Source organism: Bariatricus sp. HCP28S3_A7, assembly GCF_052066375.1.
Lineage (GTDB): Bacteria > Bacillota > Clostridia > Lachnospirales > Lachnospiraceae > Allocoprococcus.
The window spans coordinates 1-56,889 of record NZ_JBQHSG010000015.1; the positions used below are offsets into that span (position 1 = coordinate 1).

Annotated in this window: 58 protein-coding genes, 1 tRNA gene and 2 pseudogenes; 8 read left to right on the top strand and 53 right to left on the bottom strand. The window is 42.6% G+C overall.

Annotated features, from left to right (window positions below; all coding sequences use genetic code 11):
• The first annotated feature begins 176 nt into the window (after window positions 1–176).
• Window positions 177–1,439, top strand: coding sequence for a peptidoglycan-binding protein (locus ACTNA4_RS10760; protein WP_441029974.1), 1,263 nt, complete (start codon window positions 177–179; stop codon window positions 1,437–1,439).
• A gap of 49 nt (window positions 1,440–1,488) precedes the next feature.
• Here ACTNA4_RS10760 and ACTNA4_RS10765 read toward each other — a convergent pair whose 3' ends face one another.
• Both ACTNA4_RS10765 and ACTNA4_RS10770 read right to left on the bottom strand, forming a co-directional pair.
• On the bottom strand, window positions 1,489–2,976 hold the full coding sequence (locus ACTNA4_RS10765) for a DUF975 family protein (RefSeq protein WP_441029976.1): 1,488 nt from the start codon (window positions 2,974–2,976) through the stop codon (window positions 1,489–1,491).
• Window positions 2,977–3,058: 82 nt separating this feature from the next.
• The gene (locus tag ACTNA4_RS10770; RefSeq protein WP_441029978.1) at window positions 3,059–4,249 is read right to left on the bottom strand and encodes a metallophosphoesterase; all 1,191 of its coding nucleotides are present in this window, start codon (window positions 4,247–4,249) and stop codon (window positions 3,059–3,061) included.
• Window positions 4,250–4,500: 251 nt separating this feature from the next.
• On the opposite strand from ACTNA4_RS10770, the gene ACTNA4_RS10775 reads away from it, so the two are divergent.
• Both ACTNA4_RS10775 and ACTNA4_RS10780 read left to right on the top strand, forming a co-directional pair.
• Window positions 4,501–4,707 (top strand): small, acid-soluble spore protein, alpha/beta type, encoded by a 207-nt coding sequence (locus ACTNA4_RS10775; protein ID WP_441029980.1) that lies wholly within the window; start codon window positions 4,501–4,503, stop codon window positions 4,705–4,707.
• A gap of 171 nt (window positions 4,708–4,878) precedes the next feature.
• Window positions 4,879–4,951 (top strand) — tRNA-Thr (locus tag ACTNA4_RS10780).
• Window positions 4,952–5,099: 148 nt separating this feature from the next.
• On the opposite strand, the gene recG is transcribed toward ACTNA4_RS10780, so the two are convergent.
• The 15 genes from recG to ACTNA4_RS10855 all read right to left on the bottom strand — a co-directional run bounded on the left by recG (window position 5,100) and on the right by ACTNA4_RS10855 (window position 20,852).
• A complete protein-coding gene (gene recG, locus ACTNA4_RS10785) occupies window positions 5,100–7,160 on the bottom strand; it encodes an ATP-dependent DNA helicase RecG (protein WP_441029982.1) in 2,061 nt (686 codons plus the stop codon).
• 114 nt (window positions 7,161–7,274) lie between these two features.
• Window positions 7,275–8,948: a DAK2 domain-containing protein gene (locus tag ACTNA4_RS10790; RefSeq protein WP_441029984.1), complete on the bottom strand. Its 1,674-nt coding sequence runs from the start codon at window positions 8,946–8,948 to the stop codon at window positions 7,275–7,277.
• A gap of 17 nt (window positions 8,949–8,965) precedes the next feature.
• Window positions 8,966–9,325: an Asp23/Gls24 family envelope stress response protein gene (locus tag ACTNA4_RS10795; protein WP_427805789.1), complete on the bottom strand. Its 360-nt coding sequence runs from the start codon at window positions 9,323–9,325 to the stop codon at window positions 8,966–8,968.
• Window positions 9,326–9,529: 204 nt separating this feature from the next.
• Window positions 9,530–9,718: a 50S ribosomal protein L28 gene (gene rpmB / locus ACTNA4_RS10800; protein WP_427805790.1), complete on the bottom strand. Its 189-nt coding sequence runs from the start codon at window positions 9,716–9,718 to the stop codon at window positions 9,530–9,532.
• A 95-nt stretch (window positions 9,719–9,813) separates the two neighbouring features.
• A complete protein-coding gene (locus ACTNA4_RS10805) occupies window positions 9,814–10,554 on the bottom strand; it encodes a CpsD/CapB family tyrosine-protein kinase (RefSeq protein ID WP_441029986.1) in 741 nt (246 codons plus the stop codon).
• A gap of 4 nt (window positions 10,555–10,558) precedes the next feature.
• Window positions 10,559–11,266, bottom strand: coding sequence for a CpsB/CapC family capsule biosynthesis tyrosine phosphatase (locus ACTNA4_RS10810; protein WP_441029988.1), 708 nt, complete (start codon window positions 11,264–11,266; stop codon window positions 10,559–10,561).
• Between the two features lie 93 nt (window positions 11,267–11,359).
• Window positions 11,360–11,932, bottom strand: a complete 573-nt coding sequence (locus ACTNA4_RS10815; protein ID WP_441029990.1) for a hypothetical protein — start codon at window positions 11,930–11,932, stop codon at window positions 11,360–11,362.
• 77 nt (window positions 11,933–12,009) lie between these two features.
• The gene (locus ACTNA4_RS10820; protein ID WP_441029992.1) at window positions 12,010–12,987 is read right to left on the bottom strand and encodes an LCP family protein; all 978 of its coding nucleotides are present in this window, start codon (window positions 12,985–12,987) and stop codon (window positions 12,010–12,012) included.
• Complete coding sequence (srtB, locus tag ACTNA4_RS10825) at window positions 12,977–13,744, bottom strand: class B sortase (RefSeq protein WP_441029994.1); 768 nt, start codon at window positions 13,742–13,744, stop codon at window positions 12,977–12,979. The genes ACTNA4_RS10820 and srtB overlap by 11 nt, the downstream gene beginning before the upstream one ends.
• 3 nt (window positions 13,745–13,747) lie before the next feature.
• Window positions 13,748–14,491, bottom strand: a complete 744-nt coding sequence (locus ACTNA4_RS10830) for a YveK family protein (protein WP_441029996.1) — start codon at window positions 14,489–14,491, stop codon at window positions 13,748–13,750.
• Window positions 14,492–14,636: 145 nt separating this feature from the next.
• Window positions 14,637–15,188 carry a hypothetical protein gene (locus tag ACTNA4_RS10835; RefSeq protein ID WP_441029998.1) on the bottom strand — a complete coding sequence of 184 codons (552 nt, stop codon included), beginning with the start codon at window positions 15,186–15,188 and terminating at the stop codon, window positions 14,637–14,639.
• A 101-nt stretch (window positions 15,189–15,289) separates the two neighbouring features.
• On the bottom strand, window positions 15,290–16,774 hold the full coding sequence (locus tag ACTNA4_RS10840; RefSeq protein ID WP_441030000.1) for an AAA family ATPase: 1,485 nt from the start codon (window positions 16,772–16,774) through the stop codon (window positions 15,290–15,292).
• 69 nt (window positions 16,775–16,843) lie between these two features.
• The gene (locus ACTNA4_RS10845; RefSeq protein WP_441030002.1) at window positions 16,844–18,904 is read right to left on the bottom strand and encodes a response regulator; all 2,061 of its coding nucleotides are present in this window, start codon (window positions 18,902–18,904) and stop codon (window positions 16,844–16,846) included.
• A 135-nt stretch (window positions 18,905–19,039) separates the two neighbouring features.
• Window positions 19,040–19,942 carry an ABC transporter permease gene (locus tag ACTNA4_RS10850; RefSeq protein WP_441030004.1) on the bottom strand — a complete coding sequence of 301 codons (903 nt, stop codon included), beginning with the start codon at window positions 19,940–19,942 and terminating at the stop codon, window positions 19,040–19,042.
• A gap of 1 nt (window position 19,943) precedes the next feature.
• Window positions 19,944–20,852: an ABC transporter ATP-binding protein gene (locus tag ACTNA4_RS10855; protein ID WP_441030006.1), complete on the bottom strand. Its 909-nt coding sequence runs from the start codon at window positions 20,850–20,852 to the stop codon at window positions 19,944–19,946.
• 188 nt (window positions 20,853–21,040) lie between these two features.
• Here ACTNA4_RS10855 and ACTNA4_RS10860 point away from each other — a divergent pair, with 188 nt between their 5' ends.
• Window positions 21,041–22,354: a glycosyltransferase gene (locus ACTNA4_RS10860; protein WP_441030008.1), complete on the top strand. Its 1,314-nt coding sequence runs from the start codon at window positions 21,041–21,043 to the stop codon at window positions 22,352–22,354.
• Window positions 22,351–23,058: a polysaccharide deacetylase family protein gene (locus ACTNA4_RS10865; protein ID WP_441030010.1), complete on the top strand. Its 708-nt coding sequence runs from the start codon at window positions 22,351–22,353 to the stop codon at window positions 23,056–23,058. The genes ACTNA4_RS10860 and ACTNA4_RS10865 overlap by 4 nt, the downstream gene beginning before the upstream one ends.
• 207 nt (window positions 23,059–23,265) lie before the next feature.
• Here ACTNA4_RS10865 and ACTNA4_RS10870 read toward each other — a convergent pair whose 3' ends face one another.
• The 3 genes from ACTNA4_RS10870 to ACTNA4_RS10880 are packed head-to-tail and all read right to left on the bottom strand — an operon-like array spanning window position 23,266 to window position 30,190.
• Window positions 23,266–26,160 (bottom strand): NACHT domain-containing protein, encoded by a 2,895-nt coding sequence (locus tag ACTNA4_RS10870; protein WP_441030012.1) that lies wholly within the window; start codon window positions 26,158–26,160, stop codon window positions 23,266–23,268.
• Between the two features lie 32 nt (window positions 26,161–26,192).
• Complete coding sequence (locus tag ACTNA4_RS10875) at window positions 26,193–28,952, bottom strand: NACHT domain-containing protein (protein ID WP_441030014.1); 2,760 nt, start codon at window positions 28,950–28,952, stop codon at window positions 26,193–26,195.
• Window positions 28,949–30,190 carry an FtsW/RodA/SpoVE family cell cycle protein gene (locus tag ACTNA4_RS10880; RefSeq protein ID WP_441030016.1) on the bottom strand — a complete coding sequence of 414 codons (1,242 nt, stop codon included), beginning with the start codon at window positions 30,188–30,190 and terminating at the stop codon, window positions 28,949–28,951. The genes ACTNA4_RS10875 and ACTNA4_RS10880 overlap by 4 nt, the downstream gene beginning before the upstream one ends.
• A 288-nt stretch (window positions 30,191–30,478) precedes the next feature.
• Here ACTNA4_RS10880 and ACTNA4_RS10885 point away from each other — a divergent pair, with 288 nt between their 5' ends.
• Window positions 30,479–30,805, top strand: a complete 327-nt coding sequence (locus tag ACTNA4_RS10885) for a LytTR family DNA-binding domain-containing protein (protein ID WP_441030075.1) — start codon at window positions 30,479–30,481, stop codon at window positions 30,803–30,805.
• Between the two features lie 265 nt (window positions 30,806–31,070).
• Here the strand turns inward: ACTNA4_RS10885 and ACTNA4_RS10890 are convergent, their stop codons facing one another.
• From ACTNA4_RS10890 to ACTNA4_RS11015, 26 genes and pseudogenes are all read right to left on the bottom strand, one after another.
• A complete protein-coding gene (locus ACTNA4_RS10890) occupies window positions 31,071–32,021 on the bottom strand; it encodes a sugar phosphate nucleotidyltransferase (RefSeq protein WP_441030018.1) in 951 nt (316 codons plus the stop codon).
• 395 nt (window positions 32,022–32,416) lie between these two features.
• Window positions 32,417–33,175, bottom strand: a pseudogene (locus tag ACTNA4_RS10895) (DNA-processing protein DprA).
• Window positions 33,176–33,258: 83 nt separating this feature from the next.
• Complete coding sequence (locus ACTNA4_RS10900) at window positions 33,259–33,627, bottom strand: ATP-binding protein (protein WP_441030020.1); 369 nt, start codon at window positions 33,625–33,627, stop codon at window positions 33,259–33,261.
• Window positions 33,554–34,339 (bottom strand): magnesium chelatase domain-containing protein, encoded by a 786-nt coding sequence (locus ACTNA4_RS10905; protein WP_441030077.1) that lies wholly within the window; start codon window positions 34,337–34,339, stop codon window positions 33,554–33,556. Before ACTNA4_RS10905 ends, ACTNA4_RS10900 begins: the two co-directional genes overlap by 74 nt.
• The gene (locus ACTNA4_RS10910) at window positions 34,333–34,935 is read right to left on the bottom strand and encodes a transposase (protein ID WP_441030022.1); all 603 of its coding nucleotides are present in this window, start codon (window positions 34,933–34,935) and stop codon (window positions 34,333–34,335) included. The genes ACTNA4_RS10905 and ACTNA4_RS10910 overlap by 7 nt, the downstream gene beginning before the upstream one ends.
• A gap of 86 nt (window positions 34,936–35,021) precedes the next feature.
• On the bottom strand, window positions 35,022–35,369 hold the full coding sequence (locus tag ACTNA4_RS10915; protein WP_441030024.1) for a helix-turn-helix domain-containing protein: 348 nt from the start codon (window positions 35,367–35,369) through the stop codon (window positions 35,022–35,024).
• Window positions 35,370–35,463: 94 nt separating this feature from the next.
• Window positions 35,464–35,682, bottom strand: a complete 219-nt coding sequence (locus ACTNA4_RS10920) for a hypothetical protein (protein ID WP_441030026.1) — start codon at window positions 35,680–35,682, stop codon at window positions 35,464–35,466.
• Between the two features lie 497 nt (window positions 35,683–36,179).
• Window positions 36,180–37,064 (bottom strand): ABC transporter ATP-binding protein, encoded by an 885-nt coding sequence (locus ACTNA4_RS10925; protein WP_441030028.1) that lies wholly within the window; start codon window positions 37,062–37,064, stop codon window positions 36,180–36,182.
• A 138-nt stretch (window positions 37,065–37,202) separates the two neighbouring features.
• On the bottom strand, window positions 37,203–38,789 hold the full coding sequence (locus tag ACTNA4_RS10930) for an AAA family ATPase (protein ID WP_427820359.1): 1,587 nt from the start codon (window positions 38,787–38,789) through the stop codon (window positions 37,203–37,205).
• A 220-nt stretch (window positions 38,790–39,009) separates the two neighbouring features.
• Window positions 39,010–39,960, bottom strand: coding sequence for a sugar phosphate nucleotidyltransferase (locus ACTNA4_RS10935; RefSeq protein WP_427820358.1), 951 nt, complete (start codon window positions 39,958–39,960; stop codon window positions 39,010–39,012).
• A gap of 462 nt (window positions 39,961–40,422) precedes the next feature.
• Window positions 40,423–41,241 carry a hypothetical protein gene (locus ACTNA4_RS10940; protein ID WP_441030030.1) on the bottom strand — a complete coding sequence of 273 codons (819 nt, stop codon included), beginning with the start codon at window positions 41,239–41,241 and terminating at the stop codon, window positions 40,423–40,425.
• 2 nt (window positions 41,242–41,243) lie between these two features.
• Complete coding sequence (gene gloA2, locus ACTNA4_RS10945; RefSeq protein WP_441030032.1) at window positions 41,244–41,627, bottom strand: SMU1112c/YaeR family gloxylase I-like metalloprotein; 384 nt, start codon at window positions 41,625–41,627, stop codon at window positions 41,244–41,246.
• 631 nt (window positions 41,628–42,258) lie between these two features.
• Window positions 42,259–42,648, bottom strand: coding sequence for a HEPN domain-containing protein (locus tag ACTNA4_RS10950; RefSeq protein ID WP_441030034.1), 390 nt, complete (start codon window positions 42,646–42,648; stop codon window positions 42,259–42,261).
• Complete coding sequence (locus ACTNA4_RS10955; RefSeq protein WP_441030036.1) at window positions 42,638–42,988, bottom strand: nucleotidyltransferase domain-containing protein; 351 nt, start codon at window positions 42,986–42,988, stop codon at window positions 42,638–42,640. Before ACTNA4_RS10955 ends, ACTNA4_RS10950 begins: the two co-directional genes overlap by 11 nt.
• Window positions 42,989–43,082: 94 nt before the next feature.
• Entirely contained in the window at window positions 43,083–43,631 is a 549-nt protein-coding gene (locus ACTNA4_RS10960; RefSeq protein ID WP_441030038.1) for a helix-turn-helix transcriptional regulator, read from the bottom strand.
• Between the two features lie 531 nt (window positions 43,632–44,162).
• Window positions 44,163–44,393 (bottom strand): annotated as a pseudogene (gene rmlA / locus ACTNA4_RS10965) (glucose-1-phosphate thymidyltransferase RmlA); the annotation flags it as partial.
• Window positions 44,394–44,564: 171 nt separating this feature from the next.
• Window positions 44,565–45,092 (bottom strand): helix-turn-helix domain-containing protein, encoded by a 528-nt coding sequence (locus tag ACTNA4_RS10970; protein ID WP_441030040.1) that lies wholly within the window; start codon window positions 45,090–45,092, stop codon window positions 44,565–44,567.
• A gap of 95 nt (window positions 45,093–45,187) precedes the next feature.
• On the bottom strand, window positions 45,188–45,418 hold the full coding sequence (locus tag ACTNA4_RS10975) for a type II toxin-antitoxin system RelE/ParE family toxin (protein ID WP_441030042.1): 231 nt from the start codon (window positions 45,416–45,418) through the stop codon (window positions 45,188–45,190).
• The gene (locus tag ACTNA4_RS10980) at window positions 45,415–45,627 is read right to left on the bottom strand and encodes a hypothetical protein (RefSeq protein WP_441030044.1); all 213 of its coding nucleotides are present in this window, start codon (window positions 45,625–45,627) and stop codon (window positions 45,415–45,417) included. Before ACTNA4_RS10980 ends, ACTNA4_RS10975 begins: the two co-directional genes overlap by 4 nt.
• Window positions 45,628–45,812: 185 nt before the next feature.
• Window positions 45,813–45,965 (bottom strand): hypothetical protein, encoded by a 153-nt coding sequence (locus ACTNA4_RS10985; RefSeq protein WP_441030046.1) that lies wholly within the window; start codon window positions 45,963–45,965, stop codon window positions 45,813–45,815.
• 543 nt (window positions 45,966–46,508) lie between these two features.
• Complete coding sequence (locus ACTNA4_RS10990; RefSeq protein ID WP_441030048.1) at window positions 46,509–46,916, bottom strand: PIN domain-containing protein; 408 nt, start codon at window positions 46,914–46,916, stop codon at window positions 46,509–46,511.
• Complete coding sequence (locus tag ACTNA4_RS10995) at window positions 46,900–47,142, bottom strand: type II toxin-antitoxin system Phd/YefM family antitoxin (RefSeq protein WP_441030050.1); 243 nt, start codon at window positions 47,140–47,142, stop codon at window positions 46,900–46,902. Before ACTNA4_RS10995 ends, ACTNA4_RS10990 begins: the two co-directional genes overlap by 17 nt.
• A 240-nt stretch (window positions 47,143–47,382) precedes the next feature.
• Entirely contained in the window at window positions 47,383–48,051 is a 669-nt protein-coding gene (locus tag ACTNA4_RS11000) for an RloB family protein (RefSeq protein ID WP_441030052.1), read from the bottom strand.
• Window positions 48,048–49,283 carry an AAA family ATPase gene (locus ACTNA4_RS11005; protein ID WP_441030054.1) on the bottom strand — a complete coding sequence of 412 codons (1,236 nt, stop codon included), beginning with the start codon at window positions 49,281–49,283 and terminating at the stop codon, window positions 48,048–48,050. Before ACTNA4_RS11005 ends, ACTNA4_RS11000 begins: the two co-directional genes overlap by 4 nt.
• Window positions 49,284–49,489: 206 nt before the next feature.
• Entirely contained in the window at window positions 49,490–49,633 is a 144-nt protein-coding gene (locus ACTNA4_RS11010; RefSeq protein ID WP_441030056.1) for a hypothetical protein, read from the bottom strand.
• 12 nt (window positions 49,634–49,645) lie between these two features.
• Window positions 49,646–50,686 (bottom strand): AAA family ATPase, encoded by a 1,041-nt coding sequence (locus ACTNA4_RS11015; RefSeq protein WP_441030058.1) that lies wholly within the window; start codon window positions 50,684–50,686, stop codon window positions 49,646–49,648.
• Between the two features lie 190 nt (window positions 50,687–50,876).
• Here ACTNA4_RS11015 and ACTNA4_RS11020 point away from each other — a divergent pair, with 190 nt between their 5' ends.
• The gene (locus tag ACTNA4_RS11020; protein ID WP_441030060.1) at window positions 50,877–51,278 is read left to right on the top strand and encodes a hypothetical protein; all 402 of its coding nucleotides are present in this window, start codon (window positions 50,877–50,879) and stop codon (window positions 51,276–51,278) included.
• Between the two features lie 76 nt (window positions 51,279–51,354).
• On the opposite strand, the gene dprA is transcribed toward ACTNA4_RS11020, so the two are convergent.
• The 7 genes from dprA to ACTNA4_RS11055 form a co-directional block, all read right to left on the bottom strand.
• The gene (dprA, locus tag ACTNA4_RS11025; RefSeq protein ID WP_441030062.1) at window positions 51,355–52,107 is read right to left on the bottom strand and encodes a DNA-processing protein DprA; all 753 of its coding nucleotides are present in this window, start codon (window positions 52,105–52,107) and stop codon (window positions 51,355–51,357) included.
• A gap of 1 nt (window position 52,108) precedes the next feature.
• Window positions 52,109–53,647, bottom strand: a complete 1,539-nt coding sequence (locus ACTNA4_RS11030) for a YifB family Mg chelatase-like AAA ATPase (protein WP_441030064.1) — start codon at window positions 53,645–53,647, stop codon at window positions 52,109–52,111.
• Window positions 53,632–54,189, bottom strand: a complete 558-nt coding sequence (locus tag ACTNA4_RS11035) for a transposase (RefSeq protein ID WP_427805813.1) — start codon at window positions 54,187–54,189, stop codon at window positions 53,632–53,634. The genes ACTNA4_RS11030 and ACTNA4_RS11035 overlap by 16 nt, the downstream gene beginning before the upstream one ends.
• 102 nt (window positions 54,190–54,291) lie before the next feature.
• Entirely contained in the window at window positions 54,292–54,474 is a 183-nt protein-coding gene (locus tag ACTNA4_RS11040; RefSeq protein WP_441030066.1) for a hypothetical protein, read from the bottom strand.
• A gap of 3 nt (window positions 54,475–54,477) precedes the next feature.
• Complete coding sequence (locus tag ACTNA4_RS11045) at window positions 54,478–54,642, bottom strand: helix-turn-helix domain-containing protein (RefSeq protein ID WP_441030068.1); 165 nt, start codon at window positions 54,640–54,642, stop codon at window positions 54,478–54,480.
• Between the two features lie 310 nt (window positions 54,643–54,952).
• Window positions 54,953–55,363 (bottom strand): putative toxin-antitoxin system toxin component, PIN family, encoded by a 411-nt coding sequence (locus ACTNA4_RS11050; protein WP_441030070.1) that lies wholly within the window; start codon window positions 55,361–55,363, stop codon window positions 54,953–54,955.
• Window positions 55,363–55,665: a type II toxin-antitoxin system RelB/DinJ family antitoxin gene (locus ACTNA4_RS11055; RefSeq protein WP_441030072.1), complete on the bottom strand. Its 303-nt coding sequence runs from the start codon at window positions 55,663–55,665 to the stop codon at window positions 55,363–55,365. Before ACTNA4_RS11055 ends, ACTNA4_RS11050 begins: the two co-directional genes overlap by 1 nt.
• A gap of 655 nt (window positions 55,666–56,320) precedes the next feature.
• On the opposite strand from ACTNA4_RS11055, the gene tnpA reads away from it, so the two are divergent.
• Window positions 56,321–56,731, top strand: a complete 411-nt coding sequence (tnpA, locus tag ACTNA4_RS11060; protein ID WP_418847303.1) for an IS66 family insertion sequence element accessory protein TnpA — start codon at window positions 56,321–56,323, stop codon at window positions 56,729–56,731.
• The last annotated feature ends 158 nt before the right edge of the window (window positions 56,732–56,889 follow it).

A 56,889-nucleotide genomic window follows, 5' to 3' on the forward strand; every position in this document is an offset into this window, starting at 1 on the left:
CTTCCTAAGATATCTCTATTATACAGCAAGTAAACCATTTAGGCTTGTATTTACTGCAAAATATATGAACTTTTCAAGGTACTATAGAGGGGCTTTTGACCCCAATATCATTTTTTTCACAATATGAAGAAATCAGAATATATTATTCATAACAGCATTCTTGTGAGGTTTTCCATATGAATTTTCTCAAAACAATGCAGGAGAATTCGTCCTATCACGGCAAGCTTCAGGTGTCGGTCACTTCCCAGATCAATGCACGTCCCATAGCAGACGCCACCATCCAAATCTCCTATTCCGGTGTCCCGGAAAATACCATTGAGAAGCTGACCACCAACTCGTCCGGTCAGACGGATACCATCGAACTTGCATCCCCTCCTCTCGAATACAGCCTGAACCCTTCCATCGAGGAACAACCCTATTCCGAATACACCCTGAACGTTTCCGCCCCTGGATACGAACCGGTCAGCATTTCCGGTGCCGAGATCCTTGCGGATGTCACAGCGCTCCAGAATGTACGCATGCGGCCCATCGAGCCGGAACAGCCGCCGGAGATCTTCGTGATTCCGGCCCATACACTCTACGGTGTCTATCCTCCCAAAATTCCCGAGGATGAGATCAAGCCGGTCAACGAAACCGGAGAAATCGTCCTGAGCCGCGTCGTTGTGCCGGAGTACATCGTCGTCCACGACGGTTCACCCAGGGATTCCACCGCCCAAAACTACTACGTCAAGTATAAAGATTACATTAAAAATGTGGCTTCCAGCGAGATTTATGCCACCTGGCCTGAAAATACGATCCGGGCAAATGTGCTCGCGATCATGTCCTTCACTCTGAACCGTGTCTATACGGAATGGTACCGGAATCAGGGCTATGATTTTACAATCACCTCTTCCACCGCCTACGATCACAAATGGATTCCGGAGCGGAACATTTACGATACGATTTCTGCAATCGTAGATGAGCTTTTCGGGAATTACCTCTCCCGCCCGAATGTGCGTCAGCCGATCCTGACCCAGTACTGTGACGGAAGGCAAGTGCAGTGCCCGAACTGGATGGTTCAGTGGGGAAGTATGGCACTTGGTGAGCAGGGCTATACACCAATCGAGATCCTGCGCTATTATTACGGTGACAATATGTATATCAATACTGCTCAGGAGATCTCCGGGATTCCTTCGTCCTGGCCCGGGTATACACTGGGGATCGGATCGTCCGGCGAAAAGGTTCGCCAGATGCAGGAACAACTGAATGTGATCTCAGATGCGTATCCGGCGATACCGAAAATTGCCGCGGACGGAATCTATGGTCCTGCCACTGCGGAAGCCGTCCGCGTCTTCCAATCCGTTTTCGGGCTGCCACAGACCGGCACCGTCGATTACCCGACCTGGTACAAAATTTCCGAAATCTATGTCGGTGTATCACGGATTGCCGAACTAATCTAACACCGAAACAAAAAGGATGCCGTTAAAAGCGACATCCTTTTTTTCTCATTTATCCAATATACTCTTGGGGCATATATCCCAGCACCACCTGCTTCTCATTTCCCACGCTTCCGCTCTCATAATCCGTAATTCCTTTTCCCACATTCGGATGTTTGGATGAATAAATACTATCTGCCATAAACACGAAAAGGAGAACTTCCCAAATCCATCCGACAAAGGACATCGCGAAGAAAATCCAGACTATAGACCAGATAGAATAGCACCTGGTACAGTTCAGACTTCCCACCCAGCTTCGTTTCTGCTGCTCCGGAATCGCAGAAAGTCTGGTAGGATAACTTTGGCCATCCTGTTCTTTCCTTGCATAATAGGACCGGATCTTCCTTGACTGGTATGCTTCGAAATTCCGTTCCATTTCGCTGTTTCCAAACGTAATCCCGAATACCACCGCAAAGAATCTGCGAACCTTGGAAATTTCTCCCTGTATCTCAAAGGTCTCTTCCCTCATTTTCAGAACATCTTCATAGGCCTGCTTGAGGACCGCTTCCTCAGGAACTTCAATCAGATAAGTATCATTTAACAGATCTGCATTCGGAATCTGATTTTCCTTCGCAAGTCGTCTAAGCTCTGCATAATATTCGGTAAATGCAGCTATTTTATAAGGATTGGAATAGAAAATCTCCGAAAGGCTGAAGGTTAGCATACCAAGAATCGTCCATCCCAGAAACGACATCTCAAATTTAAAGCACTCCCATTTGTGTCCATTCATCATCTTTCTGGAAAGTGTGATCGCATCATTGGGTTTGATCCCCGGATTTTCAGCCACAATGTACGGAACCATAAAGTAGGAATATCGTTTGATGATCCCTCCCACGATCGTAAATGTCCACAGCATGTCATAGAATCCCATGAGACACATCGTCATCGACGCGCGGAACCATTGCTTTACCTTCACCAGAAACAATGCCCGGTTGATATGTACATCATCGTAGTTCATCCCTTCAAGGAACAGTCTTCGCATGATCACACGGTAAGTCCAGATCCCGAAAATATAAACACTGACATAGAGTGCCAGACCCAATATAATTAAAATCACCACCGCAATATTATCCGAATGAACAATCGAACTGAGTGCCACTGCCATGGAAACAAACGCATTACCGGAAGTAACACTATTTACAATAGAAGAGAGAATACCTCGGCTCCTTCCCATAACTGCCCCCATATTCTGCTTTGACTTCTCCACACTGGTATCGATCTCTTTCTGCGCTTTCTCCCGCATGGCTTCTTTATTTCCGGCAGCGATTTCTTCCATCACTTCCAGAAATCGTCCGGTGATCTCACCCTCTCCTGTGACGTTCGTTTTCACGTCATCAACCGCCGTATCATATTCCAGATCCGTATCCGACTGCGCATCGGTCAGTGACAGTGAAAAATCCACCCCGATCACACCAGCCAGAAGACAGATAGCCACAAACACGCCATAGTGCTTCTTCAGCACCTTCCGAGCAGCATGTTTCATTTCTTTCCTTTTCCTCATTCGTTTCCACCTCTTCATTCCTTGAAATTCTATGATAACTCTTTTACAAAATAACTGTAATTCTTGTGCATCTCATAAATCCCTATTGAAACTCCAGATCAATCTCGCACACTTCGCTCTTCGAATCTACCCGCATCGCCGGCCCGTAGACACCGATTCCCGAAGTAACAATACTGTGAAGCTCTCCCTTCTTCAGGTACCCATAAGGGTTCTCCCAGAACAGATGGATCGTCCATGTTCCGGGCCACACCTGACCGTCATGCGTATGTCCGCAGAGCTGCATATCCGCCCCGGCTTCCGATAGCTCCTCAATCTCTCTCGGCTCATGCTCCAGAATGAAAACCGGTTTTGATTCATCCAATTCCGCCATGATCTCTTCCGGTGATTTGCGCTGTTCGATCCCTCTGCCCGGCCTCTCATAATCCGGTCGCCCCACCAAATAGAAGGAATCATCGATCAGCACACTCTCATCCCGCAAAAGCGTGATCTTCGCATCTTCCAGAAACCGATCCATTCTCGGATCACTTTCTTTCTTCTTATCGTTCGGAAAGGTAAATCCCACCAGAATCTTTTCCTCAATATCATGATTTCCATAACAGGCATACACACCATATCTACTCTTGATCTCTCTCAAAATACTGCAGATCTCATCCGGCTCCTCGATTGCCTCATATTCATTGTCAAAAATGTCACCGGCAATCAAAACAAGATCCGCATTCATCGCGTTGATCTTATCCACCATTTCTCTGACATGATACACACCCACGCTGTATCCCAGATGCAGATCCGCCGCAAGTGCAATCTTCAGATGATCATTTTTACCTCCGTCTTTTTCAATTTTCACTTGATAAGATGTCGTCCGCACATATCTCGCATTGAAGATTCCGTAAAGACTGAAAGCCGCTATGATACCAATACACAAAGTTCCCGACACAACAACAAATTTTCTTGACCGTAGCATATCCGTCGAAATCCGGCGTGAACGTTTGATCAGGAACCGCAGCAGTTCCACAATCAGAACCGTCAGCACAATATACAGCAGAACCCCCAGCCAGTAATTCCCAATCCGCTTCAATAATCTCTGCACCGCCGACACCGGAAGCAGGAAACTGATAAGAATCGAAGCGGAGAAAAATGAATAAACTGCAATCACAGCAATCTTCATCCATTTTTTCCGGAACAGACGGTGGCAGGCACTCATCCAATAAAACAGCCAACGACAAATGAAAATACTAAATACAATGTAGATCGGTATCAGAAACAGCGCAATCATAAAATTTTCCCTCATCCCTTATAAATGTCTTCATACAAAAACATTTTATCATTCACTATATTATCTGACAAGGATATATGTACATGATGTAAAATTATGAGCAAAAATAATTCGCTCTCACAATCACCCAGTTTTAACAGCAACTTCCAGTTTAAGACTTTCTTTTCTCCATATACTATCATCGTAACATCTAAAAAGAAGTTACAGCTAAAAATGAAATTGAAAATTCATTACAGAAGGAGGAAATTGAAATGACAAGTCGTTCATCAAACAGGGCAGCCATTCCAGAAGCAAAAGGCGCTCTTGACAAATTCAAATACGAGGTTGCCAGCGAACTGGGTGTACCGTTATCCGATGGATATAACGGAGACCTGACTTCAAGACAGAATGGTTCTGTTGGCGGATATATGGTTAAGAAAATGATCGAACAGCAGGAAAAACAGATGGCAGGTAAATAGCGCCAAAGCAATCGGGCGATAAAGCCGGGAAATATCCGCTCTCCTTTTCTAAGGGAAGGGAGAGGCGGATATTTTCTGATGTTCATCATAATCATCATAATCTTTTAAAAAAAACTATTGCATTTTGTTCAGAATTTGTTATAATAATTTTGTTACTGCGAAGGAGTACTTGCTGGAATAGCTCAGTCGGTAGAGCACTTCACTCGTAATGAAGGGGTCGTCGGTTCAAGTCCGATTTCCAGCTTTATTTATCCAGTATCCTTATCAGTATTACCTAATAGAGCTTCCCTTATCATGGGGAAGTTCTTTTTTTATCCAACAGAAAACATCAAAAATAATGGGGCTAAAAATCGCCCCATTTCTACATTACAGTCATCCACCAGATTCAGACATTACAACGTAGCCTCCAGATCCGCACTCGCACAATACTCTTCCAGATGATGCTTCAATTTCCAATGTTTCTCCATCTCCAGTGCCGGATCCTCATCCAAAATCCTATTTGCCGCATCATTTGCCATTTTCAGCACATCGGCATCCTGGAATACGTCTCCGATGCGGAAATCCATCAGCCCGCTCTGCCGGATTCCAAAAAGGTCGCCGGGGCCGCGCAGTTTCAGGTCTTCATTCGCAATATAAAACCCATCATTGGATTTGTTCAGAATCTCCAGACGTTTTTTCGTCTCTTTTGTCTTGGAACCGCTCATGAAAATGCAGTACGACTGGTGCGCGCCTCGTCCCACACGCCCACGGAGCTGGTGAAGCTGGGCAAGTCCAAAGCGTTCAGCGTTTTCAACCATCATGACCGTCGCGTTCGGCACATTAATTCCGACTTCAATGACCGTCGTGGAAACCAGGATCTGGATCTCGTTCCGGCTGAAGCGCTCCATGATCGAGTCCTTCATAGTCTGTTTCATCTTTCCGTGCAAAGCTTCCACACAGATTCCGTTTCCCATCTCTTCCTGAAGCATGGCAGCGTAATCCATGACATTTTCCGCTTCCATCGCCTCGCTTTCTTCCACCATCGGGCAGATAACGTAGCATTGTCTTCCCGCTGCGACCTGCTTTTTCATAAACTGATAAGCCGTCTGGCGGTAGCTGGTATCCACCACACAATTCTTGATCGGGAGGCGGTTTGCGGGTAGTTCATCGATGACCGAGATGTCCAGATCGCCGTACAGAATAATAGCTAAGGTTCTCGGAATCGGCGTGGCACTCATAACAAGTATGTGCGGGATTTTCCCTTTTCCGGCCAACGCCTCTCTCTGGCGGACGCCGAATCGGTGCTGTTCATCCGTGACAACCAGTGCCAGATTCTGATAAACCACCTTTTCCTGAATCAGCGCGTGCGTTCCTAGAACGATCTGTACTTCACCACTTGCGATCCGCTCGTATGCGAGACGTTTCTCCTTTGCCGTCATGGATCCGGTGAGCAATTCGGCTTTTAGCGGGATATGATAGGTTTCAAACAATTCTGTCACCGACTCATAATGCTGTTTGGCAAGAACCTCCGTCGGTGCCATCATGGCTCCCTGCATCCCGTTCAGTCCTGCGAGCATCAACGCCAGCACCGCGATAATCGTTTTCCCGGAGCCCACATCACCCTGAATCAGGCGCGACATCACATACGGTCCCGTCATTTCCTTTTCGATCTGTTCCCACACCTTTTTCTGAGCGCCGGTCAGTTCATAGGGGAGCGCCGCAAGAAATGCATCCGTCTGGTCTTTCTTCTCGATGGCAAATCCATTTTCCGCCCGTTCACTCTTCTTGCGGGTCTGCCTGAGTGCCAGTATGAAAGTGAGGAATTCTTCAAATACCAGTCGCTGCCGTGCATGATAGAACTCCTGCTTATCCAATGGAAAATGAATTCCGTGCAGCGCATAATTGTATTCGGCCAGGTGGTATTGCATTCTTATATTATTCGGAAGAAAATCGCGGCTCAGATCCAGATAATCCAGGGCCTGGCGCACCGCCTTTGCAACCGCATGGCTGGTGATCCCTGCAGTAAGCGGGTAGATCGGCTGCAGCGTATCCTGCTTCGCCTCATAACTCTCCGGCGGACTGAAAATCTCAGGATGCTCCATGACAAGCTGGCCTTTCTTGTCGATCACGCGCCCCCTGACGATAATCGGAGCACCGCTCTTTAATGTATTTTTCAGAAACGGCATCCGGAACCAGATCACCTTCAGCGTACCGGTCAGATCCTTCACATAGGCTGTCGTCACCTGCATATTTCTCCCGCCGCCCGTCTGGACTCTTCCGTAAATGATGCCTTTGACAGCCTGAACCTTTCCTTCTTCCAGTTCTCCGACACTGACCGGCTCTTCGTACACATCATACCCGCGCGGATAATACCGGAGCAGATCACCGACCGTATATACACCCATTTTCTGGAACAGCTTTTCCGTCTTTTCTCCTATTCCTTTCAGTTCACTGATTCTCGACTGCTCATTCATTTCCAATAATTCCTTTACTTATCAAAAGAATGGGAGTATTCCACAACACTCCCATTCCAACTTACTATTTTCGCTATATTTTATCCAATCTCTCAATCACTCTGATCCCGGGTTCTACTCAACCGCCAGAACATAGTAATAGATCGGCTGTCCGCCGCTGTGCACATCCACATCCATATCCGGATACATTGCTTCCAGATCTGCCGAGAATTTCTCAGCCTCCTCATCGGAAATATCTTCGCCGTAATAAAGGCTGATCAGTTCCGAATCTTCATCGACGAGCTGAGCGAGCATGTCCTTCGTCGTCGTCTCGATTGCAGTGCCGACAGCGAGGATTCCATGATCTCCGATTCCCATGATATCCCCTTCATGGATCTCTTTGTCATCAATGTGTGTATCACGAACCGCGTACGTTACCTGTCCGGTCTTCACATTCTTGATCTCTTCAAGCATAGCCTCTTCATTCTCGGCAGCGCTCAGCTCTGCATTATAATTGATCACAGCCGTAATTCCCTGCGGAACCGTCTTTGTCGGGATCACTACAATATGCTTGTCCGTGGTAAGATCCCGCGCCTGATTCGCTGCCATCACGATATTCTTATTATTCGGAAGAATGAAGATCGTGTCGGCATTGACATGATCGATCGCTGTCAACATATCGTCTGTACTCGGATTCATGGTCTGGCCGCCCTCGATGATATAATCCACACCCAGCTCACGGAAGATCTCATTCAGACCTTCACCGATGGAAACTGCGATAAATCCAACCGGTTTGCGCGGTTCCTGTGCCGCTTTTTCCTTTGCTTCCTCAGCCTGTGCCTTTGCAAGCTTCTCGGCATCCTTGATAAGCTTCTCCTGATGTTCCTCACGCATATTGTCGATCTTCATTCTGGAGAGCTGTCCGAATGTCAGTGCTTTCTGGATCGCAAGTCCCGGATCGTTGGTGTGTACGTGAACCTTGACAACATCATCGTCAGCCACACAGACGATGGAATCGCCAATGGATTCCAGATAAGCCTTGAATCCGACCTCGTCCTCATCCGTAAATTCTTTTTCCAACAAAATGATGAATTCGGTACAATACCCGAACTTGATCTCAGCCGCTGTATCAGCGGAAATCCTGGTCACATTCACGCCGCTCCCCGGTTCGATCGCTTTGTATTCGATCTCTTTTCCGAGAAATGCATCGTATGCTCCGCGGATCACTTCCAAAAGTCCCTGTCCGCCGGAATCCACAACGCCTGCTTCCTTCAGAACCGGCAGCATCTCCGGTGTCTTCTCAAGAACCGCTTCCGCTTCTTTGATGACTTCCGGAAGAAATACCTCCAGATCATCCGTCTCTTCGGCCATCTGTTCCGCCTTCTCCGCGATTCCTCTTGCCACGGTAAGGATCGTTCCTTCCTTCGGCTTCATGACCGCTTTGTAAGCAGTTTCCTTCGCACGAACCAGCGCTTTCGCAAGCGTCGGAACATCGATCTCCTTCTCATCACGGATCGCTTTCGTAAATCCACGGAGAAGCTGGGACAGGATAACACCGGAGTTACCTCTTGCTCCTCGTAATGATCCGGAAGAGATTGCCTTCGCAAGAGATGTCATATCCAGCTTCTCCAGCGCAGTCACCTCTCTGGCAGCCGCCATGATCGTCAGAGACATATTCGTACCCGTATCTCCATCCGGTACCGGAAATACGTTCAGTTCATTGATAAATTCCTTCTTCGCCTCAATATTTTGCGCGCCTGCAAGAAACATCTTAGCAAGCATCTCCACATTGATAGTTTTCGTTGCCACGACAAGATCCTCCTTAATTAGTCGATTACCCGCACACCTTCGATATAGACATTGATCTTATCGACAGTCATTCCGGAAAATTCTTCCACTTTATATTTAACGTTGCTGATCAGGTTCTCCGTAACCGCAGAAATGCTTACCCCATAAGCTACGATCACATGGAAATCCAATGTAATACGATTATCTTCCGTAATGGAAACACGGATTCCTTTTGTAAGGCTCTCCTTCTTCAGAAGCTTTACCAGTCCGTCTTTCACATTCACCATTGCCATTCCAACGATTCCGAAGCACTCTACCGCAACAGAACCTGCATATTTCGCAATGACATCAAGGTCAACCGTAATAATACCTAAATCAGTACTCATACTTCCTTTCATAATCTGTACCTCCAATTCTACGACTCCATATAGGCTTCTATATATTATACTCTATTCAGAACTATTTTACAAGAAAAAGAGAACCTAAGCTGTCAACACTCGGTTCTCTACTTGTCTGAGTATGCAAGATAATTTCAAAATAATCTTTCTCTCTTCCGTTCCAACTCAAATGATCTGCCGGATTCTTCTGCTTCAATCTGATAATTAAGCTCTTTCTACACGACCGGATTTCAAGCAGTTTGTACAAACATACATTTTCTTAACTCCGCCGTTCTCTGTCTTAACTCTTACAGATTTTACATTAGATTTCCACATCTTAGATGATTTTCTATTAGAGTGACTTACGTTGTTTCCGAAGTGAACACTCTTTTCACAAATAGCACATTTAGCCATGATTGCACCTCCTACCGTTCAAATATGTCCAAATATATGGACTCACAACAATGGTTATTTTATCAGATATTGGCGATAAATGCAAGAGAAAAAATCTATTTTGTGGATTTATTTGCTTTTTTAGCTTCATCAACTGAAGCATAGTACTCGCCGTATCCTTTTTTCTTATAGTTCTTACCATAATATTTACTGTAGTAACCCTTATGTTTTTTGCGTTCTACCTTGTTCAGTACAACTCCCAGTATCGCAATTCCCGTGAGTTCCAGTTTGCCTTTCACTTCCTGCGCAAGACGGTATTTGGTCTTGGATGACTCGACAACCATGATCGCTCCGTCGCATTCACGTGCAATAATCGCGGCGTCAATAACAAGGCCCAGAGGCGGACAGTCGATAATCACATAATCATAGGCCTTACGAAGCGAGTCGATCATTCCCTGAAATCTCTTGGACTCCAACAGCTCTGTCGGATTCGGAGCAAGCGGCCCGGACATCAGCAGATGCATCTTCGGAACATTCGTAGCCACGATCGCTTCCGCAAGCGTGCATTGCCCTGAGAGGAAATGTGATATTCCCTTATCGATTTCACTCACCTTTAATTTGGATGCCATCACGGATTTTCTCATATCCGCATCAACCAGAATGACTGTCTTACCCATGTCTGCAATCGCTTCTGTCAGTTCAATCGAAACCGATGTTTTTCCTTCTCCCGGAAGACAGCTGGTCATGAGGATGACCTGTTTGTCATCTCCGCAGAACTGAAGATTCGTACGGAGTGCCCTGATTTCTTCCCGATTTGAATAACTTTTCTGTTCAAGCGTTATATTCACTCTTTTCATCTGATCACCTGTTCTTCAATATATTTAACGGATTATTGAAAAATATCCTTTCTGCATATTGTTTTCCCATTTTTTTCGTAACAAAAGAAGCACATTTCTTCAAATTCAGCTTCCGGTCGCTCGTATTATGCGTATCCGACGCAACAAAATCAACCAGATCCTTCTTCATCAGATCCAGACAGAATTTCCTAAGTTTCCATCCTTCTTCACCAAGAACTGATCCCGCATTCACCTGAACCAATGCTCCCATGTTCTTCAGTTCCTGAATCTTTTCCATTTTCTGACAACAGAAATACCGCTCCACATGTGCGATGATCGGCTGATATCCATGAGTGATCAGCTCGTACACATAATTGCGTATCGTCGGGAACAGATCATTCATCGAGAACTCGATGAGTACATATCTGCTTCCGGCCATAGCAGGTCTTTTTCTGTTATCCATATGCTCTATGATCTGTTCATTCCGATAGTATTCACAGCCAAGGCTCATAGACACACCCATATCATATGCGATATCACGCAAATGGCGATACGAATAAATTACCCTTTTCATTGATGGTTCAAACATCTCCGGACGATAGTGCGGCGTAACGATAACATGCTTTATTCCCTGTCTTCTCATATCTTTCAGAATCTTCAGGGATTCTTCAACGGAATCCGGACCGTCATCAACTTTAGGCAGAATATGACAATGAATGTCAATCAAATTCATTTTTATACTCCTACAAGAAGAAAACTCTTCCCGCGGTCAGATGATCCCGCCGCTAAGAAGAGTTTTTCTTCTAATCATGTACCAAAAACCTAATTAGTTTTCTTTTTTCTTCAGTCCACATACACCTATTAAAGCTGCAAGACCAAGAACTGCTACTGCAGAAACTGCAGATGCGCTTGTCTTCGGAGAAGTAGCTGTTCCGGATGCTAATGTTGTCTTGTCAATAACGAAAGCTACCGGAGATAATGATGTAAATGTACCTGTCATGGTTCCTTCACCAAATGTGGTCGGGATCTTTTCCCATGCTGAACCGTTGTAATGAAGAATTACACCCTTGCTGGAAGCTGTTACACCCTTAACATTGAATGTGATGTCGATCGGGAATTCTGTTCCTTCCGGTACAGAAACATTAACAACAGCAGCAACTGTCATGTTCTCATTGAAATCATCACCGAGAACAGCTTTCAGACCTTCTTCTGTCTTGATCTCTGCCACAGCAGCCTGATCTTCATCAGAAAGTTCGGAAATGGTTACTTCAGCCTTGTCGGATTTTGCACTTGTTACAATTGTGCTTGCTGACGGGCTCGGTGCTGCGAATACGGTCATTCCTACGCATGCTACCATAGCCGCTACAAGTCCAATCGTCTTTAAAACTTTTGATCTCATGACTATTCGTCCTCCTCATAATAAATTTTGTAATACTATTTAGAATTGTATCCTTATCAAATGATACTATAACACATTTAGTTGCTTTTGTAAAATGTTTTTAACACAATTTCTTGTAAACTTTTGTTGTCAACAATAAACTGGGCATGTCCGTCCTTATAAATGATCTCCCCCGGTACTTCCAGCGTGTCGGAATCAATCTCATATTCAGACAAGGCTTTCATCTCGTCTGCAGTCATATTGGTCACCATATACGGTTCCATCTGCTGGTACAGACTCATATACTGGGTGCTTCCCTGCATTCCCTGAAGTTTCTCAATCAGCGCACTCATGAACTGCTGCTGTCTCTTCATACGATCTACATTACTCTCAAGTACATCTATGTCTCTGGTACGGACATATTTCTCGACAAGATCGCCGTTCATAGTCACCGTCTCACCTTTAACAAAAGCCGGATCAATATCCGTATAGTCCTCCGGAATCGTGACCGTGACACCGCCGATGGCATCCGCGGTCCGGATCATCCCCTCCAGCGTAAGAGAAAGATAGGACTGAATATCAACTCCGTACAGAAGCTCTGACACTTTTTCCGCTGTCAGACGGCAGCTGAGCTCTTCCCCGTCACCATACGCATACTGCAGCGCAATCTGTCCCTGCTCGGACATCATCTTCTCTCCCGAAGCAGAATAAATATCGATCTCGACCATGGAATCTCTCGATATCTGCAGGATCTGCGCTTTCCCGGTTTCCCGGTCTGCGACAAGAAGGTTCAGACTGTCACTCTGTCCGTTCTCACCCGGACGGTTTTCTCCGTCTTTGACCTTTTCCTGCCTGTCAATCCCCATAAACAGCACCGTCTGGAGATTCGTGTTCGGACGATACTCAACACCATCCACAACGATCGTACCCGACTGTGATGTCCTGTGGTCTGAATCGGATTCGGACGTTGCTTTCTCCTCCTGCTTTTTGTCATTCAGCATCGTATAACCGACCGCTCCTAGTAACAAACAGCAGATGACCGCAAGGACGATTATGATTATGTTTTTATTTTTCATCTGTCAAAACTGCCTCCACCAATAATCTGTGATCCGATTCTGCCGAAATACAGGTGCTCAGCGTAATGATCCGGTCCTCGATCGATACCTCTACATCATCACAATACTGATTTCTCATATCTCTGGAATTATAGATCGAGTCCAGAAATGCCTGACGTTCACTGTTCATAACAAAATTATAATACTGCATAATATGCTTGTCATCATATACAACAGCCGCGAACACCTTATAGGTGCGGATATGATCCGGCGTGTAGATGACGATCTCACGGTGATCCTTCATAAAATCTGCATCCAGATAACTTCCAAGCTGATGGAACATGGTCTCAACACCCTCGCCCATCTGATGCCCGTAGATCAGAGTATTAAAATCCAGAAAGCTCTTGCTGTTGCAGGCCTGTGTAAAGATCGCGCCTTCCGCAGCACTTTTCCCTTCCCAGGTATGGTTCAGATAATAATTATCGTCGTCATTCTTCTGTACGATCGGATAATCAATCTTCGTTCCGTCAATCCGAATCCATGCATAAACATCCGGATTCGTCTTCTGAAGCACCTCAAAATCGATCGGCACCTGCACCGCTTCTCCCTCCTGATCCGGTTCTGTCTCCGGTATCTCAATCTCCGCTTCTTTTCTCGCTTCTTCGTATGATTCTTCCGTTTTTGAAGCGGAAATATAATGCCAGATCAGATATCCCGCACATCCAACCGCAACCGCAAGAAGCAGAATAATCAAAATCTTTCTTCCCTTTTCTTTCAATAATTAACGCCTCTTTTCCAACGGAAGAGCTGCCAGTGTATGAAGATCCAGATATTTTCTGACATCCTCTTCTGTCTGAATCGTGTCATTTAACAGGTAAATAACCACAATAATGCCCATAGCCAGAACTGCTCCCATAATTCCGCCAAGTGCCGTATTCTTCATCGTACTCGGGCTGGACGGTTTCACCGGTGTTACGGCTTCTTCCACGATCTTCGGCTTATCAGTAGCCATAATATATGCCACACGCTCTGCGGTCACTTCTGCCATGGCATTCGCGATCTCTTTGGCAAGAGTCGGATCTTCATTCTCCACGGTCATCTTGAGAATACGTGTATCAGACGGATTCTGGGTCGTGATCGTACTTACCAGTTCTTCATATGTATAATCCAGATTCAGTTCATCAATGACTTCCTCAACCACCGGACGGCTCTTCGCCAGCACTTCAAAGTCTACTGTAAGCTGTGCCCCCATCTGGATATCGGCAAGGGAAGTCACGCTTGTCGTCTTTGTCAAAATATAGATCTGAGAAGATGCGGAATACATTGGTGTCAGAAGCACCTTCGTTCCACCGAAAGCAAGTCCTGCACCAATCACCATGCAAAGAATGATCACCCATGCCTTCTGCAAAAGCACCTGAAAAAGCTCCAGAAGATCAATCTCCATCTCATCATCATCCTGAACCTTCTGTGGGTTGATCACCCTTACATTCGTCCTTTGTACTTCTTCCTGTCTCAATTCATTCATAACTCAAACTCCTCTTCCTGTCATCTCTCTCGATTTGTGGCTTTTATTGTCTATACATGTCAGTAATCGGCACCATTTTGTTTCCAAGTATAAATAATACTAAAAGTCTCCCGATAAGTCAACAAATTTAGACAAATGATTCTTATCAGCACCGTCTTTTTTTGCGTACAACAAAAAATACAGCGGCAGCAATTGCCGCCGCAGCCACAACAATACCAGAAAAAGGAGATGTATTTTCCGCTTTCTCTATTGTTTCTTTTTTAAATGTTAACGCATATGTAATCTCATGCGGTACGCTCATCGCCGTCGTGTCCGCGATGACCTCCATCTTCCTGTCGTACACATAAACCGGAATCTCAAATACCGAATTACCTTCTTCGTTGACCGGAAGATATTTCTCATCGTTCACGATCATATAATCATAATACCTGCTGCTCCACTGGATTCTGGCACAGGCTGTTCCATCTTTTACCGTCATTTCAGCAGGGGAAGTGATACCCGCTTTTCCCGTTCCGCCCTCCAGTTCCACCTCGATCGTATAGATCCCGTCCTTCATATCGATGGTCTCCGGCTGATCGGGAAGCTCTGATACTTCCTCTTTTTTCTGCATTTCCCGGAGCAGTTTCTTCTTAGCCGCCTTCTCCTGTTCTTTCTCTGCGTCTGTCTGCGCTTCAGCCACTGTATATATTTCTGTCACTGTTCTTCCTCTTTCCTGTGTAACTGTTCCAACATCCGGCATTTACTCTTTACAAGGCGGCAACTCCAATATTCGGATTCCCCCTCTTCTTTCTATGGAGGCTACGGGAGCAGTTCCCGAACCATCTTCTCGTCAAAGGTCACAGAATCCACATGATTTACCTCGATCTGATAGAGCGCATTGGCTGCCAGATGTTCCGCCGCCTGCTCCAGATCACGGATTCCGCTGGTATTCTTGTAAATATCCATCACCGCATCCAGTCCTTCCGGTGTCAGTACGCATTCGTTGTCATACATGCCGATCCGCTTCATCACTTTCGGCAGTGCAAATCTTGAGAAAATGATCTTCTTCTCTTCCGGTGTATAGTCCGGGATCTCGATCACCGCAAATCTGGACATCAAAGGCGCACTGATCTGATCCCTATCATTGGCTGTTGCAATCGGATATACGCCGACCGTCGGAATCATACATTCAATATAATTGTCCGTAAATCCCAGATTGTCAAGAAGCGTCAAGAGCACATCTGCCGGATTCCCGTTCCCTTTGCCGGAAGCCGCTTTGTCCAACTCATTGATGATAAATACCAGATTCGACTCCCCTGCCATGGCGAAGGCTTCCATAATAATTCCCGGTTTTGCATTGGCATAGATCCGGGAACTTCCGGTGAGCTGCTCCGGGTCATTGATGGAACTCATATCCAGAGTCGTCCACGGAAGTTTTAAAATCCTTGCAACCGCATAGGCGATCTGGGACTTTCCGGTTCCGGCCGGTCCGATCAGCAGAAGTCCGTACGCCGGCAGAGTGTGTGTCCGGTTGATCTGAATGATGGTCTCAATGATTCTCTGTTTTACGCGCTCCATTCCGTACAGTTCTTCGTCCAGGATCCTGCGCGCTTCCTCCACATCGATGGCTTCAAAATAATTGCTCTTCCACTGCACGTTCATCATGATTGAAAGTGCTCTCTGCGCATGGCGGCGTTCCTCCTGAGAAACTTCATTTGACCGAGCGACCGCCAGATTTCTTCTTGCCCAGAGACGGATGTTATCCGGAAGCGTTCTCCCCGCACAGTTCATAAAATCCGTAATACTCTGGAGACTGGTCAGTTTCATGCTGTCTCCCTCTTCCTCCTGATCTTCATCCTCCAGTTCCTCGGACGGCACGTTGCTGGCCTGAAGCCGTTCGATCATAAACTGAAGAAATCCGTCCTCTGCAGACAGTTTGCTTCCTCCTCCGAACGCGATTTCCCGGATCTTATACACCGCATATCCTTCCGCCGTATCGGCACCGGAGAGCCGGACACTGATATGATTTTCACCGAGCCATTTGATCAGGCTGACAAAACGCGCATCGATCTTCAGGATATCCGCCTGGACCGTCTGATTTTCTTCCTTCACTTCGAAGGCGGTGCGCTTGACCGGATTGATGAACATTCCGCACGTGTGGTGCTTCAACGCTCCTTTCGAATTATCCAGGATCAGAATTGGATTTTCCGGTGATGTCTCAGACACGTTCGTGCGAAAGATCGTATAGGTACACTCGGAAATTTGTGCCTTTTCCGGCGAATTCTTAAAGTCAAATACTGGCATAATAAGTTCCTCCCTGTTGTATGTATAATTGTTATCTGTATAATAAATGTTGTTTGATAACTAAATTTTCTACTGCAATACCTGCCTTACCGCTTCCACCAGCTTCTGAATCTCCACCGGTTTCGCAATGTGTCCGTTCATCCCGGCAGCTGCGGCGTTCCTCTTATCTTCTTCAAATGCATTGGCAGTCATGGCAACGACCGGTACTTCTGCAAGAGAATGATTCTCCAGATTCCGAATCGCTCTGGTCGCCTCATACCCGTTCATCACCGGCATCTGGACATCCATGAAAATGATATCATACGGATCCTCCAAAGAGGCTTTCACCTTCTCCACCGCGCGGGCACCGTTCTCGGCCGTATCCGTGCGGAATTTCATTTCCTGCAGCATATAGAGCGCGATCTCCCGGTTCAGTTCATTATCTTCCACGAGCAGCGCATGTATGCCTTCAAATTCGGCAGAAGCGCGGTCCGTTTCGATGCCAGAATCCTGTGTACAGGTATCTTCCTTTTCTGCCTCTTCCAGAACAAAACGGAGCGTATAACTCGTTCCTTCCCCTTTTTTGCTGTGGCATGTAATTTCACCATCCAGCATATCTACAAGCCGCTTCACAATCGGGAGTCCGAGTCCGGTGCCTTCGATTCCGGCGACCTCCTCCCCTTCTTCCCGCTCAAAGAGTTCGAACTGTTTTCTCTGGAATTTCTCGCTCATTCCGATCCCGTTGTCACAGATACGGATCTCATACACGGAAGATTTCTCTTCGACGCGCTCTTTCTGCGAAACAGAAAAAAGGACATGACCGCCTTCCGGAGTAAATTTCTGCGCGTTTGCGAGCAGATTCACACAAATCTCACGCATGTGCTTCATATCACAGACCACCTTACAGTCACGAAGATCGTTCTCAATATCTAACCGGATCCCCTTATCTGCCATGGACTGTTCAAAGAGAAGCCCCATGGTTCGTCCCAGATCACCCAGATCCGCCTGTTCCATCACCGGCTTCAGCGTACCGCTTTCAATTCTGGAAATGTTCAGCACTTCGTTGATCAGATCCAGCAGTTCTTTCCCCGCCACCTTCACTTTTCCGAGACTGTCCTTCACGATGTCCGGATTGTCCACATTTTTCTCGGCAATCTCCGTAAATCCGAGTATCGCATTCATCGGCGTCCGGATATCATGGCTCATATTGAACAGGAAACGGGTCTTCGCCTCATTCGCGGACCTTGCCTTCTTCGCCGCCTTTTCCAGTTCCTCATTATGGATCTTTTTCTGATATTGTACAAATGCATACTGCCAATAACCGAAAGCAATGATGATCGAAATGATGATTGTACATAAACCGGCAAGGAATTTCTGTCCCGAAGTAATCCATCCTTCTCCGACCTGGATTTCAAAATACCAGGTATCATTCGGCACCGTACAGATCACCTGAATCGCCTGATCCATTTCCATATCTTCACATTTTGCTATGATCACTTTCTCACCGGTATTCGGGCTGGTGTGCCAGATCCGATAATGATAGCCGGAACTTTCCATCTTGTCCAGTCCCACTTCTTCCAGGAAGGTATTCCAGTTCAGAACCAATACGGAAAATCCCCAGAAGCTCTCATCCCTGTTCTCGCGATCCAGATAAATCGGATCAAGAATGAGGGCACCTGTTCCGCCCTGCGCCAGTTCAAAAGGCCCTGCAATCGTATACTGACCGCTACTCTTCGCGAGACCGGCCTCTTCTTTTCTTTCCGGATTTTCAAAGAAATTCAGCCCAATCGCTGCTCTGTTCGTCTCTTCCGGATATACTTCCTCCACAATTCCGTCCGGCGCATATTCAATTCCTTCAATGACGCCCCCATCGTCCATCATGAATTTCGACATATTCTGAAATTCATCGGGCCCAATCTCATAACCGTCTTCCACCAGTTTCTTCAAAATATCCGCCACCACAAGGTATTTATTGATCTGCGCTTCTATTCTTCTGGATGCTGCCCGCGCCGTATAGCGCGCCTGTTCTTTCTGTGTCTGTGCACTCAACTGACAGATATGATAGGCGGCACCGCCTATACCGATCAAACAAACGAAAAATACAAGCACAGTCCTGCTCCGGATCTTACGATATAATTTATGTTCTTTCATTTCAGCCAGCTCCTTACTCAAGCACATATATGCTCAAGACATTTTTTAAATTTTACCATATAGCAGGCATCAATTCCAGTTTTTTATTTCTTTTACCTTATCCTTCGGAAGCCCCTCCTCATTTTGGAAATCCTTCTATTTCTCCTTTGTTCCGTGCAGCATATTCAGCAGCACATAGATCACCAGAAGCAAAAGTACCGTTCCAATAAGGATCAGGTACATCATCGACTCGCTGACCTGTGTGCCGAAGAAATATAGGTTGCAATCAACCGCGTCTTTGATCGCATCGACCACTTCGGACGGGAAATTCTGATTGCTCATCTCTTCAAATACGCCCCTGAGCGCGTGGTTTCGCAGAAGGGAGGTTCCGTAGGTCCCCGGAAGGAAGGAAATCACTTTCTGCAGTCCGTCCGAGAACTGGGAAATCGGCATATAGGCGCCGCACAGGAATCCGTATCCTGCACTGACGATCGTACCCACAGCGGAAATCTGTCCCTGACTGGTAAGAAAATGATTGATTATACTGGAAAGCGCAGTCCCGAACATCACCAGAAGAAATACATCCAGCCAAAGGAGCAGCACATCCTTCATGGTCAGATACCATCCCACTTTGCTGACATAAAGAAGGCAGACCGCAGTTGCCGCATAACACACCAGAAGCGTGGAAATCAGTGTGGAAATATAGTATCCCAGTGCCAGCGTACTGCTTTTAACCGGTGAGATCGTAAGATCCCTTCTCGCACCGCTCACTTTATCCTGCACCATCAGCATATTGGAACAGAAAGCCACGGTCACACAGCAAACCGCAAGAAGCGATGAAGCCAGCTCTCCACCTACACAGCCGCCGATTAATTTATCAGATACGGATGCCCCTGCCGCCTCCAGCGACGAGCGGAAGGTATCCTCATACACGCTGCTCAAAAATGATGCATACAATACCAGCAGAATCATCGGTGTGATCAGCGAAGTAAAGAACATTCCTTTATCTTTAAAAAATAATTTTGTATCCCGTTTTACAAGTGCACATAATTCCCGCATCTTACACACCTCCCGTCAGTTTCTTTCCGGTCACGGTAAGGAACACATCATCCATTTTCCCTTTCGTAATTTCATAATCTTTGAAAATCTCCGGATAGCGTAGGATCAGCTGTGTCGCTGCAGCCGTATTCGGCACCGATATGCGGTACGCATCCCGGATCGCCTCATATTTTGCGCCGAGCATTTGGATTTCTTCTTCCTTCGCTCCGTAAATGGTAATAAAATCTCCGGTATACAGATTCTTAAGTTCCAGCGGCGTTCCCTTCGCCACGATCTGTCCACTGTCAAGAATGATGACATAGTCCGCATCCGCCGCCTCTTCCATGTAATGCGTGGTAAGGAAAACAGTCATATTCTCATTCTTTCTCAAATCACTGATAACGCTCCAGAGCGTATTTCTCGTCTGCGGATCCAGTCCCGTCGTCGGCTCATCCAAAATCAGGATCTTCGGCCTGTGGAGCAGCGCTCTCGCAATGTCGATCCGCCTTCTCTGGCCACCGGACAATTTACCCACCGTCCGCTTCAGAATATCTTCAAAATCCAGAAGGTGCGCCAGCTCTTTAAGTCTCACCTTGAATGCCTCACCGGTTATCCCGTAGAGTGCCGCCCGGCTCTCCAGATTCTCCCGCACACTGAGCGCTTTATCCAGAACCGAATTCTGGAACACCACTCCAAGCTCCCGCTTCACTGCATCCACATTCTGATCCAGATCACTTCCGTCGATCACAATTTTCCCACTGTCTTTCGAAAGCTGACCACACATAATGTTGATCGTCGTCGATTTTCCTGCCCCGTTAATGCCGAGGAAAGCAAACAGCTCCCCTTCCTTCACGCAAAAGCTCAGATCCCGAACCGCTTTCACCTCACCAAAACTTTTATTCAAATGCTTGATCTCAATTATATTTTCCATATTCTCTCTCCTTTACGAAGCCAGATCTCTTTCATCCTTTTTCTATATTGTAAACGAAATGGGTATTTTGCGATAGAGCTTAATTATACCGAAATGTGTCAATTTTTTAGATTGTTTATTGTTCATATATTACGAAGATTCACCACTTATTTTGTCGATTCATATACTAAACAAAAAAAGGTGATATTTTGAAATCGAAATTCATTCTTTCTATCAGTCTTGGCGGTATATGGCTTGCCATTTCATCATATTTTGCCGTTTACTGGGCAGAAGAAATCTCGTATTTTCTCCCGTCATTCTATGTCTGGTGGGTCATCATCGGCATTGCTCTTCTCCCCGGTTTTATGATGAGTACTATGTTTTTCTCAAACATGATGCAATTAAAAGTCCACAAATATCCGGATGTACAGGAAGATATCACGATTCTGATGTGTGCCCACAATGAAGAAAAATCGATTGTGCGCTCCATCCAGGCGATTTTCAACCAGCAATATGCCGGTCATATCCGGCTTATCGTAATTGACAATGTCTCCGATGACCGTACAAAAGAGATTGTAGGCGAGATGCAGAAGCGACTCTGTCAGGATTATTCCGATCAAAAGCAACCCACACAGGATAAACCAAAGCAGAATCGCTCCCTGGAGTATGTATACTGCCACCAAAAAGGCAAGGCTTTCGCGCTAAACCACGGCCTTAAGCTGGTCTGCACCCCGTTTTTCCTCACCGTCGATGCGGATACCTGTCTGGAAAAGCACGCAGTACAGAAGATCATGAACCACATCATTTCCCAACGAAGCGCTTGCGTCGCCGGCAATCTGTTCGTTCAGAATGCGAAATCCTCTCTGATCGCACGCATGCAGAATTATGAGTATCTGCTGAGCATCGCAGCAGTGAAGCGTTTTCAGGGAAGCTACCGCTCCACACTGGTAGCCCAGGGCGCGTTCAGTGCCTACCGCACCGACGCCGTCCGGGACGCGGGCGGATGGAAACCGGTGATGGGCGAAGATATTGTCCTGACCTATCATCTTCTCCAGAAGGGACTTTATTCCACCTACGAACCGACTGCAGTCGGATACGCCCGGGTCCCGGAGACCCTGCGCGGCCTTTACAATCAGCGAAAGCGCTGGGCCATCGGGATGCTGGAAGGCTTATCCGAAGTACCTCCCTGGCGGCAGGGAACCGGCTATTCCCGCTATTTCGTATCCATGAACGTCTGCGTGATCTACCTCGACCTCGCTTTCCTGTTCGGACTCATACCGGGGATCCTGCTTGCATGCCTCGGATATTATTATTTCGTAGGATGCCTCACCTTAGTTACCGTCGGAGTCTGCCTCCTGCTCTACCTGAGCATGTACCTGTACCAGAAAAAACTTGAAATTCCATTCCGGAACAGCTTGTCCGGCTTCATCGGATTCTTATTCTTGTTCCAGCTTATCCAGAGCACCGCGTCCCTGCAGGGATACTTCAGCAAACTACTGCCTAAAAAGGAGGCATGGCGATGAAACGGGGAAAAATAAAACGAGGAATCCGGAAACAGCAAAACGCCAAACAACGAAACCTGCTATTTTGTCTCCTAATACTAATGTTTATCCTGTGCCTGGCATGTGCACTAATCCTATTCGGCAGCAGTCGACAGAGGCGTAAGCCAATCCAAGTAGAGCATAATCCCTGCAGCCCTACCATCACGCTGACCTTCGATGACGGTCCAAACGCCACCTATACACCACAGGTTCTGGATATCCTGTATCAATATCAGGTACCTGCAACCTTCTTCGTGGTCGGGGAAAAAGTCGAGAAAAATGAGCAGCTCATCCGGGAAATGGATGCATGCGGCCACGAAATCCAGCTGCACAGCTTCTCCCACCCTGATCTAACCACATTAAGCTGTAAAGAAATTCAACGCGAATTCCGGCTGACAGAAAAGAAAATTCAGGAAATCCTGCCGGATTATTCGGCCAACTATTTCCGGCCTCCTTATGGCAGATATACAGAAGATACCGAGAAAATCGTCAGCATTCCGATGATGCTCTGGACACTCGACAGCAGGGACTGGAAATCACCAAACGCACAGGATATCTTTGACACAGTCATGTGTTCTGTTCAAGATGGAGATATTATCATCTTTCATGATGATAATGCTGAGACTGTAAAAGCGCTGGAACTTCTGATTCCGGCACTTCGTGAAAAAGGATTCCAATTTAAATAACTGGAGGACGGTTTGTGATCACTAGAGTGACCACAAACCCGTCCCCACCTACAACAGCTCTCGGATTGTAAATATGCAGATCAGAAAGTAGATAGCCATCATACAAGCGCTCAACTCCGCTAAAATTCCATTTTGCCTACTTTCTATCATTCTATTACTAATTTAATGCAAAAGCAACTTATTTTCACCCAATTATGTTTCTAATAGTTATAATTTACCTAACAAGCTTACAAATGCCTCTTTTATCTCTCCATAAATCAGATCATGGAATACATCATCTCCAAAATACAGGTGTAAAACAGATGAATTTGATCCCAAAACACTATTTTCACTCTTACCAATTTGTTTTAATTTATCAACATAATATGAATCTAAATTAGGATATGTTTGAATATCATCTTCTCGAAACTCAATAATTGGAGCAGTGTCTTCATCCTTACGAACCTCTACCCTTATATAACTAACTCCGGAAAATTTTCCTTTTCGATGAACAACACCTATCAGTCTGGTTACTGGTCTTACTGTTGATAACACCGGAATGATGTCCGTCGTTATCGTTTGTACTGCTTCATTTGACAGGGTAAGTATTCTTTCAATTTTCCTTACTAACTGCTCATCTGAATATAATTCATCAAACCAATAGGAATGTCTCCCCGGTTCCAAAGTTAAATCAGCCTTAACATCTAAGAAATTCTCTGCGTTATTCATCCTGAGTTTTAATACTTTGCAAAAAGTTATAATCCTATCTACGTCCTGGTTAAAAATCCCTGATTCAGTTACTTTACTGATAACACTGCTTATATCGTCAACGTATAAGCTCAAATCTCGTATGTCTTTTCTGATTTCTCTCTCATTTCGCAATTTTTTTAACTCTTTTTCTGTTCGCTCTACCAACAATACATCTATATCAATATCAAATACGCTTTTTTGATCTAACGCTACTTTGATTTGATTTTTAATAATATCAACTGCAATTTCTCTTGAAGAATCAAATCCATAGGACAAGAGCTCTAAATTATAATATCGTTCATGCAGGACTCCTATTGAAAATACAGATGAATTTATTGGTATCGTTGCCCCATCTGCTGTTACCATATGCATGCCATTTTCTGCTGATACCGTAACATCCAGGTTTTTTGCCTCCGGTGTTCCATTGTAAATTATCATGGAAATAGATTTTTGAGCAAAGCTCATATCTCCACGAATACAAACTTTCCCAGCTCCTTGTATATTATATCCGTCAAACACATGACGTATTTTATAAAAATACGTTTGGACTATGGTATCGTATGTTTTCAAAATCTGTGCATAATAGCTCTGGGCATATTCGGAGTCCAAATCTATTTCAATAATATCAAAATTTCTTCTGGACTCAAGCGCCTTTATAAACAACTGCAAATGATGAGTTTCCAGGTAATCCAACACATAATTCTGCTTCTGCTGATTCGAAATAATACCCGTCAAATAACAAATAACCTCATTATATCTTTCCTTTAATACATTGCTATCCAGCCAGGAAATCAGTTGCACCTTACTCCATGTAGACAATTCCACGGCAATAAAAAATTCCTCAAGTGCTTTATGGCAGAATTTTATTCCTTGTAAACCATCAGCCATCAACCCTGTTTTCCATATTTTTTCATACATGTTTGTTTTATTTAAACCAACACAGGCATTATCCAAAATCTCAAAAAATTGTTCTGTACTATCACCATTTTCATAACTATACATTGCATATTCGCCTAATACAGATTTCATAACATTTTCATCATACAGCGAACATGAAAGTGCCTTCATTTTTTCAGTAATATACTCTTGAAATAATGCCGCATGATTAGACGGAATTTTGTATTGATTATCTTTCTTTGATATAGAAACAAACATTTTTAAAAACAATGGCGTTCTTATAACCTCTATCAATTGTTTTGGTATTTGATGAATTTGGACTTGCATCTCTCCATGAGAATATTGTTTTAACAACTCAGTCACTCTATCATCATCTAATGGTTCCAGTGAATAGTGCACAAACTCCGTACAAAAATCACCTTTATAATTCTGCATTCTTGATGTAACAATTATTATATTATCCGTATTACGTCTCAGCTGATGCAAATTATACACCAAAACATCATAGTCATGCTCTACCTCGTCCAATGCATCAAACAAAATGATAAAACCGCCTTCCCGCAAACGTTTTTCGATCAATTCTTTTGTTACATAAGGTAAAACCATCTTAAATTCTTCATAAATCCCATCTACGATGGAATGGAATACTTTGCCATAATATCTTCCTTCTAAAATGACTGGTATTTTCTCCTCATCCTCATTGTATTTTGACAGATAGTCCCGCATCAACATCCACATCAGATAGGACTTGCCACCTCCGGGTTCAGATGTGATTATTTTACAGGTATTATCTAATATGTCATCATAACCTTTGCTTTCACCATTCTTAATAATATTTAAATCATATGTGAATTCCTTTAAACTTCGATCCACACATGTGCATAACTCCTCCGTACAACGTACCCGCATCGCATTTTTATAATTTTCATAAATATCTCGATTCGTCCATTTTCCCTTTACATCAGCAGATTTCTTCAACTCTAAAACCCGGTTATAATTTAAAAGATTTAATTCTTCCCATTTTTCAGGAATCTCTTTAACTTTACACGAGAACACACAAGTATCTGAATAATTTGCATTGACCACATAACCTTCTATGTCAGTTCCATTTGAAATCATATAAGCAACTGATTTTGTCCACGCGGAATAAAATACCGGCTGTCCTTTTACCAATATTTTTTCTTTAGGCTTTTTGGCTTCAAAAACAAGCAAACTGTGTTTATACACCCATTCTACTTCCGAATCAGATTTTCCTCTATGTTCATCAAATTCATTGGATGTAAATTGTAAAAAATCAGCAGCTTTTGTCTTTAATGCTTTACTTCCTTCGTATCCATATACCGGAAACTCTTCCGCTCTAAAATCCTTCGGATATTCTAAAAGTTCCAATAAGGGAACAATCAGTTTGCTTCTCACTTCAGCCTCAGACTGAATATTTTGTTTTAAAAAATCGTCTATTAAAATAGAAATATTCACTTAATCATTTGTCCTTTCCATTCTTCTGCGTCTTACAACTCGTTTAAATCGCGCCCCTCTATGAATATACGGAAAAATCTCCATTCCTTCTCTGAAAAATTACTTTTAATCAACTGATTAGGTATTTCGTTTTCCTGACATGCATAATACCATGTAAGAAGTACCAGATCTGCTCTGCTTTTCATATATTCAGTGACAATCCCTCTGACAATACTGAAAAGCATCACCAAAATCACCCCCGTCATAATTCCCGCAATCAGCAGTTGATTCATTTCCGGCACGTTACCGACTTCATAGAACCTTCTCTGCGACTCCATGTTGCTGAAATACACGGCGGCACGCTCTCCATAATGTACAACAAAGTATGCACTTCTCACCAGATAAATCAGTATCAACATCGGAATCGGTATCATCAGAAATAAAAATCTTCTGGTCTCACTTTTACTTCGATTCCGATATCCCGATGCGAGCACAGACTTTCCTTCCTTTTCAAGGCACATCCGCAGTAATGCCCTCGGAGAATATCGGATTGGAAAATTCATAATCGTTTTCTGACATTGGCTGAATATTCTTTTGCATGCATCCATATCATTTCCAACTGTCATATTGATATGGGCTGCCAACAATTCTGCCAGAAGCTTTCTGGTCACAATTTCTTTTATGTTTTTCAAATTATAGGTATTGGCTCGAGACAACGCATCTGCAATGACCATGTACTGATCATGATGCCGAAAATGCTTCCCCATATAATATTTTGCAACCAACAGATCAAAAAATGATTTATGTGCGAAAGCCATACCATTATTGACATAATCATTTACCAGTATTCCACAGGTACGAACGTCATTGATGATTGCCCATGCCGAATTCTTATCCTGACTTGCAAACTCTTTCACGGATTTACCATTCCGTATATTCATATACACAGAATTTTCCTGACTTAATTTATCCGGGAATAACTCCAATAATTCCCAGACAGTCTCATGAAAAACTTCGTATGAGATTGCAACCATTCCCATCTTATACATCTTAACGGCAATCCCAATCATAAAATATTCTCTTTCCACCGGCGAAAGATAAGAATAGGAATCCGCTCCGCTTTTTGCCGCCTGTCGTTCAAATGAATTCTGGAGGAATTCATTGATAATAATTGCCGAGGACAAATTCTTATATTTCTTTTCCAATTCTCTTTCATCCCAGATCAGACTCACCAAAAACAAATGTGATGGCCTGCTGATCAAATCAAGAAATGATTTTGAAATTCTATTTTTCAGGACATACTCTATTCCATCACGCACCGATTTCTTTGCATTGCGAAGTGCAGACAGAATCTGTCCTTCATCAAACGGCTGAAGCCATAATTCCTGACAATAGGGAAGTTCTTTCGTATCCTTCTGTATTTCAAGCGCTGCACTCATTTCCTCCGGACTCACAAAATAATTCGGTCTTCCCGTTATCAGAATCTTGCTTCTTCCGCAAGCTGTTAAAGACCACAAACTCCTAAAATGACGCTTTCGAATGTCGTCATTTCCCACCAGATCCATCTCATCAAATCCATCAAAAATCAGCAATAGACGTCCATTTGCATTAAGAATCATAAGCGCTTCCACATTGATTCCATATTGAACGGCAAAATAGGACAGTATTTCTGCCTGACTGGAATTACGTGGCGACTTATTTCTCAAAGGAATGAGGATCGGAATCCGCTCTGCTTTCTGCTGTATCATCTGATAAGTAAGATATATCGAATACAGGGTCTTACCTTGCCCAAAATCTCCCAGCAACGCCAACTGCCTATTCTCATCCTCACCAAGCCATTTCCAAATATAGTCATTCAATTTATGACGTTTCTTTTCTCCTTTAAGTGCACAGTCCGGCTCCACATATACATCCTCTATTTTGAATTGCGTACTTCCCATCAACGGATTATTATAAAGCATCTTTATTGCTCTATAATAATCTGAAAAATCCACTAACTGATCCAACGCATTCTTTTTAAAAATATATTCTATCTCTTGCCCATCTGTACATTCCTTATAATTACGTTCTTCTCCGTCTCTTACGGCCACTATAATACGAAAGTATTCTTCGTTAAAATTGAAAATATAATCCAGGAAATCCTTGATCTGCTGTTCCGTTGGTATGGAATCTGTACAGTATATTGCAATCTTATGATTGTCCATATAAGATGAAATAAAGCAATGCTCCTGCTGATGCCAGTCATTCTTTTCATCAATATGCGCCTGGTTGGACATCAATCTGTACATTCTCGCAAATTCAATATGCCACACCAATTCCCTGGTAAAATCATTCTCCGGCTGCTCTTCCATATCTGGGTATGGGCGGTATTCCTTCAGGTCCAGATTCTTTTTGCCGATTCCGGATATAACCAGCAATGCATCTCTCAGAATTCCCGCCGCATCATCCATGTCCTCCACATCATGCTTATACTGCCTTCTGCTGACAGGTCCTACCCAATAACGATAGGTGTTGCTGACAAACCACCAGCACAGTACAAACACAATTACAATCAACACTTTTGTCAGCAAAGTCAAATAATCGGAAGTCTGATGATCCAAATGAAGCAACCCCGCCAGAATGTCCCAGAATGACATCGGAGCCGCAAGCGCGGCAATTACATCCGTTGCCAAAGCGAACAACAGGGCAACACACTTAAATGCATAATACTCCCGCGTCTTCTTTTCTTTACCATTTCTGGCTTTCCAGATAACTCTGGCCAACAAGATAACCAGAACTGTACCAACCAGAAGAATAACGCCCCCACTTTTCATGACTCTTGCCTCCATACCGTCTGCGGACTTTTCCGGGAAATACTGAGCAAAATCCCAAGCAAAAAGAAATCAAATATCAAACCAGTCCCACTATAGCTTACAAAAGGCATTCTCACATTCGTTGGCGGAAGCAGATTCACTGCAACCAAAAGGTTTATTCCAAACAAAACCATATATCTGATTGTAATAACCGCTGCCATATAGAACCCCCTCCGTTCATTCATCCGTGTTGTAATCCGAATTGCTCTCCAGAAAAAATACGCATAAACAACCAGAAATCCCGCGATTCCAATCCATCCAATCTTGCGAAAAATCCCAGACGTTATGTAGGCATAGTTCATATTCCTCGTACAATTCATCAGCTTTGTATCTTCGATTCCCACTCCGAAGAATCCACCAGAGGCAATCGCATATATGGACTGTACAATCTCGACGCCGCCTCTGTCATACATTCCAAACGGATCCTGCCATACCTGAACCCGCAAGGGCAAGTTATGATTGATGAACAAAACCACAAATAGACCGAACCAAACCACAGCTATGAACCAAATAATAAACTGTGGTTTCTTTATAAAGAGAACAATCACGGCAATGCATGAAATAATCAAAACAGATCTTGCACTTCCAAAAAGCGCAAGAAGAGCGATCAGAACACCATATCGAACCAGAAATCGAGTACTGCACATATTCCTTCTTTTTTCACTGACTGCATCTGCCAAAACCATACAAGCCAGCAGTTCCATCAGCTCGCTGTATTGAATTGAAAATATCTCTCCAATCGAAAACCATAATTCATTTACTGTTCTTCTGATCGTAGTTGGAAACACAACCATGCAAATAATCATCATTGGCACAACAACATAATCCATCTTCAGAAACGTTCTATAATTCATTCTGGAAATCACCAGGGCCATAAATACTCCTATTATAGCCATAAATATTTGCCTGCGGGAAAAATAGAAGCTATCCATTTTCCAACTGTAAAACTCTGTCAGAAAAAGAATTCCAAATGCCGTCAAAAGAATTACCATGTATAATAATTTCATATCCATCCTATTATTAAAAAAAATGTCTTTTTTATCCTTTGTCTGCGTTTTCATATTATATACATCTTCTTCATTCTTATTTGTATTTCTCCATACAAGATTACTATATACTTTTTCCTTCGTAAAAAAAACCAAAATGTCTATTTTATTATAACTTTTTTCTCTTTTTTCGACAAATCCCACACAACACATTCAGTATTGTCTGCATCATATTCTGTTATTTACGCTTATAGATTTTTTTTATAATCTTTTTAAGAATATGCGTAAGTTTTTTATTTTAAATTGTTATTAATATAGAGTCATTCAATTTGACTGTTTTCACCAAGAACTTGTGTCGCCAGCCAAAGCGGCGGAATGGAGATTACTATGCACCAAACCCAAAACCTCTCACTGGACCTGCATCTTCAAGAGAAACTCACTTCTTTTGTAAATGAATATGGGCTATCCGGTCTGGATAATGCACTTGACCTATACACAAAAATGCACTGTAAATATGTTTGCAGAACAAAGACCTCTGTGTCAATAATTCATATTTATGATATCAACTATATTACAGTTAGTGGACATCAATTAACGATTCATACCGAATGTGGCACCTTTTCCAAATACGGAACACTAACAAAAGAGTTAAAACTCTTATCATCTTACGGTTTTATTCGATGTTCCCAAAATTATATTGTTGCTCTGTCTAAAATCAAATCAATAACAGAAAATACGATTATTATGATGGATCATAGCAAAATACATATTAGCAGAAACTATACTTCCAAAGTTATAATGGCTTTTACGATGCAGTCCAAGAAATAGTCTGTTACAGTATAAGCACCTGTGTTTTGTTGCTCATTATCAATGCTACAATTCGCTCCGTCCATTATAATTTAAATTGCCAAAAATAAATATAACCCGTATCAAGGATTCCAGTTTGAGTAACGTGGGGAAACGGGTTCGTGGTCAGCAAATTGACCACGAACCGTACCCAGCGCTCTATTGTTTTCCCTCAAAATTACAGCAGGCAAAATAAAAAAAGCAGGCAAAAACGGCTAAATTCCCATTTTGCCTGCTTTCCATCATTCTATAAATCCGAATATAATTCTTCCTGATACAGCCCGTCGCTGATCAGTTTCTTGAAGCTTTCCATAACCGCTTCTTTATCTTCTTTGTATGTAACACCAAACCATTTATCTTTGGTTTCCAGTACCTTAACTGTGTACTTTCCTTCTCGGAGCAGCCCGCCGATCAGAGTCGGAAGTAAATATTCTGCTTTCAAAGGATTCGCCGGAACATCCTTCTCAAAAAAAGTCCGGAACTCTTCTTCCAAAACCGTCAAGAATGCCGGTGCGCATCCATCCTCTGCCGGGAAGCCCCACATATTCATAGAAACGTAAGATTCCGGATCAAGCTTCACACCGTCAGCCGATGCTCCGACAGCTCCGGCTTCATCAACCGTTTTTACAATATTGCCGGTTTCCACCACATCGACAACATGGGTATGACCGTCTTCCACCTTGCAGACACCTCGCGTCACACCGCCGTTATCGGATAATGTATTTTTCAAAATAAATCCCGCCATGGCAATGGCATTCTCTGCGTGCTCCACCACCAGCCAGTCATGCATCTGACGATACGCTTCTTTTCCATAATAATCGTCTGCATTGATCACCATAAATGGCTCATGGATCATGTCCTTTGCCGCAAGAACAGCCTGTCCGGTTCCCCACGGCTTGGTGCGTCCCGAAGGTACTTCACCCGGAATGTCATTCAGATCCTGAAACGCATAAGCTACTTCAACGCCCTTTTTCCCACATACAGCTTCAATCCGATTTCCAATCCGCTCGCGGAAATCAGTTTCGATATCCTTGCGGATGACAAAAATAATTTTGTTAAATCCGGCTTCAATCGCGTCATGAATGGAATAATCCATGATGATCTCATCATGCAATCCGACAGGCTCCAATTGTTTGATTCCTCCCCCGAAACGAGAACCGATACCGGCGGCCATGATTAATAATGTTGTTTTTTTCAAAATATCATCTCCTCATTATGTATTTTAATTTCAAATCTAGAAAAACGCGAACGGATTCTCTGCGTCCGGATCATTAAACTGCTCACAATCCGCCTGCCAGATATCCATATCAGACTCAATTACTGAGCACAAATATTGATAATCTTCCTTACTGATTTCACCATGATCCAGCATACACTTGTAGAATTTTTTTATACTTGCAGCAGTACTCTTAATTGCTCTCGGTACTCATATCATTCTCAAAAACCTCAAGTAAACAGGCATTTCTTTCACGGATCACTTTGCATTCTTTTTCATATTCATTTACTTCTGGCATTTTACAGCGCTTCCCTTAATAATAGAAATATCACCGACTCGAAAGAAATGAGTTCCGACGATGATTTGTAACCAAATTATTACATTACAAATATGTTAGCATAGACAGGAGCGATTATCAATCTATTTCTCGTATTTCTCAATGATGCAATGATGTTCCTTACTATCGATCTTATTTTTTTACGGTGACAGGCACCGGCATTCCTTTGATATTTCTCTGCTGCTTTTACGGTTGTCTTACTTCCACTGTTTTTTCCTGTTTCAATTACATAAAGTATATCCGACACCCCTGCAATAATCCGATTTCTTTTTGGAAACCGAAACTTTTCTGGTGGAGTACCTGGAGGATATTCTGAGAGTAAAAGTCCCTTTTCGGCTATTGTTTCTTAAAGCTTCCTATGTTCTTCCGGATAACACTGATCAATTCCAAACCCAAGAACAGCAATCGTATATCCACCATTTTTTATCGCAGCAGTATGTGCATACGAATCGATTCCTTTCGCCATACCACTTACCACTGGACATCTTTTGTTTACTGCCCCTACTGTTGTTTCGATAGCACATTCTTTTCCTAAGTGACTACATCGTCGTGCACCAATGATTCCAACTCCGTGTGTCCAGTTTGCTTTTATTTTTCCTTTGTAATAAAACAGAATTGGGAATTCCTTATTTTTCCTGATATTATCTGAAAATTCCAGATCTTCGTATTTAACAATATGAATTCCCATTTTATTACAATCGTCCCAAATTCTATTCGCTTTCTCCATAGCAACACCTGCATTTGCTTTAATTAACTCTATGCACTGCCCTGTAACCTTTCCTTGAGGGATTAAAAACATTCTATTTTGATAAATTTCATATGGATTATCATATTCTTCAAGCAGCACATGCCAACGCAAAGGGCCAAGTCCCTTTATACAGTTTAATAACCATATTTTTCGCTTTCAGATTTTAAAATTTTCGTACTTTCCTCATCCAACTTACAATACTTTTGAATCATCGGAGTATTCATTTGTGCATTACAATTTATCGATGTTTCATCTTTAAAGCGTTCCTGTTGAATCCTACGTGCATTTTCTACTTTTTCACGAAGATCTGCTGACGTTTGTTCACTCTTTTCCTCTGATAAACTAAAATAATCCACATGTTTTACATTTTTCTGAATATCTATACGCTCTAGTATAGGTCCGGAAATCTTCCCCCTATAATGAAGAATTTCATAATCTGTACATCTGCATCTGCTTCCTGGATAATACCCGCACGGACATGGATTCATGGCAGCTACAAGCATAAAATTTGCCGGATAATATCCGTTCTGCAATCATTGTTTTTCCACACCCCGGCTCACCTATCATTAACACATTATGCCCTCCTGCTGCTCCAAGAACAATTGCATCTATCAGTTCACTCTGACCTTTTACATCCGAAAAATCAACTCCCCACTGCACAGTTCCATCATGTTGTACATACTCCATATTTCCTTCCTTTAATGGTATCTTCTTCCCTTCCAAAAACTGCACAGCCTCTCGAAGTGTTCTTATTCCAATAACCTCAATGTCTGTAACACTTTCTGCTTCTTTCCAGTTTTCATATGGGGCAATCACTGATTTTATTCCACAATTCTTCGCCTCCGTTACCATTGGTAGAATTCCATTACATGGACGAATTCTGCCGTTTAACGATAATTCACCTATCATTGCATATGATTCTATCTTCTTTACACAGATCTGTTCTGTTTGTTGCAATAAAGCAATCGTCATCGCCAAATCATAATGTGAACCTTTTTTTCGGCGATTGCCCGGTGCCAGCGAAATTATAACTTTTTCTTTCGGAATCTCATAACCACAAAATTCAAGAGCTGCCTGAATCCGCTCTCCCGCTTCTTTCACTGCCTGATCTCCTAGTCCTATAATAGAAATCATTTGTTGTTGTCCCCTGATGGTAGTTGCTTCCACTTCAATCTCGAATCCTTCAATCCCCTGAACAGACATACTTTTTACCACGGTAGCCAATTTTCATCCTCCCCAATATCTTTCTGAATTAACATTTCCTGCTCTGCATGCGATAATGCTCCTTCGACAAACATTCTATATTGTTCCTCCGGATTTTTTGAAAAGTATCCTAATATTCTTTCTTTTTCCAGCAATGGATTCGGTTTCTGTAACACATAATCTTCATAACTACTGTACGGATAATCCAATAGTCCACGAACCATTCCTGCTCTAACCGGATTCAAATGTATATATCTGCTTACCTCTAAAAAATATACTGGGTCCTCAATAAGACATGACGTATATCTGCTTTCAAATACGTGACCTGTATATCCATACCGATAATTAAAATTTTTCGCATAACTGCTTAACAGACGATTCATTATGATTCCGATTTCTGTTGTCATTGTTGTAATCTGCATGTGTAAATGGTTTGTCATCATACAAAAACTGTGAAGCTTAAATGGTACTTTTTCCATTGTGCATTTCAGAATCATACAAAACTGCTCATAATCAAATTGATCCTTACAGATAGCGGATCGACGTATTCCTCGACTCATTACATGATAAGAAGCTCCTGGGTACCATATCCTCTTTTCTCTTGACATCGTTTTCTCCTTTTAGTATAATTCCTATTTTACGTATTATATCCGTTACAATTGCCCAATTATATTAAACCTTATTATCCCTTTTATTATCTTCTTTCACTTAACGCCTGAAGATATCCAAGAAGTCGGTTCTTTCTATCACGATCCAATGTGTCGTAAAGTTCTAAAACCATATTTTCTTCTGTTCCTTCTGCAATTATCTGGCATCTCAGTCCACTGCTTCTACTGCCTTCTTCTTTTACACCTGAAAGCAGCTCATAAGGTGTTACTTTCAATACTTCACATATAATCAGAATTTTATCTGATGCCGGATTCGTGTTTTTCTTTCTCCAGTCACTAATCGTGCTTTGAGGTATTCCTGTCTTCTCCGAAAACTCTTTCTGAGTCATGTTTTCTTCATCTATTATTTTAAATATTCTTTCACTTACAGTCATATCTTCCTCCTTTATAAGCTTTTATCCTATTTTACGGATTGTGTGCCTTATATTAAACCTGTTAACCATTCCTTGTCAACAGGTTTATTACAGTTTATACTTTTTTTACGGTGACAGGCACCAGCATTTGAAACTTTTCTAATTCTCTAGCACATCTAATTGCATACTCAGGGTCATCTCCTGCTTGGCAGAAGAAATATGCTCCTACACCCATTCTCAACTGTTCATTATCACTTTTGCGGAAATGTTGATCGTTAGGAATCGACTGAGCATTTTCATACGAAGTGCCGTGAAAACACTTTAGTCTTATCATCTCTGTCTCCTTTAATAACGATACACAACCATTATACACCAATCCGCTCAATTCCGCTCATTAATTCTACTGTTTTTCAAACTTAACCCCAAATTAAATGCATGATAAACGCTTTACTGGACAAATCTCAATTCTTTTTTCATTATTCCCTTTTTGAAAGACATTTATGTAACTTCTTGTCTAATAACGCAATTTCATATTATCACAAAGAAACGTAGATATCAAGTTTCCTTTCTTCTCCTTTGCTTTCTGTTTCCCGGAGGGTATGAAAGCTGAATGTCCCTCTTATGATTACAAATTTCCAAAAACACTCGGTCCTTTCAAACCAAATATCTTGCCCATTACCGGCTTATATTCTATTTTACGGATTGTTTGCCATATATTAAACCTGTTAATCATTCCTGCTCTAACCGGATTCAAATGTATATATCTTCTTTCACTTACAGTCATATCTTCCTCTGTTATCGGCTTTTATCCTATTTTACGGATTGTGTGACTTATTTTAAACCTGTTAACCATTCCTTGTCAACAGGTTTATTACAGTTTATATTTGTTTTACGGTGACAGGCACCGACATCAAAGGCCTTCGCCGCAGCCGTATTCGGCACCGATACGCGGTAAGCATCGCGGATCGCTTCATACTTTGCGCCGAGCATTTGGATTTCTTCTTCCTTCGCTCCGTAAATGGTAATAAAATCTCCGATATACAGATTCTTCAGCTCAAGCGGCGTTCCCTTCGCCACGATCTTTCCACTGTCAAGAATGATGACATAGTCCGCATCCGCCGCCTCTTCCATGTAATGCGTGGTAAGGAAAACAGTCATATTCTCGTTCTTTCTCAGATCACTGATCACACTCCAGAGCGTATTTCTCGTCTGCGGGTCCAGTCCCGTCGTCGGCTCATCCAGAATCAGAATCTTCGGCCTGTGGAGCAGCGCTCTCGCAATGTCGATCCGCCTTCTCTGGCCACCGGACAATTTGCCCACCGTTCGCTTCAGAATATCTTCAAAATCCAGAAGACGCGCCAGCTCTTTAAGTCTCACCTTGAACGCCTCCCCGGTGATCCCGTAGAGTGCCGCCCGGCTCTCCAGATTTTCCCGCACACTGAGTGCCTTATCCAGAACCGAATTCTGAAACACCACGCCAAGCTCCCGCTTCACTGCATCCACATTCTGGTCCAGATTACTTCCGTCGATCACAATTTTCCCACTGTCTTTCGAAAGCTGACCACACATAATGTTGATCGTCGTCGATTTTCCCGCCCCGTTAATGCCGAGGAAAGCAAACAGCTCTCCCTCCTTCACACAAAAGCTCAGATCCCGAACCGCTTTCACCTCACCAAAACTCTTATTCAAATGCTTGATCTCAATAATATTTTCCATATTCTCTCTCCTTTGCGAAGCCGGATCTCTTTCATCCTTTTTCAATATTGTAAACGAAACAGGAATTTTGCGATAGAACGTAATTATACCGAAATGTGTCAATTATTTAGATTGTTTATTGTTCATATGGTACGAAGATTAGAATTCCATCATCTCTATTGCACATTGATGAACTTTCGTCTTTTTGTCATAATTGATGCCAACCAGCAAAATGTTTCCACTGTACTGCATCAATGATTCTGGATATTTCTTTTCCTTAATCTGTTTCAATGCTGTATCCACCGTTTTATTCCATTTGAGTTCCACCACCAGGGCCGGATAATCCATAACGTATTCCGGCTTTGGAATATACACAAAATCCGCAAATCCTCGCCCCGTCGGAAGTTCCCGAATTGGCTTAAAATAATACTGCATGGAACTCAAAAAAGCGATGGAAAGTACACTACTTAAAGCATTTTCATTATTATACTGTATGGCTGACGCATATTCATCATGAATCTTTTCTATGCCAGCAGCGACTTCTTCTGCTTCCATATCCAATGTAGCATTTAATAAGTTGACCGACTGCTGCTCAAACGCAATTAATTCATTCCACTTCTTTTTCTTTGTAGCAGAAATAAACTCCTGCCGGATTTCTTCATTTGGGATGTAAGCAGTTTTCTTCTTCTGGTCATATGCAAGATATCCAAGATGAATGAGCAGCGTCAGAACATCTTCTTTGTCAATAAAGCTGACCATATCGTTCTGAAAAAATGACGTATCCACCTCGATTGATGCGCCAGAGATCATTTCAATGATCGAAGTTTTCAATCCATCAAAATCCATGTCGATATAAGGCCTTATTGATTCAAATGTCCCTGTCTGGGACCAGTAACTTTGAAAATTGCCCCTGTCCATCACACTTATAACAGCTCTCGGATTATAAATATGCAGATCAGAAAGTAGATAGCCATCATACCAGCGCTCAACTCCTCTGAAATCCCTATTATACTTTTCGCACAGTTCCTTAACTTCCTCTTCTGTAAATCCAACATAAGGAGCAAGCACGCCTGCATCAAGCATCGTATATTCCTCAAAATTATTTAACGCTGACTGCGTTTTTACTTTTTTGATCGGCAGGATTCCTGTCAGATATGCAAGACTGATAAACTTTGTAGGCTCATTACCCTTAAACATACCTTTCAAAAAATCAATATACTGCTCCTGTATTTCTCTGTTATCCGCTTCATCACGAATGAGAACATCCCATTCATCAATGATGACTATGAATTTATTTCCTGTTGCAGTATAAATCTGTGACATTGCATCGGGAAGCGAACTCACCGAATCTGCAAGGATGCCCGGATACGCTGTTTTTAATTCCTCTATTGTACTTTTTTCAATAAATTCAACCACATGTTCCGGCCCATTAGCCGGAGCCAGACACCACTGAATGTCCAAATGGATCACATCATATTTATTCAAGTATTTTTCGAAAGAATCCATGCTGCTGATCTGTAAACCAGAAAACATTTCTTTCGAATCACAGCCCTTACTATAGTATGCTGTAAGCATATTAGCCGCAATCGATTTGCCAAAACGGCGCGGGCGGCTGTTGCAGATAAAAGCCTTCATGGTATCGATCGCTTTATTAGTGTATTCGATTAATCCGGTCTTATCTACATATATTTCGGAGTTCAGTGTGATCTGAAATGCACGATTATTCGGATTCAAGAATCTTCCCATTTGCCCATACTCCTTCCAAAAGTGTCATTCATTTTGATTGAATTGTACCATACGAAAGTAGCAAAAGCAATCCACACGCCCAAAAACTCGATGCATAACCTTTGGTAACGCTTACCGCTTTCATCCAGGCCGTTTATGAAAACGCCATCGGCGTTCTTTCCTATAAAGAAAAAAGCAGGCAAAATCTTCTTAATTCCGATTTTACCTGCTTTTCATCATTCTATAAATCTGAATACAATTCTTCCTGATAAAGCCCGTCGCTGATCAGCTTCTTGAAACTTTCCATAACCGCTTCTTTATCTTCCTTATATGTAACGCCAAACCATTTATCTTTGGTCTCCAACACCTTAACAGTATATTTTTCTCCACGGATCAGTCCACCGATCAGGGTCGGAAGTAAATACTCTGCTTTCAAAGGATTCTCCGGAACATCTTTCTCAAAGAAGGTGCGGAACTCTTCTTCCAGAACCTTAAGAAACACCGGTGCACATCCTTCCTCTGCCGGGAAGCCCCACATATTCATGGAAACATAAGACTCCGGATCAAGCTTCACTCCGTCAGCCGATGCACCGACAACTCCTGATTCATCAACCGTTTTCACGATATTGCCGGTTTCCACCACATCGATAACATGAGTATGACCCTCCTCCACTTTGCAGACACCTCGCGTCACACCGCCATTATCGGATAATGTATTTTTCAAAATGAATCCCGCCATGGCAATTGCATTGTCTGCATGATCTACTACCAGCCAGTCATGCATCTGACGGTACGCTTCTTTTCCATAATAATCGTCTGCATTGATCACCATGAACGGCTCATGGATCTCATCCTTCGCAGCTAGGACGGCCTGTCCGGTTCCCCACGGCTTGGTACGACCCGCAGGAACTTCAGCCGGAATATCGTTCAGATCCTGGAACGCATAGGCCACTTCAACGCCCTTCTTACCACATACAGCTTCAATACGATTTCCGATCCGCTCTCGGAAATCAGATTCGATATCCTTGCGGATGACAAAAATAATCTTGTTAAATCCGGCCTCAATCGCGTCATGAATCGAATAATCCATGATGATCTCGTCATGCAATCCGACAGGTTCCAACTGTTTGATTCCTCCACCGAAACGAGAACCGATACCGGCGGCCATGATTAATAATGTTGTCTTTTTCAAAATATTATTTCCTCCTGCACTCTTAATTCATCTCAACTAAATCTAAGACTCAAACGGACTCTGCGCATCCGGATCATAATACTGTTCACAATCCGCCTGCCAGTCTTCATATTCATTTACTTCTGGCATTTGACAGAGCCTCATTTAACACTAGAAATATCATCTACTCGAAAGAAATGAGTTCCGACGATCATTTGTAACCAAATCCTTACATCAAAATAATGTTAGCATAGGAGAAGCAATTATCAATCTATTTCTCATATTTCTCGATCATGCAATGATATTCTTTACTCCTGGGCTCATAGCTTATTCCCACCATCCATTATCTCAAATATTGCACACAGCGTAAAGCGGAAATATCCTGTAGTGTTTTGTCGGTCGCATGATTCATTTACTTTTTTCTTGGAGATATTTACAATGTCACACCATAATAAATGCTCCAGGCAATCACAAAAAACTCATTTACTCTGGATCGACTTTCCTCACCGGCTCCATCTTCTCTTTTACTCTATCCGGCACATCGATCAGGCCAAACCGATAGAACATTGCATAGATGTAGGTCACGCCCCGGATATCACCGAGAGACTTCGGGCGGTCAACCACAGCACCAATGCTTGGAATATTATGAAAGGCCAGCAGAACCGAACTCCAAGCCAAGCTCTTACTGTTCTCTCGCCGGTCGATGAACAGCTCCTTCGTGTAGTTGTCTCCTCTCCCCTTCTTTAGACTGTACGAAAACACCAGCCCGGAATAAGTGCGGAACTTGAAGCCCTGAAACTCAATCACTGCTTTCCAAAGAGCTTCTTCGGTCTGCTCTGTTCTTACCCTCTCGATTATCTTCTTTCGCTTTCGCATCCGGCGTATGCGCTCCGCACCAACGCTGAGATTATTGCTGTCCGTCTCATCAGGGAAGTACACGCACTTCTCATATGGCAGGTACGAGGTGACGGAGGCTTTTGAGAGATTCAGTTCCCGCACCGTCGCTTCGATGGACTCTGTGTGTGACAGGCCGGAGTCTCTGTGTTTATTGAACTCTCTTTGAAGGTGATCGGCAATCTCCGACTTGTACACGCCTGCGGTGATCAGCAGCTTACGTACTTTAATAGGATTGAGGTCGAGTTCATCAGCAATCGCCCGGAGGGAAGGATGGTCAGCAGTTCCGTAGAGCGCCACAGCTGCATTTATCTGTTGCTGAAGGATGGCACTTGGGTTGTAGTCCGGCTTGGATGGCTTACGGCCGCCTCCTGTCTTCCGGGTCTTATTCTTTCCATTCTCTCCCATCGTTACTCATGCAGTTCCAACGGCAATCCATCTGGGTCATGGAAGAAAGTCATCTTCTTGCCGGTATAATCATCTATACGAACCGGCTCACATGTAATCCCTTGTTCTGCCAGTTCCCTTACTGTTTCTTCCACGCTCTCCACACAAAAGGCAAGATGCCGCAGACCGCAGGCTTCCGGGTGGCTCACACGCTTCGGCGGATTTTCCTCCGCAAAAATCTCCAGTTCCGTGTGCTCATTTACTCGCAGATCAAGCTTCCAGTCCTTGCGCTCCGGACGATAGTTTTCTCTGATAACGGATAAACCAAGCTTGTTTACATAGAAATCCTTCGCATTTTCGTAGTCGGACACAATAATCGCAATGTGGTGTATTTTGGATAATTTCATTTGTCTTGTCCTCCTGTTCTTTATTATTTTTTTATCTTGGAAGAAGATTGGACTCCCACCTTTATAGGTGGCGAGATGCGACAAATTAGTCTTGGTGGGAGTCCAATCTCCTTCCAAGATAAAGCCTCCGGCGGATTGCAGAGGTGCGCAGATGTATTGTGTCATGCAGAGCATGGCGCGCACCTCGCAGCAAGTACGCCGAGGCGTACTTGAATTTGAGTTTAGACCTTCCCCATATATACCTTCTAGGGTACATTATTCTCGTTACAAACTATATGGATACTCCCACCAAAAGCCGTGTGTACGATATTTTATGAATAAACTCTGATATTTTCCACACGGCTTAATAATAAATTTTAAACTACCAATGTAATCCCGACTCCAACCTGTCAATTCTGTTCCTCATCCAACATAAGAATTACATATTATTTTCAATTCTGTCGAATGGTTTTGACAAGTTAGTTTCCGGATTACAGTCATGACGGTAACCAGACCATGATGGATAGTCTGAAGATCATTTGGAAAATACCGAACTAAACCGAGTGTTTTTCTCAATTTTAGTTCAGCAGATTATTTATGAGTTCACAGAATGTTCACTTGTACCTGACATCTCATGATGTTCTCAAGTATCTTACGCATTCAAAAAGTTTTCTACTCTCATAATAAATTCTTTGGCATTACGAATTTGATTCTCCGAATCTTCCTTCGATGCAATAAAAAAGTCCGAGTAATCACATTTTTCTCTGATACGATACGCACTATCTATCAGTTTGTATGTATCCCGATCAAACTTTCCTCCATGTACATAAAATTGATTGAAATGAGCAATCACAGAGCTATGCTTCGAAGCATCAAATCCATCCAAAATGTTAACCGCTCTGATTGCATGGAAGATCGCATAGTACGATCTGTTTATTGCAACCTTATAGAATCCAGACTCATGATTACTGATGGCAGCTTCCAGATCCTCTTTTGACCGGTTCAACCGGTATATAGAAAGTGTTATAACATCAAGCTGCATACAGAACTACTCCTTCCTCTGATACATTTCTGTAAAATGGGGATATTTTCATCCAATCCATATATTCCTGGTAGCAAACATCGATAATCGAGAATACCTTAAAGTATTTAATGGAAATATCCGTCGAAACATCGCTCAATCTATCTTCAAAAGCCCGCAACTCCTGATCAGTTCCATCTACCAGAACCATAATATCTACATCCGAATCATCAGTTGCCGTTCCACGTGCAACAGAACCATATAGAATTACTTCTTTCAGCTTATCGCGATATACTTCCTGCAACATCTCTGCCAGTTCCATCAATATCTTTTTTAATTTTTCGTCCTGCAGTTTTTCCATAAGTCTATTCCACCTCCTGACAATCTTCAATAATATTATAACCAAATTACCGATAAAAAACAATGTATATTACTGTAATCCCGACTCCAACCTGTCAATTCTGTTCCTCATCCATCATCTTCTTCCAAAGCTGATCCCTGATTTCCTGATGGACCATTAACCATTCAATCAGCTTTCGATTCACCGGAGATTTCCGGTATCTCTCATCGCCGAACTTCAGCCATTCAAATCCAACGTCAAATGTATCTGCTATATCATGAAGTGTTTTGTCGGTCGCATGATTCAGGTGCGTTTCTATTTTGAAGATCGCTGACGGCGAAGATCCAACCTTCTCTCCAAAGTCTTTTTGGATCAGTTTTTTCTCTTTTCGCAGTTCCCGCACCCTTTCACCTATCGAGCGGTAATCTATTACTTCTGGAACATAATTGCAATACTCTTCTATATGATCCGGATCATCAAACACTCTTTTGTCCACATTACACGACTCGCACATGCTCTGGATGATCTCATCTGTAATCTCCCGTCCCCCCGTCTCACAACGTCTGATTTTTGCGGCGGAACATCCCAGCTTTTCCCCCATTGCTTTCTGGGATAAGCCTAAATATTCTCTGATTTTTTTAAAAATTTCACCTTTATTATTCATACTTTTAACCAAATATTCATTCTTTGTTGACATAAACACAGCTTTGTGGTAACTTTTCTAGCTGTCGCTTATTTCACACATATTTGCATCTTTTACGTTTTGCCTGGAGGTATTTACAATGTCACCCCATAATACAAGCATTTACAAACACAAGATTTCTATCCCCATACTGTCAGAAATATCCAATCTCACACCAAATAAGCTGAGAAAAATATATCGCCAGATTATTGAAGACGATTGCATTTCGTTATCTGAGATTCCTTTACATCAACAGGAAACCTTTGTCAACGATTACCTTCTACGGGGAAAAACTCTTGACTTTGACTTGATGAAGCTTGCAGGTAAACCAGATTTTGAAAATCCATTCCCTTTTCTGCACTCTACCGGAGTGCAGAAACTGTTTAATACTACCAAAATGATCCGGGAAGCAAATGCAGTCATCGACGCGTTCACTTCCTCAAAAAATGTAACCCAAAAACTGGAACAACTCGCAGCCCGATACGGCATCTCTTACCGTACTCTTATAAGAATGTACGAAAGTTTGATGCCATACTGAGATCCATCTCCAAGCAGAGCCTCAAAACGAGGTGTGTCGGTAGGCGTAGAAATAATAAGAATATCCTTGATACCTGCAAGCATCAATGTGGACAGTGGATAATAGATCATCGGCTTATCATAAACAGGCAGAAGCTGTTTACTGGTAACCATGGTGAGAGGATAAAGTCTGGTGCCGGAACCTCCGGCAAGAATGATACCTTTCATAGTGTTGATACTCCTTTATATATGTTGATTTCTAATGTACTCTTTCGTTACACTTATCACATGATGTAGGGGTCAAAAGGTATTTCGCCCCCTATGATACACGGATTTCTTCCAAAACTAATTACTATACATACTGCCATCATGATTGCTGCAACAATCAGTGTCATATCCCTATGTCAAATTACTTGATTTTTTAGCATTTCTATGCATCATTCGTCTTGCCTTTATCTTTCCGAAAACGCCAGATAAATACATTGCAATAACAATTAACACACCAAAACCGAAACCAAGAGCAACACTTGCTGCTCGCTCATATAAACTGCCTGGTGTATCTAAGCCCAATGCCTCAATGACTACAAATGCAATCATTCCTATCAATGCTATAATTGTTAACCAAAAGAATTTCATCTTTATCTTTTGATTGATTACCTCTGCATAATCTGATATTTTCAATGCTGTTTCCTTTACTTCTTTATTCATTTTCTCGCTTTTCCTTTCTCCATCGATGATTTCAGAGATGCTGACATTATAGAATTCTGCCAAATCAACCTGAATACTTATGTCCGGCATATTTGAGCCAGTCTCCCAACGTGATACAGTCCGTCCAGAAACATTTAACTGTTCTGCCAACTGTTCCTGTGTAATATTCTTTTCTTTTCGAAGTTCTTTAAGAAAACTTCCAACTTTTTCTTGTTTCATTTTGTTCCTCCTTCCACCGATAGATTAGTTTATTTCATCGATTTCAACCACGACACAAAGCGAGAAATTGCGTTTTTCTATATGGACAACCATGTCTATTTCCATTTTTGATTTCCAGACACAAATACGTACCGATAATCTGACACCACATCAAACATTTTCGATACCTCAGGACCCTTTTCTTCATAATCACAAAGCCCTCTTATCGTATCTGTTATGCTTTTGATAATTTTCTTTGCTTTATCCTCGCCATATTCCCCGGATATTGCCGATTTTAATGCACGTAGTTTATCCGCTGCATCAGGAGTATATTTTATCTTTTTCAATCAATTACCCCCAATTCCCGTTCCAAATCATCTGCATCAATACAACCTTCAATTTCAGCTCGCTCCTCTGCTCGCTTCAAATTAAGCATCAGCATAGCAACCGCCTGTTCCCTCAACGCTTCTTTGCTATTCTTGGTAACAATAAAAGGAAGACCTTCAACATTTAGAGATTGCTGTATAAAGGTATTAAATGCATCCGTCAATGTCATTCCGGTTTTTGCATAAATATCCTCAACCGCTCTTTTGGTGTGTCAAAAGCGAAATCTCTACGATTTCAGTTTTTCACTTGAAAAAGCATATTCAAAGTGTTATTATAATTTTATAAAAGGTGCTACCGATAGACGGCTAGTCCCTAAAACATTCATTCAAAACGATCGTTTGAGTCCTAGGAAAACTATTGGCGGTCGTTTTTGCTTGTGTTTTTATGTTCTTCATCGTCTTTCTTGCGATCTAATCTCTCGATTTTCTCCACAAGCCGTCCAACTGCAACTCCGGTTCCAAAAACTGCAAGAATAAATCCTGCTAATGTTATGTAATCCATCATCATAATCGCACCACCCTCCTTCCCGATCGGAGGGTTTTATTGCATCCCTCCTTATTCAGAAGGGCCAGCCGCCTACCGTTATGGTAGCACCTTATCTCTTTCGAGACTTTTTAATCTTAACATATTTTTTATTATCAAACAACCACAATATGCTAGACTGCGTTTATTGTTTATCTTGAAGGAAGATAAGACTCCCACCTCTATAGGTGGTGAGTTGCGACAAATATGTCTTGGTGGGAGTCCAATCTCCTTCCAAGATAAAGTCTCCGGCGGATTGCAGAGGTGCGCAGATTTATTGTGTCATGCAAAGCATGACGCGCACCTCGCAGCAAGTACGCCGAGGCGTACTTGAAATATATACCACAAACCGGCATTCTCACGATAGATGAGTAAATGCCGGTTTGCCTTTTCTAATCTGTTTATGTGATTTTTAGAAAGTTTATTTTTCTTTCACTTCATTTTATGAAAATGCTAGAGAATATTTATAGACCGTTTCGCGTGCCTGACACTAATGTACGTGCCTTCGGCTCGTTTTTGGTATCTCTGTCAAATTCTCGCCAGCAACTCGGATGGTGTAAACGCCATCACCCTGCTCTGTGTGAAATCTCGAACATTCCTTGTGATAATATAGTCAGCATGAATACGCTCAGCGGTAACACTCTGTACCGCATCTTCAAAGTCCTTCCAGTTCAGTTCAGTGGCATGTGTCAAATCTGATACACTGAAATCGGCGAACTCAAAAATCAGGCTCAGCTTTTGGTAGACCTCCTTGATTTTCTCAGGTTCTAATTGCTTTCGCATGATGTAGACAAGGTTTGCAAATGTCAACGCAGACACATAACCTTTCGCTCTCTCCGCCTCGCAAAGCTTCCAGATCAAAGCTGAGTCCTTAACAAATTCAGGCCGATTTAGAAGGACATCCAGAATAATGTTGGCATCAATCAGTAGAACCATATTTTTTCGTCAGCCTTTCTGCTTTCACTTCATCGAGGTCATAATCTTCTTTCAGTATCCCGGTAAGGGAATCTGTCAGATAAGAAATCACTTCGTCCTTCGGAATAAATCGTCCGACCTCACGCCCATTCTTCGTTACAATGACTTCCTGTCCAGACATCACAAGATTCAGATACCTTCCAAAATTGTTCTGCATTTCGGTTGCAGTTGCGGTTGCAGTAATCATAGCAGCACCTCCTTTAGCTAATTTTATTATACATAAAATTAGCTAATATATCAAGAGCTTAGTAGTTTTTTATTTCTCCCAAGGAAGATCGGCCTTGCCAAAGTGGCCGTAGGCGTCTAATCCCGACTCCAACCTGTCAATTCTGTATTTTTTCTTTTGCGTGCCTGACACTAATGTGTCGTGCATCTAAAATCATGCATTAACTTACCAATGGGTCTAGACTAATCGGATTCCTGTTCATTATAGATATGGCCTTAATTTTTCAATTAGCTCATACACCTTTGTACCCGGTGCAGAATTTGCCGGAGGTCTTCCAACGTTTGTTTCATCCAGCTTTTTGGCATACCGGATTGCCTGATCCATAAATGGCCTGAGAATCTCATACATATTTTCCCGCCCTTTGGAATATTCACCTTTTCCAAGACTCTGCAGCCAATCAGTCAATTTGGGCCAGTATTCCTTTCGATGGATATCGGAGTGGAAATAACTGAAATGCAGAAGGAACCAGAGTTCTATACACTGGTTTGACCACACCGCATGGTACTGTGTCTCATCTGTCGTGTTCTGGACACATAACTCTGCAGTACGGTTAATGTGATCTGCCGGGAAATCATCTGTATCATAAACCACCCAAACATGCTTATACCCGTTCGGGTTTTCTCCCGCTCGATTTTTGGCTTTTTCAAACAAGCTGAGTGTATTATCCCCTTCACCATAAATGTCAAGCTGGATTTTTCCGCGATATTGTTGATTGACAATATCCTTCATTGCTTGAAAGTACTGTGGCTCTGTATCTGTCCCTTCCGTAACAATCAAATGATACTCTGGCTGGATTTTGATTTCCCTGTCGAGACGTTTTTTCATCCATCCTTTATTCAGGTCACTTTTCTTTGGAGGCTTTAAACTCATGTCCAATCGCCTCCCGAAAGCATATTGGTCAGATACGGATCGGCTCCGTATCTGCCTTCCATATACTGCTTATCAAATGCGGCTGTGCTATTTACTCGTTCGTTATCTTCACGGCGAATCTCGTACAGAGAATAAATCTCACTTTCGTGGTTTGGATTCTCTGCTGCAAACCAAATCTCATCCCTACGAAATACAGTGTTCTTCATGGTCGTCATATCGTGGGAAGTAAACAAAAGCTGCGCACCCCTGGTATTCAGCTTTGGATTCTTAAACATGGAAATCACATACCGGAGCAGTTTCGGATGCAGTTTCGCGTCCAGCTCATCAATGATTACCAGACGGCCTTCCTGCAGGGCAAGCAGAAGAACCGGCAATGCCGCAATCAGCTTCTTGGTGCCATCCGATTCATCCGAGTACTTTAACTCATAGACTTTCCCGTTCACGGTTCTCTGTGTATAAAGCTGTTTTTCCTCATCATCGAACCGATAACCTGAAAGGTCGATTCCCATATCATTTAAAGCCTGAAGAATCCGGCTCTTAACAGATTCATTTTGTGAAAACATGACCATATGATCCACAACCGGGTTTGCGTAATTTCGAATAATACAGGATTCAAACCAGCTTTGTACTTCAGCGATCACAGGGATGTCATAATTGATCGCCAAAAATGACAAGTAAGGCATCTTGGGGTTAACAGACGTATTAATGCTTGCTTTGCTTATGCTTGATCCCAATTCAATTTTAGAATACTCTCTCTCAAAAACAGTACCGGTACGCTTGCCTCCAATCGCCCTCCAATACAAGGATTCGGAAACAATTTCTTCATTTAGCAAAGCCAAATAATAACGGTATTCATTCTTACCCTGACAGAAGAAAATTTCAAACTCCGTGGGCTGTTCTCTGGATGTTTCGTCCAGCAAAAACGGCTCATAGTTTACTCTTTGCTGAATGATTATGCTTTCACGCGTCTTCTCCAAATCATGGATTGGCTTTACAACTGTAGAAATCAGGCAGGAAAGTGCCCGAAGAAGATTCGATTTTCCTCCTCCATTTGGTCCATATACAACGCCAACTGGGAGCAAACTTGCTCCTTTTATTTCCTTGTTCTCCTTTGTTTCCACTTTACATGTCAGCAGAGACTTTGCGAATTCAGGAATCGCAGCAGCCTGAAAATCAAAAGTTGTTTCTCCCTTGTAGGACTTAAAATTCTGAAACGAAAACTGACAAAGCATAGTCTTCCTCCTTTCCATCCAATTTCATTATAGGAGTTATGCCCCTCAAAGTCAAGTTTTATTCCCGGTTTTAAAAAAATATTTTTCTTAAAACCGATTTATAAACCCAATCCGATTGCTCATTTATAGAAATAATCCGACTAGATGGGTCCAATCGGATTTCTGTTCGCTATAGACATTTTTTCATAGCCATCTGCGTCATATAGTCATGCTATTCCTTGAAAAGCTTCATGCATCACATTCCCGTACCCAACACCAATCAGGTTCAATTGCTTACGCATGCTCTCTGATGATAAGAACACATCTCTAGCTTCGACGCGTTCATTTAAGTCTAAATTTCGTTCTGCCATACCTGCACCTCACTACATTTTTGAAACAATGTTCGCGAAATCAATATTTAACAAAGGTATCGCGCCATATCGTCCAGAAATATAGCCTTTGCCAAAATTATCATCTTTTCGAATATTTCTAATTTCTGCCAATGAATATAATTCTGTAGAACGGTCTTCTTTTTTCAATTCTGTAAACCATATCTGGTCCCTTCTAAATAAATCTAAATTTAAAAGACCTGTTTCATGCGTCGTAAAGAATATCTGTGGAAAATTATCAGACTTCAAATCCATAAATAATCGAATCAGTCCAAAAACGAGAGACTCATGCAATCCTGCTTCCAATTCATCGCACAAAAGTACTTTTCCATTTACTATAATGTCTAACAATGGACATAATAAACCAAATAACTTTTTAACGCCCGTAGATTCTCCTTGAATCAAATCGGTTTCAAATCCATCATATATTACTTTGGCGGTGATTGAATCAACACTTCCCTGCAAAATTATATTTTTAAACTCTGCAGATAAAAACGGCGGCAACTTATCCGCTTCCATTTTTTGTTGATCAATTGTCACCTCTATATCTTTCAAGCCCAGTCCTAAATTTTGCATAAATGCTATAACAGCCTGTTTCACTTTATCGTTTGTGTTCATCTGATATAAGGAATACTGCATCCAATTATCCTGATCATTCGAACCATATATAACCAGTTCATCACTAAAAAATTTGTATGCATGTTCTATCTCAATTACAGAACTGAAGTTTGCTGCACATGAAAGCGACAATCTATTAGGTTTCAATACATCTTTACATGTTGATGATTTACCCCTAAATTTGCTTCCTGTGGTAAATTTCTCACCTTTTCTTTCAAATATCTTTGCTTGACGTCCATTTGGGAAGAAATACAAATATTCTTCGGTAACAAGCATGTTTCTCAAAGAAAAGCCAAATACATATCTTGTGTTTTTAGTCACAAACTGAATTCGATACACACTATCTTTTTTAAAACCGTCTAATTTATGAGGTGCTTGTCGTATTCCTTGTCCAGGCTGATGATTAATACTATTCATAACCAACATTTTGACAAAACTAATAGCATTGTAAATACCGATGAGTCAGTGCACACTGCACGGTCATCGAGTGCATGCTTTCCGGTGTTTCAGTGCACGCTTTCCGCTGCATAGTGCATGGACATAGATTAGTCCTATAATGAAGATGGCACACATATGTGTGACTATCATTTATAGGAGGTCGATAACCATGGTTGATTATCGAGAGATTCTGAGGCTTGATCACCTCGGATACACCAAGAAGGACATTGCATCCAGTGTACACAGTTCCAGAAGTACCGTTTCTGAAGTCCTGACACTAGCTGGGAATCTTCATGTTTGCTGGCCATTAGATGACAATGTCACTAATCAGTCTCTGGAAAGTTTGTTTTATCCGGGACGGAATAAGGATAATGAGGAACGTCTTATGCCTGATTATCCTAAGATTCACAGGGAACTCGCCAAGAAAGGAGTTACCCTTACGCTTCTCTGGACGGAATACTGTCTGTTTATTGTGTCTGACACTCTATACTCAAGTAATGCAACCAGGCAAATATTATATGTGGTATCGTATATGGTGTCAATCAATTTATTTTTGTATATTCTTTTGTGACATGCTCCCACTACTTAAGCCCAGTTTCTCGTGCCTGACACCGTGTGTGTCCGTGTGTGCACGTGTGGTTTTTCTTTTACATCACTTCTACCTCTCTTCCATAATTTTTCTCATATTCCGCAGTAATAAACGCACCGCTTCCTCTTCCAGCTGCTACCACAATCAGTTTATCAGACCATGCACTGATCAGTCTGTTTCTTTTGGGAAATCTGTATGGGGCCGGCTGTGTTCCCGGCGGATATTCGGATATCAGAAGTCCTTTTTCTGCAATCTGTTCCATCAGTTTCCTGTGTTCACAAGGGTAACATATTTCCAGGCCATTTCCCAAAACGGCAACTGTATAACCTCCTGTTTTCAAACATGCCGTATGAGCATAAGAATCTATTCCTTTTGCCATCCCACTTATAATCGCAGTGTGATCAGATACATATTGTTCTGTGATTTCTTTCACCTTAAGCTTTTCTTCCTGTGTGCATCTTCTAGCTCCTACGATCCCAACAGTTTTTTCCATATTCCGGACGCATCCTTTATAATATAGAATGATCGGTGAATCCTCCGGCTCTTTCGCACGTCTCGGATAATCTGGATGATTTTGAGTCAGAATAGAAATATGATGTTTCTCACAGTCTTCCATGATTTTATGCACACGATCCAGCGATCTATTTTCTATGATGCTATTGATCTGCCTTTGCGTGATTCCTTTTATCTGGCACAGATCAGATGCATCAGACCGATAAACTGTTTCCGGATCACCAAATGCCTGCAGCAGTCTCCGGGATGTAACGGGACCGATATAAGGAACAGATGAAAGCCATATCCAGTATTCCATATCATTTCACCACCATCATCTTACTGTTGCTCTTATCCAGATCTCTACAGGATAATACCTTTTGCACATCAGTCAATCGTATATTTTCCACTCCATCCAGGTCTGCACTTGTTCGTGCGAGCCGCAGCAGTTTATGTATCACACGGGCACTGTATCCATATTCTTCACTTATACTCTTTAACAGTTTAAGCGACTCACCATCCAAAACACAGTATTTCTGGATAAGTGATGTCGACATCTGTGCATTACAATTTATTCCTTCTTCTCCTTTATAGCGTATCTGCTGAATCGTTCGTGCTCTTTCCACACGTGCTCTTATCTCCGATGAGGAGATTGCGGGAATGGCCTCGTTTAAACGGAAATAATCAACCGGATGGACTTCTTTCTGGATATCGATCCGATCCATGATAGGACCGGATATTTTTCCTCTGTATTTGATTATTTCATAATCTGTACATCTGCATCTGGAACTGGGGTAATAGCCACAAGGACAAGGATTCATTGCGGCAACAAACATGAAATTAGAAGGAAAGGTATTGGTACCATTTACACGGGAAATAGAGACTTTTTTATCTTCTACAGGTTGGCGGAGAGCATCTAATGTGCGCTTTGAAAACTCGGCAAGCTCATCCAGAAACAACACTCCATTATGAGCCAGTGAAACCTCGCCAGGCATGGCATTTACCCCGCCCCCGATCAGGGCATTTAATGAGGCATTATGGTGCGGGGCACGGAACGGACGCTGTTTCATTAGCGCATGTCCATTAGGAAGAAGTCCCGATATACTGTATATTTTGGTGATTTCCAGGCACTCTTCCTCTGTCATCTGCGGAAGTATCGTTGGTATCCTTTGGGCTATCATGGTTTTCCCACATCCGGGTTCTCCGATCATCAGCATATTATGTCCCCCCGCTGCTGCCAGTGTCACCGCATCAATGACTTCATCCTGTCCCTTAACATCTGCAAAGTCCAACAGATTATCCTGCCAGATCGCCTTTTCTTCTTCCAGAACTGTATTTTCGCATGTTTTTTTCCCTTCCAGATAGTACAATACATCCAAAAGCGTTCCAAACCCCAATATCTGAATTCCCTGCACCAATTTGGCTTCCACCATATTTTCTCTGGGAACAATGACACTTTTATATCCATGTTTCTTTGCTGCAATGATCATAGGCAGGATCCCTCTGCTGGGCCTTAATCTTCCGTCTAAGGAGAGTTCTCCAATCAGCCCATACTGGAGAAGATTCTTTGCATCTATCAGCTCCGCCTGCTTCAGCACTCCAACTGCCATTGCCAGATCAAAATGTGAGCCGCACTTCTTTTTGTCAGAAGGAGCCAGACTGATGATCACTTTCTTTTTCGGGAATTCATACCCACTCTCATCGATTGCTGACTGGATACGTTCTGCAGCCTCTTTTACTGCCTGATCACCCAGCCCGATAATCGATATCATAGGCTGCCCTTCCATTGTCTTAGTCTCGATGTCTACTGGATAGGCATCAATTCCCTGGATCGCAAAACTCTTTACCAAGGTAGCCATATTTCATCCTCCTCAATTTCTTTATGTATCTCCGTCTCCGTAACAGTGTATTTGTGTCCGATATCCTCTACAAAATCCCTGTATCTATGGACACTTTTCCCTTTGAAATATCCCAGTGTCTTTTCCCTTACCGTGATCTTGTCATCTGACATGCCAAGCACTGTACGGTAACTGCTCCACCTGTAATCCTCCGGATGTGCTGCCATGCGGGCTTTCACAGGATTCAGATGAATATAGCGGCTGGTCTGTAAAAAATAAGCATCATCCTTTACAAGACAGGATTTATACCTATCTTCAAACAGATGTCCTCTATAACCATATTTCCTATTGTAGGTCCTTGCGTAATCTCCTGCTATTTTTTGCATGATCTTTCCTATTTCGCTTTTGTTTGTTTCCAACAGGAGATGTATATGGTTTGTCATCAGGCAATATGCGTGTACCGTTGCTTCATATCTTTCCACCACTTTTTTCAATATTGCCATAAACATCTGATAATCCATTTCCTCCTTAAAGATTTCCTGCCGGCGTATCCCTCTTTCCATCAGATGATATATCGCTCCCGGATACCATTCTCTTTGTTTTCTTCCTATACGCCTCACCTCTTATTTCATAATTATTACGTTTATACGTATTATAGGGGTATTTTATTGTAACTCCTTTAATGCTTCCAAGTATCCCCTTAATCGCTTTTGCATATCTGAATCCAGTTTCTGGTAATACTCAACCAACATACCAACATCCGTTCCCTTACTGATCACATACGTATCGTGTTCCCTGCTTCTGCTTCCGGTATGCTCCGCTCCTGATAACAACTCATAAGGTGTCACATCTCATACTTCACATATGATCAATATCTTATCCGATACCGGATTCGTTCTTTTCTTTTTCCAGTCACTGATCGAACTCTCTGCAATCCCGATCCTCTGGGCAAACTCTTTCTGCGTCATCTTTCTCTCTTTCAGTAACTCAAATATCCTGTCACTTACTGTCTTCATTCCGCTGTTTTCCTTTCTCCTGGCACATCTCTTTCAAGCACGACTCAGCATACTTAATGCAAGGAGATTGGATCTGCACCAAGGATTACTTATCATCCCCACCATCTATAGCTGTGGAATCTTATCTCCTTGCAGGATTAACCTAAAACTTTGTAAAAGTATAACACTTTCCTCAATATTTGTAAATACGAATTTATTTGATTATAAATATTTTATTGTGTCTGACACCCTATATTTCCGTTCTCTCCTTTCAGGGCATAAGAAAAGCCGGGTGGATATTTCACCACCTCGGCTCTGTTATGCAATCAATTTACTTTTTCAAAATCTCCAGCATCTCAGCTGGGGTAACGATGAAATCTCTGACTGGATAATGCTTCTGGTTACCAGTCACAAGGTAAGCATCTTCTTCACGTTTTTCCATTGCGACCTCGTAAAACACAAGGTCATCCATATCAATCAGTATCTCGCCAGTCGGTTTTGGTATCACCTCAACGCCGAACTGCCGCACTGCTTTCAGTACTGTCTGAATCGTTTCCGAGTTCAGATGGAACTTCTTCCTGCTCAGTACTTCCTCGTATTCACTCAAGATATCCGAATGGTACAATGGAATGATATCCCCCGACAGCATTGCTCGAAACACCTGACGTGGAGGTGAATCCGGGTTTTTGGCAATTAACGCTGATACAATAACATTCGTATCAACCACAGCATAGCACCGCATCACCTCGCCGCCTTTCTGGCGGATCTCACATCTGCAATCTCTTCGTTGATTTCCTCGAGTGTCATTTCAGGAGCAGCTTCTGCCTGCTTGAACATATCGTCCAACGCGCTCAAAGCTTCAGTCCGTGTTACAACGCCTTCCGGCAAAGTTGTATCAAACGGAATGCCGCGAACCATTTTGCTTCTGACAAAGAACATTCTGATAGCTGTTGGAATGTCCATCCCCAGCGCTTCATAGATTTCAGTTACTTCCTGTTTCAGTTCCTTATCAACACGCGCCTGAACCAAAGCCTGTTCTGCCATAACGAACGCCTCCTTTTATATTCGTTTCACATATAGTTGTATGCTTTTCATATTTTTATTATACGTCATTCGAATATAAAAATCAAGCAGTCTGGGGAGCTTTTACTTCTCCCAGGGGAGATCCGCCTTGCCGAAATGACCGTATAATACCGATTCCAACCTGTCAATTCTGTTCCTCGTCCAACATTTTCTTCCAAAGCTGATCTCTGATTTCCTGATGGTCCATTAACCAGTCGATCAGCTTTCGATTTACCGGAGATTTCCGGTATCTCTCATCTCCGAACTTCAGCCATTCAAATCCAACGTCAAATGTATCCGCTATATCATGAAGTGTTTTGTCGGTCGCATGATTAAGGTTCGTTTCTATTTTTTAGATCGTTGACGGTGAATATCCAACCTTCTCTCCAAAGTCCTTTCCGCAATTAGCGTTCACAGTGATACCACCTGTCTGATGTATAAAACAAACCTGCATTTCTCACGATAGATGAGTAAATGCAGGTTTTCCTTTTCTAATCTGTTTATGTGATTTTTAGAAAATTTATTTTTCTTTCGTAAGCGCCAAATATTCCTGCGGATTTTCTAACACTCTGATTTCCTCTATAATTGTAGGCGAAAGATATTTAGACTATTTCACTACAATTACGGAGGATAGGTTATGGCAACTACTCGCAAAGCCCGTGTTCCGATGGCGGAACAGCTCAGGCTTATCAATGAATGCCGCCAAAGCGGTATGACAGATGCTGACTGGTGCCGTGAAAACGACATCGCAGTAAGCACTTTTTATAACTGGGTCAGCCGCTGCAGGAAAGCAGCAGCGGATCAGATCCCAGCACCGAATTATGGTCATTGTGAGATTCCTCGCTCAAAGCAGGACGTGGTTCCCATTGACATTGTTTCGGATCACCTTCCGGAACAGCATATAGCATCGCAGATGCACCAAACGAACCTTGACAATTCACATACGATTGAAGTGTCCATGAATGATGTGACAATCCGCATCAGCAATGATGCCGATCCTGTCCTGCTCACCAGGACACTCCGCCTGATCCGGGAGACCTCATGTTAGGTGATATCTCCGGCCTCGAAAAAATCTACATTGTCTGCGGCTATACAGATTATCCGAGAAGTATTATTATTTGAGAAGTATGCTGTAACTAATGTAAGTTACAGCATCTCTTGAATGCTTTTCTCGAATAATATTTTACCTTTTTCTCAAAAAATCCG

What these genes read in the sequence shown, in the direction of transcription:
- tnpA (WP_418847303.1), top strand. Translation starts at nt 56,321, where the DNA reads ATGGCAACTACTCGCAAAGCCCGTGTTCCGATGGCGGAACAGCTCAGG.
- ACTNA4_RS10880 (WP_441030016.1), bottom strand. Translation starts at nt 30,190, where the DNA reads ATGTGTTGTGTGGGATTTGTCGAAAAAAGAGAAAAAAGTTATAATAAA.
- ACTNA4_RS10875 (WP_441030014.1), bottom strand. Translation starts at nt 28,952, where the DNA reads ATGAAAAGTGGGGGCGTTATTCTTCTGGTTGGTACAGTTCTGGTTATC.
- ACTNA4_RS11050 (WP_441030070.1), bottom strand. Translation starts at nt 55,363, where the DNA reads ATGCGGTGCTATGCTGTGGTTGATACGAATGTTATTGTATCAGCGTTA.
- ACTNA4_RS10845 (WP_441030002.1), bottom strand. Translation starts at nt 18,904, where the DNA reads ATGAAAGAACATAAATTATATCGTAAGATCCGGAGCAGGACTGTGCTT.
- ACTNA4_RS10940 (WP_441030030.1), bottom strand. Translation starts at nt 41,241, where the DNA reads ATGGGAGAGAATGGAAAGAATAAGACCCGGAAGACAGGAGGCGGCCGT.
- ACTNA4_RS10885 (WP_441030075.1), top strand. Translation starts at nt 30,479, where the DNA reads ATGCACTGTAAATATGTTTGCAGAACAAAGACCTCTGTGTCAATAATT.
- ACTNA4_RS10995 (WP_441030050.1), bottom strand. Translation starts at nt 47,142, where the DNA reads ATGATTACTGCAACCGCAACTGCAACCGAAATGCAGAACAATTTTGGA.
- ACTNA4_RS10865 (WP_441030010.1), top strand. Translation starts at nt 22,351, where the DNA reads ATGAAACGGGGAAAAATAAAACGAGGAATCCGGAAACAGCAAAACGCC.
- rpmB (WP_427805790.1), bottom strand. Translation starts at nt 9,718, where the DNA reads ATGGCTAAATGTGCTATTTGTGAAAAGAGTGTTCACTTCGGAAACAAC.
- ACTNA4_RS10955 (WP_441030036.1), bottom strand. Translation starts at nt 42,988, where the DNA reads ATGGAAAAACTGCAGGACGAAAAATTAAAAAAGATATTGATGGAACTG.
- ACTNA4_RS10980 (WP_441030044.1), bottom strand. Translation starts at nt 45,627, where the DNA reads ATGACATTGACGGATGCATTTAATACCTTTATACAGCAATCTCTAAAT.
- ACTNA4_RS10920 (WP_441030026.1), bottom strand. Translation starts at nt 35,682, where the DNA reads ATGATAAGACTAAAGTGTTTTCACGGCACTTCGTATGAAAATGCTCAG.
- ACTNA4_RS10765 (WP_441029976.1), bottom strand. Translation starts at nt 2,976, where the DNA reads ATGAGGAAAAGGAAAGAAATGAAACATGCTGCTCGGAAGGTGCTGAAG.
- ACTNA4_RS10775 (WP_441029980.1), top strand. Translation starts at nt 4,501, where the DNA reads ATGACAAGTCGTTCATCAAACAGGGCAGCCATTCCAGAAGCAAAAGGC.
- ACTNA4_RS10820 (WP_441029992.1), bottom strand. Translation starts at nt 12,987, where the DNA reads ATGAAAAATAAAAACATAATCATAATCGTCCTTGCGGTCATCTGCTGT.
- ACTNA4_RS10770 (WP_441029978.1), bottom strand. Translation starts at nt 4,249, where the DNA reads ATGATTGCGCTGTTTCTGATACCGATCTACATTGTATTTAGTATTTTC.
- ACTNA4_RS11035 (WP_427805813.1), bottom strand. Translation starts at nt 54,189, where the DNA reads ATGGAAAGAGGGATACGCCGGCAGGAAATCTTTAAGGAGGAAATGGAT.
- ACTNA4_RS10840 (WP_441030000.1), bottom strand. Translation starts at nt 16,774, where the DNA reads ATGCCAGTATTTGACTTTAAGAATTCGCCGGAAAAGGCACAAATTTCC.
- ACTNA4_RS10930 (WP_427820359.1), bottom strand. Translation starts at nt 38,789, where the DNA reads ATGGGAAGATTCTTGAATCCGAATAATCGTGCATTTCAGATCACACTG.
- ACTNA4_RS10915 (WP_441030024.1), bottom strand. Translation starts at nt 35,369, where the DNA reads ATGACTGTAAGTGAAAGAATATTTAAAATAATAGATGAAGAAAACATG.
- ACTNA4_RS10805 (WP_441029986.1), bottom strand. Translation starts at nt 10,554, where the DNA reads ATGAAAAGAGTGAATATAACGCTTGAACAGAAAAGTTATTCAAATCGG.
- ACTNA4_RS10830 (WP_441029996.1), bottom strand. Translation starts at nt 14,491, where the DNA reads ATGAATGAATTGAGACAGGAAGAAGTACAAAGGACGAATGTAAGGGTG.
- ACTNA4_RS11020 (WP_441030060.1), top strand. Translation starts at nt 50,877, where the DNA reads ATGGTTGATTATCGAGAGATTCTGAGGCTTGATCACCTCGGATACACC.
- ACTNA4_RS11000 (WP_441030052.1), bottom strand. Translation starts at nt 48,051, where the DNA reads ATGAGTTTAAAGCCTCCAAAGAAAAGTGACCTGAATAAAGGATGGATG.
- ACTNA4_RS10900 (WP_441030020.1), bottom strand. Translation starts at nt 33,627, where the DNA reads ATGCTTGTAGCTGCCATGAATCCATGTCCGTGCGGGTATTATCCAGGA.
- ACTNA4_RS10815 (WP_441029990.1), bottom strand. Translation starts at nt 11,932, where the DNA reads ATGAGATCAAAAGTTTTAAAGACGATTGGACTTGTAGCGGCTATGGTA.
- ACTNA4_RS10855 (WP_441030006.1), bottom strand. Translation starts at nt 20,852, where the DNA reads ATGGAAAATATAATTGAGATCAAGCATTTGAATAAAAGTTTTGGTGAG.
- recG (WP_441029982.1), bottom strand. Translation starts at nt 7,160, where the DNA reads ATGAATGAGCAGTCGAGAATCAGTGAACTGAAAGGAATAGGAGAAAAG.
- ACTNA4_RS10760 (WP_441029974.1), top strand. Translation starts at nt 177, where the DNA reads ATGAATTTTCTCAAAACAATGCAGGAGAATTCGTCCTATCACGGCAAG.
- ACTNA4_RS10985 (WP_441030046.1), bottom strand. Translation starts at nt 45,965, where the DNA reads ATGATGATGGATTACATAACATTAGCAGGATTTATTCTTGCAGTTTTT.
- ACTNA4_RS10970 (WP_441030040.1), bottom strand. Translation starts at nt 45,092, where the DNA reads ATGAAACAAGAAAAAGTTGGAAGTTTTCTTAAAGAACTTCGAAAAGAA.
- gloA2 (WP_441030032.1), bottom strand. Translation starts at nt 41,627, where the DNA reads ATGAAATTATCCAAAATACACCACATTGCGATTATTGTGTCCGACTAC.
- ACTNA4_RS10950 (WP_441030034.1), bottom strand. Translation starts at nt 42,648, where the DNA reads ATGCAGCTTGATGTTATAACACTTTCTATATACCGGTTGAACCGGTCA.
- ACTNA4_RS11015 (WP_441030058.1), bottom strand. Translation starts at nt 50,686, where the DNA reads ATGAATAGTATTAATCATCAGCCTGGACAAGGAATACGACAAGCACCT.
- ACTNA4_RS10925 (WP_441030028.1), bottom strand. Translation starts at nt 37,064, where the DNA reads ATGGAAAATATTATTGAGATCAAGCATTTGAATAAGAGTTTTGGTGAG.
- ACTNA4_RS11005 (WP_441030054.1), bottom strand. Translation starts at nt 49,283, where the DNA reads ATGCTTTGTCAGTTTTCGTTTCAGAATTTTAAGTCCTACAAGGGAGAA.
- ACTNA4_RS11010 (WP_441030056.1), bottom strand. Translation starts at nt 49,633, where the DNA reads ATGGCAGAACGAAATTTAGACTTAAATGAACGCGTCGAAGCTAGAGAT.
- ACTNA4_RS10960 (WP_441030038.1), bottom strand. Translation starts at nt 43,631, where the DNA reads ATGAATAATAAAGGTGAAATTTTTAAAAAAATCAGAGAATATTTAGGC.
- ACTNA4_RS10795 (WP_427805789.1), bottom strand. Translation starts at nt 9,325, where the DNA reads ATGAAAGGAAGTATGAGTACTGATTTAGGTATTATTACGGTTGACCTT.
- ACTNA4_RS10850 (WP_441030004.1), bottom strand. Translation starts at nt 19,942, where the DNA reads ATGCGGGAATTATGTGCACTTGTAAAACGGGATACAAAATTATTTTTT.
- ACTNA4_RS11030 (WP_441030064.1), bottom strand. Translation starts at nt 53,647, where the DNA reads ATGGCTACCTTGGTAAAGAGTTTTGCGATCCAGGGAATTGATGCCTAT.
- ACTNA4_RS11045 (WP_441030068.1), bottom strand. Translation starts at nt 54,642, where the DNA reads ATGAAGACAGTAAGTGACAGGATATTTGAGTTACTGAAAGAGAGAAAG.
- ACTNA4_RS10910 (WP_441030022.1), bottom strand. Translation starts at nt 34,935, where the DNA reads ATGTCAAGAGAAAAGAGGATATGGTACCCAGGAGCTTCTTATCATGTA.
- ACTNA4_RS10990 (WP_441030048.1), bottom strand. Translation starts at nt 46,916, where the DNA reads ATGGTTCTACTGATTGATGCCAACATTATTCTGGATGTCCTTCTAAAT.
- ACTNA4_RS10810 (WP_441029988.1), bottom strand. Translation starts at nt 11,266, where the DNA reads ATGAATTTGATTGACATTCATTGTCATATTCTGCCTAAAGTTGATGAC.
- dprA (WP_441030062.1), bottom strand. Translation starts at nt 52,107, where the DNA reads ATGGAATACTGGATATGGCTTTCATCTGTTCCTTATATCGGTCCCGTT.
- ACTNA4_RS11055 (WP_441030072.1), bottom strand. Translation starts at nt 55,665, where the DNA reads ATGGCAGAACAGGCTTTGGTTCAGGCGCGTGTTGATAAGGAACTGAAA.